Source organism: Streptacidiphilus rugosus AM-16 (assembly GCF_000744655.1).
Taxonomy (GTDB): Bacteria; Actinomycetota; Actinomycetes; order Streptomycetales; family Streptomycetaceae; genus Streptacidiphilus; species Streptacidiphilus rugosus.
In genome coordinates, this window is record NZ_JQMJ01000004.1 from 3914594 (window position 1) to 3972085 (window position 57492).

54 protein-coding genes and 4 pseudogenes (2 of these 58 only partly in view) are annotated in these 57492 nt (G+C 70.0%); 28 read left to right on the top strand and 30 right to left on the bottom strand.

The features are described from left to right. The 3 genes from BS83_RS26750 to BS83_RS26760 all read right to left on the bottom strand — a co-directional run. Positions 1-419, bottom strand: the 5' portion of a protein-coding gene (locus BS83_RS26750; protein ID WP_051944023.1) for a VOC family protein. 10 nt of this gene lie to the left of the window's left edge; only the first 419 of its 429 coding nucleotides appear in the window; it begins with the start codon at positions 417-419; the stop codon falls past the left edge of the window. A 429-nt stretch (positions 420-848) separates the two neighbouring features. Then, entirely contained in the window at positions 849-1010 is a 162-nt protein-coding gene (locus tag BS83_RS45725; RefSeq protein WP_157597326.1) for a hypothetical protein, read from the bottom strand. Positions 1011-1373: 363 nt separating this feature from the next. Beyond that, positions 1374-1826: a MarR family winged helix-turn-helix transcriptional regulator gene (locus BS83_RS26760; RefSeq protein ID WP_037606067.1), complete on the bottom strand. Its 453-nt coding sequence runs from the start codon at positions 1824-1826 to the stop codon at positions 1374-1376. A 157-nt stretch (positions 1827-1983) separates the two neighbouring features. Here BS83_RS26760 and BS83_RS26765 point away from each other — a divergent pair, with 157 nt between their 5' ends. Beyond that, complete coding sequence (locus tag BS83_RS26765) at positions 1984-3438, top strand: MFS transporter (protein WP_037606068.1); 1455 nt, start codon at positions 1984-1986, stop codon at positions 3436-3438. 459 nt (positions 3439-3897) lie between these two features. On the opposite strand, the gene BS83_RS45730 is transcribed toward BS83_RS26765, so the two are convergent. Further along, positions 3898-4044, bottom strand: coding sequence for a hypothetical protein (locus BS83_RS45730; RefSeq protein ID WP_157597327.1), 147 nt, complete (start codon positions 4042-4044; stop codon positions 3898-3900). Between the two features lie 523 nt (positions 4045-4567). Here BS83_RS45730 and BS83_RS42205 point away from each other — a divergent pair. Further along, on the top strand, positions 4568-4951 hold the full coding sequence (locus BS83_RS42205; RefSeq protein WP_051944026.1) for a hypothetical protein: 384 nt from the start codon (positions 4568-4570) through the stop codon (positions 4949-4951). Further along, positions 4948-5253 carry a hypothetical protein gene (locus BS83_RS26780; RefSeq protein WP_037606070.1) on the top strand — a complete coding sequence of 102 codons (306 nt, stop codon included), beginning with the start codon at positions 4948-4950 and terminating at the stop codon, positions 5251-5253. The genes BS83_RS42205 and BS83_RS26780 overlap by 4 nt, the downstream gene beginning before the upstream one ends. An 18-nt stretch (positions 5254-5271) precedes the next feature. Here the strand turns inward: BS83_RS26780 and BS83_RS44290 are convergent. From BS83_RS44290 to BS83_RS44295, 4 genes and pseudogenes are all read right to left on the bottom strand, one after another. Further along, positions 5272-5744, bottom strand: a pseudogene (locus BS83_RS44290) (transposase); the annotation flags it as partial. A gap of 67 nt (positions 5745-5811) precedes the next feature. Then, the gene (locus tag BS83_RS26785) at positions 5812-6459 is read right to left on the bottom strand and encodes a hypothetical protein (RefSeq protein WP_037606071.1); all 648 of its coding nucleotides are present in this window, start codon (positions 6457-6459) and stop codon (positions 5812-5814) included. A gap of 475 nt (positions 6460-6934) precedes the next feature. Then, positions 6935-7264 (bottom strand): hypothetical protein, encoded by a 330-nt coding sequence (locus BS83_RS26790; RefSeq protein ID WP_037606072.1) that lies wholly within the window; start codon positions 7262-7264, stop codon positions 6935-6937. A gap of 118 nt (positions 7265-7382) precedes the next feature. Next, positions 7383-7886, bottom strand: coding sequence for an NUDIX domain-containing protein (locus BS83_RS44295; protein WP_084714112.1), 504 nt, complete (start codon positions 7884-7886; stop codon positions 7383-7385). A 1174-nt stretch (positions 7887-9060) separates the two neighbouring features. Here BS83_RS44295 and BS83_RS26795 point away from each other — a divergent pair. The 10 genes and pseudogenes from BS83_RS26795 (at position 9061) to BS83_RS26835 (ending at position 16347) form a co-directional block, all read left to right on the top strand. After that, entirely contained in the window at positions 9061-9540 is a 480-nt protein-coding gene (locus tag BS83_RS26795) for a hypothetical protein (RefSeq protein WP_051944028.1), read from the top strand. Positions 9541-9642: 102 nt separating this feature from the next. Beyond that, on the top strand, positions 9643-10635 hold the full coding sequence (locus tag BS83_RS26800) for a hypothetical protein (RefSeq protein ID WP_051944030.1): 993 nt from the start codon (positions 9643-9645) through the stop codon (positions 10633-10635). Positions 10636-10929: 294 nt separating this feature from the next. Beyond that, positions 10930-11304, top strand: a complete 375-nt coding sequence (locus tag BS83_RS26805) for a hypothetical protein (RefSeq protein ID WP_157597328.1) — start codon at positions 10930-10932, stop codon at positions 11302-11304. A 288-nt stretch (positions 11305-11592) separates the two neighbouring features. Continuing rightward, on the top strand, positions 11593-12555 hold the full coding sequence (locus BS83_RS45735; protein ID WP_157597329.1) for a hypothetical protein: 963 nt from the start codon (positions 11593-11595) through the stop codon (positions 12553-12555). A 453-nt stretch (positions 12556-13008) separates the two neighbouring features. Then, positions 13009-13203: pseudogene (locus tag BS83_RS26815) on the top strand (IS256 family transposase); the annotation flags it as partial. A 23-nt stretch (positions 13204-13226) separates the two neighbouring features. Further along, entirely contained in the window at positions 13227-13907 is a 681-nt protein-coding gene (locus tag BS83_RS26820) for an HAD family hydrolase (RefSeq protein ID WP_037606076.1), read from the top strand. Between the two features lie 193 nt (positions 13908-14100). Beyond that, positions 14101-14283: pseudogene (locus BS83_RS45740) on the top strand (hypothetical protein); the annotation flags it as partial. A gap of 444 nt (positions 14284-14727) precedes the next feature. After that, on the top strand, positions 14728-15036 hold the full coding sequence (locus tag BS83_RS26825; protein WP_037609918.1) for a transposase: 309 nt from the start codon (positions 14728-14730) through the stop codon (positions 15034-15036). Further along, on the top strand, positions 15033-15905 hold the full coding sequence (locus tag BS83_RS45745; protein WP_037599992.1) for an IS3 family transposase: 873 nt from the start codon (positions 15033-15035) through the stop codon (positions 15903-15905). The genes BS83_RS26825 and BS83_RS45745 overlap by 4 nt, the downstream gene beginning before the upstream one ends. Positions 15906-16089: 184 nt before the next feature. Beyond that, positions 16090-16347 (top strand): hypothetical protein, encoded by a 258-nt coding sequence (locus tag BS83_RS26835; RefSeq protein ID WP_037606077.1) that lies wholly within the window; start codon positions 16090-16092, stop codon positions 16345-16347. Positions 16348-16366: 19 nt separating this feature from the next. Here BS83_RS26835 and BS83_RS26840 read toward each other — a convergent pair. Together BS83_RS26840 and BS83_RS26845 are read right to left on the bottom strand one after the other, a co-directional pair. Then, positions 16367-16850: pseudogene (locus BS83_RS26840) on the bottom strand (IS5 family transposase); the annotation flags it as partial. A 94-nt stretch (positions 16851-16944) separates the two neighbouring features. Continuing rightward, positions 16945-17190, bottom strand: a complete 246-nt coding sequence (locus BS83_RS26845; protein ID WP_037606078.1) for a hypothetical protein — start codon at positions 17188-17190, stop codon at positions 16945-16947. 71 nt (positions 17191-17261) lie between these two features. On the opposite strand from BS83_RS26845, the gene BS83_RS26850 reads away from it, so the two are divergent. After that, a complete protein-coding gene (locus BS83_RS26850) occupies positions 17262-17744 on the top strand; it encodes a cupin domain-containing protein (protein ID WP_037606079.1) in 483 nt (160 codons plus the stop codon). Between the two features lie 169 nt (positions 17745-17913). Here BS83_RS26850 and BS83_RS26855 read toward each other — a convergent pair whose 3' ends face one another. Next, positions 17914-18483 (bottom strand): GNAT family N-acetyltransferase, encoded by a 570-nt coding sequence (locus BS83_RS26855; RefSeq protein ID WP_037606080.1) that lies wholly within the window; start codon positions 18481-18483, stop codon positions 17914-17916. Between the two features lie 899 nt (positions 18484-19382). Between BS83_RS26855 and BS83_RS26860 the strand changes: the two genes are divergently transcribed. Further along, on the top strand, positions 19383-19796 hold the full coding sequence (locus tag BS83_RS26860) for a DUF6083 domain-containing protein (protein ID WP_157597331.1): 414 nt from the start codon (positions 19383-19385) through the stop codon (positions 19794-19796). A gap of 244 nt (positions 19797-20040) precedes the next feature. Here BS83_RS26860 and BS83_RS45750 read toward each other — a convergent pair whose 3' ends face one another. Then, entirely contained in the window at positions 20041-20250 is a 210-nt protein-coding gene (locus BS83_RS45750) for a transposase (protein WP_157597332.1), read from the bottom strand. Positions 20251-20323: 73 nt separating this feature from the next. Beyond that, the gene (locus BS83_RS26870; RefSeq protein WP_037606083.1) at positions 20324-20674 is read right to left on the bottom strand and encodes an RNA polymerase-binding protein RbpA; all 351 of its coding nucleotides are present in this window, start codon (positions 20672-20674) and stop codon (positions 20324-20326) included. 376 nt (positions 20675-21050) lie between these two features. Between BS83_RS26870 and BS83_RS26875 the strand changes: the two genes are divergently transcribed. After that, positions 21051-21647, top strand: a complete 597-nt coding sequence (locus tag BS83_RS26875) for a hypothetical protein (protein WP_037606084.1) — start codon at positions 21051-21053, stop codon at positions 21645-21647. Positions 21648-21903: 256 nt separating this feature from the next. Here the strand turns inward: BS83_RS26875 and BS83_RS26880 are convergent, their stop codons facing one another. The 4 genes from BS83_RS26880 to BS83_RS26895 form a co-directional block, all read right to left on the bottom strand. Beyond that, positions 21904-25206, bottom strand: a complete 3303-nt coding sequence (locus tag BS83_RS26880) for a lectin (RefSeq protein ID WP_084714121.1) — start codon at positions 25204-25206, stop codon at positions 21904-21906. A 484-nt stretch (positions 25207-25690) separates the two neighbouring features. Then, entirely contained in the window at positions 25691-26647 is a 957-nt protein-coding gene (locus BS83_RS26885; protein ID WP_051944034.1) for a carbohydrate kinase family protein, read from the bottom strand. A 33-nt stretch (positions 26648-26680) separates the two neighbouring features. Next, positions 26681-27931 (bottom strand): AGE family epimerase/isomerase, encoded by a 1251-nt coding sequence (locus BS83_RS26890; RefSeq protein ID WP_232248499.1) that lies wholly within the window; start codon positions 27929-27931, stop codon positions 26681-26683. Positions 27932-28133: 202 nt separating this feature from the next. Continuing rightward, on the bottom strand, positions 28134-29168 hold the full coding sequence (locus tag BS83_RS26895; protein WP_051945585.1) for a LacI family DNA-binding transcriptional regulator: 1035 nt from the start codon (positions 29166-29168) through the stop codon (positions 28134-28136). A gap of 553 nt (positions 29169-29721) precedes the next feature. Here BS83_RS26895 and BS83_RS26900 point away from each other — a divergent pair. The 3 genes from BS83_RS26900 (at position 29722) to BS83_RS26910 (ending at position 32755) form a co-directional block, all read left to right on the top strand. Next, the gene (locus tag BS83_RS26900) at positions 29722-30552 is read left to right on the top strand and encodes an ATP-binding cassette domain-containing protein (protein ID WP_051944036.1); all 831 of its coding nucleotides are present in this window, start codon (positions 29722-29724) and stop codon (positions 30550-30552) included. Then, positions 30549-31598, top strand: a complete 1050-nt coding sequence (locus tag BS83_RS26905; RefSeq protein ID WP_084714123.1) for an ABC transporter permease — start codon at positions 30549-30551, stop codon at positions 31596-31598. The genes BS83_RS26900 and BS83_RS26905 overlap by 4 nt, the downstream gene beginning before the upstream one ends. 137 nt (positions 31599-31735) lie before the next feature. Beyond that, complete coding sequence (locus tag BS83_RS26910; protein WP_037606085.1) at positions 31736-32755, top strand: ABC transporter substrate-binding protein; 1020 nt, start codon at positions 31736-31738, stop codon at positions 32753-32755. Positions 32756-33020: 265 nt separating this feature from the next. Here the strand turns inward: BS83_RS26910 and BS83_RS26915 are convergent, their stop codons facing one another. Then, entirely contained in the window at positions 33021-33560 is a 540-nt protein-coding gene (locus BS83_RS26915) for a hypothetical protein (RefSeq protein WP_037606086.1), read from the bottom strand. A gap of 667 nt (positions 33561-34227) precedes the next feature. Here BS83_RS26915 and BS83_RS26920 point away from each other — a divergent pair. The 3 genes from BS83_RS26920 to BS83_RS26930 all read left to right on the top strand — a co-directional run bounded on the left by BS83_RS26920 (position 34228) and on the right by BS83_RS26930 (position 38138). Beyond that, the gene (locus tag BS83_RS26920; RefSeq protein WP_157597334.1) at positions 34228-35163 is read left to right on the top strand and encodes a lytic transglycosylase domain-containing protein; all 936 of its coding nucleotides are present in this window, start codon (positions 34228-34230) and stop codon (positions 35161-35163) included. Positions 35164-35399: 236 nt separating this feature from the next. Beyond that, positions 35400-36170: an MBL fold metallo-hydrolase gene (locus BS83_RS26925; protein WP_037609927.1), complete on the top strand. Its 771-nt coding sequence runs from the start codon at positions 35400-35402 to the stop codon at positions 36168-36170. Between the two features lie 783 nt (positions 36171-36953). After that, positions 36954-38138 carry a beta-ketoacyl-[acyl-carrier-protein] synthase family protein gene (locus BS83_RS26930; protein ID WP_051944041.1) on the top strand — a complete coding sequence of 395 codons (1185 nt, stop codon included), beginning with the start codon at positions 36954-36956 and terminating at the stop codon, positions 38136-38138. Positions 38139-38183: 45 nt separating this feature from the next. Here BS83_RS26930 and BS83_RS26935 read toward each other — a convergent pair whose 3' ends face one another. Beyond that, positions 38184-40346, bottom strand: a complete 2163-nt coding sequence (locus tag BS83_RS26935) for an ATP-binding SpoIIE family protein phosphatase (RefSeq protein ID WP_037606087.1) — start codon at positions 40344-40346, stop codon at positions 38184-38186. A 687-nt stretch (positions 40347-41033) separates the two neighbouring features. Next, positions 41034-41336: a hypothetical protein gene (locus BS83_RS26940; RefSeq protein WP_037606088.1), complete on the bottom strand. Its 303-nt coding sequence runs from the start codon at positions 41334-41336 to the stop codon at positions 41034-41036. A 449-nt stretch (positions 41337-41785) separates the two neighbouring features. Between BS83_RS26940 and BS83_RS26945 the strand changes: the two genes are divergently transcribed. Beyond that, the gene (locus BS83_RS26945) at positions 41786-42529 is read left to right on the top strand and encodes a dienelactone hydrolase family protein (RefSeq protein WP_037609929.1); all 744 of its coding nucleotides are present in this window, start codon (positions 41786-41788) and stop codon (positions 42527-42529) included. Positions 42530-42596: 67 nt separating this feature from the next. Here BS83_RS26945 and BS83_RS26950 read toward each other — a convergent pair whose 3' ends face one another. The 3 genes from BS83_RS26950 to BS83_RS26960 all read right to left on the bottom strand — a co-directional run bounded on the left by BS83_RS26950 (position 42597) and on the right by BS83_RS26960 (position 45958). Beyond that, the gene (locus BS83_RS26950) at positions 42597-44138 is read right to left on the bottom strand and encodes an MFS transporter (protein WP_084714126.1); all 1542 of its coding nucleotides are present in this window, start codon (positions 44136-44138) and stop codon (positions 42597-42599) included. Continuing rightward, a complete protein-coding gene (locus BS83_RS26955) occupies positions 44135-44836 on the bottom strand; it encodes an LppX_LprAFG lipoprotein (RefSeq protein WP_084714128.1) in 702 nt (233 codons plus the stop codon). The genes BS83_RS26950 and BS83_RS26955 overlap by 4 nt, the downstream gene beginning before the upstream one ends. Positions 44837-44941: 105 nt before the next feature. Next, positions 44942-45958: a LacI family DNA-binding transcriptional regulator gene (locus tag BS83_RS26960; RefSeq protein ID WP_037606089.1), complete on the bottom strand. Its 1017-nt coding sequence runs from the start codon at positions 45956-45958 to the stop codon at positions 44942-44944. A gap of 160 nt (positions 45959-46118) precedes the next feature. Here BS83_RS26960 and BS83_RS26965 point away from each other — a divergent pair, with 160 nt between their 5' ends. Next, complete coding sequence (locus BS83_RS26965) at positions 46119-47447, top strand: glycoside hydrolase family 6 protein (RefSeq protein WP_037609932.1); 1329 nt, start codon at positions 46119-46121, stop codon at positions 47445-47447. Positions 47448-47521: 74 nt separating this feature from the next. Here BS83_RS26965 and BS83_RS26970 read toward each other — a convergent pair whose 3' ends face one another. Both BS83_RS26970 and BS83_RS26975 read right to left on the bottom strand, forming a co-directional pair. Further along, a complete protein-coding gene (locus BS83_RS26970; RefSeq protein ID WP_063774237.1) occupies positions 47522-48079 on the bottom strand; it encodes a GNAT family N-acetyltransferase in 558 nt (185 codons plus the stop codon). A gap of 79 nt (positions 48080-48158) precedes the next feature. Beyond that, positions 48159-48890, bottom strand: a complete 732-nt coding sequence (locus tag BS83_RS26975) for a TetR/AcrR family transcriptional regulator (protein ID WP_051944049.1) — start codon at positions 48888-48890, stop codon at positions 48159-48161. Positions 48891-49127: 237 nt separating this feature from the next. Here BS83_RS26975 and BS83_RS26980 point away from each other — a divergent pair, with 237 nt between their 5' ends. Beyond that, a complete protein-coding gene (locus BS83_RS26980; RefSeq protein ID WP_037606090.1) occupies positions 49128-49871 on the top strand; it encodes an SDR family oxidoreductase in 744 nt (247 codons plus the stop codon). Between the two features lie 52 nt (positions 49872-49923). Here BS83_RS26980 and BS83_RS26985 read toward each other — a convergent pair whose 3' ends face one another. Further along, positions 49924-50124 (bottom strand): helix-turn-helix domain-containing protein, encoded by a 201-nt coding sequence (locus BS83_RS26985; RefSeq protein WP_198035307.1) that lies wholly within the window; start codon positions 50122-50124, stop codon positions 49924-49926. A gap of 11 nt (positions 50125-50135) precedes the next feature. Next, positions 50136-50711 carry a Uma2 family endonuclease gene (locus tag BS83_RS26990; protein ID WP_084714131.1) on the bottom strand — a complete coding sequence of 192 codons (576 nt, stop codon included), beginning with the start codon at positions 50709-50711 and terminating at the stop codon, positions 50136-50138. 389 nt (positions 50712-51100) lie between these two features. Between BS83_RS26990 and BS83_RS26995 the strand changes: the two genes are divergently transcribed. Together BS83_RS26995 and BS83_RS27000 are read left to right on the top strand one after the other, a co-directional pair. Continuing rightward, entirely contained in the window at positions 51101-52273 is a 1173-nt protein-coding gene (locus BS83_RS26995) for a low temperature requirement protein A (protein ID WP_037606093.1), read from the top strand. A gap of 216 nt (positions 52274-52489) precedes the next feature. Continuing rightward, positions 52490-53617, top strand: coding sequence for an acyl-CoA dehydrogenase family protein (locus tag BS83_RS27000; protein ID WP_037606094.1), 1128 nt, complete (start codon positions 52490-52492; stop codon positions 53615-53617). Positions 53618-53912: 295 nt separating this feature from the next. Here the strand turns inward: BS83_RS27000 and BS83_RS27005 are convergent, their stop codons facing one another. The 3 genes from BS83_RS27005 to BS83_RS45755 form a co-directional block, all read right to left on the bottom strand. After that, on the bottom strand, positions 53913-55865 hold the full coding sequence (locus BS83_RS27005) for a potassium transporter Kup (protein ID WP_232248500.1): 1953 nt from the start codon (positions 55863-55865) through the stop codon (positions 53913-53915). A gap of 333 nt (positions 55866-56198) precedes the next feature. Further along, complete coding sequence (locus tag BS83_RS27010) at positions 56199-56660, bottom strand: ArsI/CadI family heavy metal resistance metalloenzyme (protein WP_037606095.1); 462 nt, start codon at positions 56658-56660, stop codon at positions 56199-56201. An 82-nt stretch (positions 56661-56742) separates the two neighbouring features. Next, a complete protein-coding gene (locus BS83_RS45755; protein ID WP_157597335.1) occupies positions 56743-57063 on the bottom strand; it encodes a hypothetical protein in 321 nt (106 codons plus the stop codon). A gap of 220 nt (positions 57064-57283) precedes the next feature. Here BS83_RS45755 and BS83_RS27020 point away from each other — a divergent pair, with 220 nt between their 5' ends. Further along, positions 57284-57492: the 5' portion of a hypothetical protein gene (locus BS83_RS27020; protein WP_037606097.1), read on the top strand. It continues 85 nt past the right edge of the window; 209 of the gene's 294 nt are visible here — the first part of the coding sequence; its start codon is at positions 57284-57286; the stop codon falls past the right edge of the window.

The window sequence follows — 57492 nt, forward strand, 5'->3', positions numbered from 1 at the left end:
GCGTAGGGCCGAGTCATGACCTCCATGTTGTGACCGTCCGGGTCGTCGAAGTAGGCGCCGCGACCGCCGAACCATCCGTTGGTCCGGCCCGGCTCGGTGTGGCCGGGGTCGGCGAAATAGGTGACGCCGACCGCCTCCAGGCGGGCGATCACTGCGTCGAACTGCTCGTCAGGGACGAGGAAAGCGTAGTGCTGTGACTGGATCGGCTCGTTCCTCTTCTCGTAGTAGTCAAGCGTCACGCCGTTGCCGAGGTCGACAGGCAGGAACGGCCCAAACGGCGCGCCGACCTTCAAGCCCAGGACCACGGCAAGGAACTCGGCCGACAGATGCCGGTCGCTTGCGTAGACAGCCGTGTGGTTCAGCTGGACGCCGGCCGTCGTCAGCTCGGCTTCATGCGGGTGCGGCTGGTCATAGGACATCAGTGATGTATCTCCGGTCTTGGGATCCGCTGGAACGAGGCGCCGGATGCGGGCGCCGGGAACTAAGACTCGAAGAAAGGGCGGGCCTCTTGCCCGCCTCGGGCTCACGCCGAGGCCGGGAACCTCACTCGTGCGTGGCCCATGGCCGACCCGGCAGTCACCCGACCGACCTTAGCGATCACCACCGGCGAGGACAACACCATTCATCGGCCCATACTTCGTCCACAGTCGGATGAACCGCGGCCGCTTCTCGGGGCAGCCGAGGTCGGCGGACAACGACGCGTCACCGGCATCGCCCGGCACCCCGTGGTACGGCCTTCACCTTGCGCGGTGACTACCGCGCCGGTCAGGTGTCGAAGGTGCACAGCGAGCAGGGCCTCGCATCCGATGCGCGGCACGGCTATTCGAAGCGGGCCTCCTCCGGCTCCGTCAGCCGCCGCAGGAGCGGCAGGGTGTCAGGATGACGGCCGGCGAGACCAGGAGGCCCGCGCCCAGGGTCAGCAGACAGGACCCGCCCGGCAGCGTGGCATGGACGTTGTCGGCGCCGAGCGAGGCGACGAGCGGGGCGCGCCCGCCCCGGCCGCGACCCACGGGACCGTCCGGCGATCGACTCCGGGATCCACGAGTCGACCTGCCCAGCCCGAGCATCGACAAGTACCTGCTGTCGATCATCGCGCTCATCGTGGTGGTCTCGGCGATCCCGATCGGCCTGGAACTCTGCGGGTCCGCCGAGGCGGCGCGGACGGCACGCAGCCACCTACTCCGCACGGACTCAGTCCACGAAGCTCCCCGGCTGACCCTTCCGATCTCGCCGAAGGCCACCAGGCGGCCGCTCGCCGACGATGGACCTGGGCAGTGCGCGCTCCGTCCGGCAGAACCCACAGACGAAAGGCACCCCTGCTGCGGACCGGGATCCGCGCTTCCGCCGCGTCAGGATGCCTTTGTCGGGCGGATTCAGGGGCGTGGCCAGGGTCGGCCGTCGAGGTGCTCGATCGAGGTGTTGAGCCGCTTGAGGTAACCGGTGAAAGCGGAGATGTCCTCGCCGGTCCACCCGGCGAAGGTCTTGTCCAGGCCCGCGACCAGTTCGGCGCGAGCCTCCGTCAGTCGGCGCTCCCCCTGCGCGGTGATGCGGAACTTGCGCGCCATGCCGCCGTTCGCGTCAGGAATGCGCTCGGCGAGTCCCGACGTGACCAGGGCCGCGGTCTGCCGGTTGAGCGTCGAGGCGTTGAGCCCGAAGGCCTCGCTGAGCGCACCGATGCTCATCGGCCCCTCGACCAGCAGTCGGCTGAGCAGGATGTAGGCACTGCGCTCCAGGTTGGCCATGGTGCCCTTGGTGCGCGCCGCCATGTGCACGTGGCGGCCCAGCAGCATGAGCTCGAACTCGATCAGTTCGGTCGGTGTACCCATGTCGGTTCGGTGACCCCTTCCTCGCCCCGCCTTCCAGTATGCACAGTGCAGCAGATGTTCGTGATGCATTGTTTGTGCATCAGGCATCACATATGTACTGTGCACACGACGTGCAGAGTGCACAGCTCGGCTTGATCCTCACGGCAAGGAGAACCGCATGGACGGCTCACCGCCCCCACCCCGCCCCGGGCTCGTCGTCGGCGTGCTCGCCACGGCAGGCATCGTGGCCGCCCTGATGCAGACCCTGATCGTGCCGTTGATCGGCGAGTTGCCGACGCTTCTGCACACCTCCGCGGGCAACGCCTCCTGGGCCGTCACCGCGACACTTCTGGCCGCCGCCGTCACCACCCCGGCAATCGGGCGGCTCGCCGACCAGTACGGCAAGAAGCTGATGCTGCTTGTCTGCGCGGCCCCGCTGATCGCGGGCTCGGTCGTGTGCGCGACGGCCGGTTCCCTGGCCCCAATGATCATCGGACGAGGGCTGCAGGGGATCGGCGCCGGCATGGTGCCGATCGGCATCAGCGCCCTGCGCGACCTTCTGCCGCCGCAGAAGCTCGGCGGCGCGATCGCTCTGATCAGCTCGTCCCTCGGCATCGGCGGCGCGCTCGGCCTGCCGATCTCCGCGGCCGTCGCGCAGCACGCCAACTGGCACATCCTGTTCTGGGCCGCCGCAGCGCTCAGCGTCGTGGTCGGCCTTCTGATCTGGGCATTCATTCCGAACGTGCCCGCCCGCGCGACCGGCAGCTTCGACGTCCTCGGCGCTGCGGGGCTCGGCGGCGGACTCGTCTGCCTGTTGCTCGCCATCTCCAAGGGCGCCGACTGGGGCTGGGGCAGCGGCATCACGCTCGGCCTCCTGGGCTCGGCCGTCGCCGTCCTGCTCCTGTGGGCGTGGTGGGAACTGCGCTGCAGCTCACCCCTGGTGGATCTGCGGGTCGCGGTGCGCGGCCAGGTGTTGCTGACCAACGCCGCCTCGATCGTGGTCGGCTTCGCGATGTACGCCTCGGCGCTGATCTCGCCCCAGCTCCTGCAGCTGCCGAAGGCCACCGGCTACGGCCTCGGCCAGTCCATGCAGGCCGCCGGCCTGTGGATGGCCCCGGCCGGCCTGATGATGATGCTGGTCTCCCCGCTCGGCGCCAAGCTCTCCGCCGCGCGCACACCGAAGACGACCCTTGTTGCGGGCAGCCTCGTCATCGCCGCCGGCTACGGCACCTCTCTGGCCCTCATGGGCTCGGTCTGGGGCCTGCTCGTCGTCTCGGTCATCGTCAACAGCGGTGTGGCGCTCGCCTACGGGGCCATGCCGGCGCTGATCATGGGTGCCGTGCCGCTCTCCGAGACGGGCTCCGCCAACAGCTTCAACACGCTGATGCGGTCCATCGGCACCACTCTCTCGGCGGCGGTCGTCGGCGTGGTCCTCTCCCACATGACCACCCAATTCGGTCCTGTCTCCCTCCCCTCCCACACCGGCTTCCGCACCGGGATGCTCATCGGCTGCGGCGTCGCAGTCGTCGCCGCAGCGGTCGCAACCTGCATCCCAATGCGCAGGTCCGACGCAACGGCGACCCCATCCGCCGTTCCCGTTCCGGCTCCGGCATCGGCCGCGCCGCCGCCCTGAGGTGCGCCGCCGGCGGCGCGAGGGTCGCCGTCGCCTACCGCACTGCGCGGGCAGCCGAACGGCCGAACAGGTCGTCAAGGAGATCACTGCCTCCGGCGGCGCGGCGGGCACGGCCTGCGCCGCATCCAGGCGCGCGGTCCTGCGGGCATGGTGAAGAACCTCGCCGTCATGTACCGCGCGCTGCCGACGTGTCCGCCGCATCATCTCTCACTCGGCGCACGCGCTCGCGTCCGCGCGCCGTGGCCGTCGCCATGATCGGCGCTGGGAGTGAACCGATCTGCTTCTGGCTGCGACGCACCGAACCGACCGAGCCCCACCATCCGCCCTCGCTCGTGGAACTGACGCAGGCCATGGCGGGAGCGCATCCCGACCGCGGAGCACCGACAGGACGTTCCAGATACCAGCGCGCGAAGACCGAACAGCACGACGGTCATGACGTCCAGGACCCGGTGCCCGCACTCAGCCCTCGGCCGGCACTTGCCCGTCACCACGGTGCGGAGGCAGCAGCGGATAGGCGCGCCGGGCCAGGAAGTAGCCCCCGAGGATCGCGGCCACATCGAACGGCCATCCGACAACCCACTGGCCCGTGACCAAGCGCGTACCCACGCAAGCCACCCCCTCCAACACAACAGTCGCCAGGAGCCAGACAGTCCACCGCTTCAACCTCAAGAACATGCCGCGCACTGTACGGTCAGCCACCGCCTGAAGTGAACTCGTCGCGAACCTCCCAAACCGCCGCTGATCAGCAAAAACATCGCACATCAGGGCCACCCAGGCCCGCGGGAACGGCTAGGACGGCGGTGGCTCCGTCGGTGACCCAGGTTGGCACGTCGCCCATGTCCACCGGGGGTTCACCAGCATCCGAGCGGTGTGCGCCATGCCGACTACGAGTGGCGACCCGGGCATAGGGGCACACCAGGCAGCCTGCCGGCCGCAGGCCGACGATGTACTCCGTCCGGACGAGCTCGGCTGTGTCGTCGGCCCGGGAGGCGGTGCCTCGTCGCGTTACCGGGTGTCGGGTCCGCGCCGCGCCAGGAGACGAGCTCCTCATCGCCCGGGCCTCCGACCTTCAAGGCTTGGCTCGTACGCTGCGGACGCGCCCCCCACCTCAGCTGCCGAGCTCGCTGCGATGCTCACCAACCAGACCCTGGCGTGCGCCCCAGCGCGCGAGGCCCTGCTCGCGGGCGCCGGCTTCGACAACCTCGGGGGCGCCCTCGTCCCCGCGTCGCAGCACGTCGGCGTCTACCGGCGACGTGCACGCCGCATGGAGCAGAGCGGCCATCCGACGATCGGCTTCGACGAGACCGTGGAGATCCTCCGCCGGTTCGGCGACACGCAAGAACCCCGACCACCCGGCCGACATCGCCTCGGCACCGCCGCCATCGCCGTCGTCGGCACGTTCTCCTTCCGCGACTCGGCTCGATGCCTCCCCACCTGGGGCAACTTCGTCTACTTCACCATCCGGCCCCAGGCAGTGTCCCGTGGATCACTGCGTGAGGTAATTGGCCCATGAGCTACTTCATGTACGACGTCATGGGCGGGGCGATCGATGAGCCTGACCCTGAGGCGATGAGGCAGGTGCTGGATGGCCTGGCGAACGCCGACGACGAGCATCCCGACGTGTCGCTGTCGCATGAGAGCGGGTGGTGCCTTAGCGCTTTCCGCAGCGGTCTGCTGATCTGGGAGAACACGGAGGACGGCTCCGTGGCCCCCGTGGAAATGCGCGAGGTCACCCGCGAGGAGATTCTCCGACTCTTCCAGCTGTTGGCGGCGGGTGACATCGCATCGATTGCGGCGCTTCCCTGGCGCCGGTGAAGGGCCGTCCCGCCAGGCTCGCGCCCACAGGAAGATCGCTGCCACGTGAAGTGCCGCAAGGCAGTGAACGGCGAGCTCGTCCGTGCGCATCGCGATCCCGCGCCACCGCTTGAGCCGGTTGATGCACCGCTCGACGGTGTTTCGGTGCCTATATGCCCGGCGATCGAAACCGGGGGGCGTCCGCCTCGAGTGCCGCGCCGCTTGCGATTGGTGACCTGATCGGCGGGCTCCGGGATCACCGCCGTGATGCCGCGGCGACGCAGGTAGGTCCGGATGGCGCGGGATGAGTAGGCGCGGTCCGCACTCACGCTGTCCGGCTTGGTCCTGAGTCTTCCGCTCCCGATCCTGGGCACGCGACTGCCGGCCATGACTGCCTCGAAGAACAGCGAATCGTGCCGGTGTCCGGCCGCGACCATCAGGAACAGCGGACGGCACCGGCCGTCGGCTGCCAGGTGAACCCGCTCCCAGCCCTCCTCACTCAAGCCACCCCTGAACTCCACATCGGATCAAACGACCATCTCATCCACGAGACACCGCCTAGTCCCGGCGCCTGCCGGATCACGAAGGAACGAGCGGATAACAGCTGCCGGAGGCGGTGCAGAGCTCGGGGAAGTCCGGGTTGCCCACCAGCCCGACGCAGCGGAAGACGACCAGGGTCGCGGCCGGCAGACCGGCCTCGTCGATCAGCGCCTGGTGCATCCGGTAGGAGTTGGAGCCCACGTTCGCGAGGTGCAACGGCCCGGTGTCCCCGGGGATCGCGATGACCTCCAACACCTCGTCGGAGGCATCGGAGGCGCTCGTCTGGAGCGTGACGAACGAGGGGCGGGCCATGGTCAGGTCCCGTAGCCCGTCGGTCACCTTGCCGTCCACCACGTCCCCGCCCGCCACCCTGAACACCACGTCAACGCAGACGTGGCCGCCGCTCACCCACAACACGTCGGCCTCGTCACGGTCGTTGGAGTCGAGCTGGGTGACGGAGTAGGGAAAAGGGACGTCGCACCGCGTGTCCGCGTTGCGTGCCAGCACCGCGCCGACCCACCGGTCCACGGCGGTGGCCGGTCCGTGCACCGTGAGGTGTGACCAGGCAGCGGCCGGTGTGGAGCCTGATCTCGCGGCGGTCGGGGCCGGACGCGGGACCGCCCGCCCCTGCTTGCAGCCCACGAGTGAGACCGGGGCTGACAGGGCCAACAGGGCGGCGAAGAACATGCGCGGGAATCTGGACACCGCTTCCCCCAGCGGGTCGGAGCCGAGCCGACGCGGCCGGCCGCTGCTGCGAGTGTGCTCCGCAAGCGGGATGGAGGGAACGGCTCCGGCGCTACCGGGAGGCAGCGCCGAGCTGGACGGCATTCCGTCGGCCTCCTATCGGCCTGGGTACAGGGAGTCAGCCCAGGTGGTGGCACCGCGGTCCGGGACGTGGTCGATGTCCTCAGCCTCGAGGATCTCCAGCACGGTCGAGGCGCCGACCTTGATGCCGAGCGCAGCGAGTTCGCCGTGGACTCTGCGCTATCCCCATGAGGGGTTCTCGCGCACCAGGCGCGGGATCAGGAACCGGATCGAGCGACCGTGAGCGGGCGGCTGGCTTCACTGCGCGCTACCAGATGCGCCCGGCCGCGGTGTGGACCGGCGCGCGCACGGCGGCAACGGCGTCCGGGCGTCGGCGGTCCGAGCCCTTGAGCGGTGATCAGGCCGAGCGTGTCGAATCGGTCGGCCTGACAGGTGACTTCCCTGTGGGTTGCCTCCCCGAGCGCCGCTGCTTACGCCAGTGATGCAGGTCGTCGAGTGCGGTGATGCTGAGCGGAAACGGCCAGAAGACGGCGATGAAGACCCAGAGGAACACGGCCAGGGGAAGTCCCGACACACCGTCCGGCATCCGCTCCTCGATCGCCGAGCGGAAACCCTTGAACAGCCAGCCCGGCCGCCCGTCCTTGATCGCGCCGTACAGTGCCCAGGCGCACTGCCCGGTGACGAGATACAGGACGACACAGATGACGATGATGCGCAACGCCCCCACGAGATGCTTCTCCTTCCCCGAGTGTGGGGCCAGCGTCCCACGCGGCGACTCCCGCCGCCCTCAGTGGAACTACTGAATCACGCACGTCAGCTCCCGCTGCCCACAAAGGCCGTGAGTCTCACCCTCCGGCTGTGTCCAGCTCGGCGATCAACCGAGGCCATGTTGCCGCGAAGCCCGGGTGCAGCCGCAGTGAGTCGATCTCGGCGGCGACGAACCACCGGTGGGCGGCCCCTTCGCCGTCACCACCGTGCCGGGGAATCGGTCCAACGACGTCCGCGACGACGGTGTGGTAGGCCCATCCGCCGTGGTCGTCGACGAGAGTGAGGAGGGGGCGTAGTTCCGGAACGGCGCCGAGTTCTTCGGCGAACTCCCTGCGGGCTCCGTCCCACGGGGTTTCTCCGGCGTTCAGCGCGCCGCCAGGGATGCTCCAGGTGCGGCCGTAGTGAACCCGCCAGGAGCGACGCTGCAGCAGAAAGCGAGGACCCTGGCGCAGGAGAAGCCCTGCGGCACCGTGCGGCCCCCAATGCCGACATCCGCGCCGGTCCCTGATGTATCCGTGGCTGCCATCACCAGTTGTGTGTCCCACCTGACGCCGCCTCACCGGTTGCCGAACTCGCACCATACTTCCCGGCGTCCCGCGGCTCGGCGGTCATCGGGCTCCCGCCACAGCGGTGCTCCTGCAGAACGAGTGATCTACCACGATCGGCTTGTTCAGAGCAGGAGGTAGGCCGGCGGCTCCCCGGACGCCCTTGAGGGATCAGCCCGCGGAGCCGCCCCTCGCACCCCTGTCCCCCCACCAGCTCCGCGAGCACGCCCGCCGCAGACAGCCCAGCGCCCGCACTCCTCGACGTCACCCCGGACGCCCCGACCTACATCGCCTCACTCGCCAAAGCCCCGGGGCTCACCCGCTGCCGCAGCGCAGCGGCGGCCGCCCCTGCATACGCCGCTCGCGGCAGCGTTGCGAACAGTGCGGTCTTCTCGGGGACCGCGGGCATTTCGGCGTGCCGCTCGGGGCGGGCTCACTGGTGCTGCTTCCGCGGGCGGAACCCTTGGTATGGGCGTTCCTTGATGCAGTCACTGACTGTCTGCCGCGCACGGGAGCGGCGCGCCACGCCTCAGGAGGGGCGACGTTCGCGGCGGAAGCGCCGCAGCTACAGGGTCGAGGTACTCCGGGACAGTCAGGTCCGCCCCGAACAGCGCCCGCACCCTGTGCGGGCGCAGTCCCGGCGCGCCTACCTCCCAGCGACCTTTCGCCCCGCGCAGTCGGCCGACGGCGTCCCGGGATCGATCCATGTCGACAACGGCCGGCGTTCGTGGACACCTGGCAGCTTTGGGCAGCGGAACGGTCAGATCCCCAACCACCCCAGACCTCCCCACGTCGGCCGCCGGGCAGTCCCCGACGGACCTCGCGCGGACCCCAGAAGCCATCCCCCGCTCCCCCAGGGCAAAGGCAGCGCCTGCTCCGCGGGCGCCTGCTCGCCGCGTGGCAGAGGACGTCCGATCACCGAACTGCACATGCTGCACAGCCGCGAGGCCTACTCGCGCTGCACATCAATGTTCGGCAGCACCGGCCCGGGCGATCCCGTCGGTCGTGAAAGTGGGTCGCCGCGGAAAGGGCCGGCGGGACCACGCCGGAGGTAGCGACTCCGGACTGTGGTCCGTCCCAAGCAGTCGTATCAATCGCCTGGTCAGCGGCTCGGAGACGGGTGAGACGTCTCAACCCTCCCATGATCGTTGACGCTGCGGGGACAGCCCGGATCAACTGAACCCACATCACCACGAGCAAGGAGAAATCGATGAGGCTGATGAACATGGGTCTGCGCGCCGCGATGGTCGGCTCGGCCGCCGCACTGATGGTCGGGGTTCTCGCGGGGGAGGCGGGCGCGACCTCGAACAACATCGACAGTTGGAGCACCAGTACGCCCCCGGTCCGCTGCGTGCAGGCGCTGTGCCTGTACTACTCACCCAATGCCGAGGGCGCGATCTGGAAGAACGGCGAGGCGGGCGCCGGCGACCTCGGCTATTGGTCGTTCTACAACGACAACGCTCCCGGCTCGAACAGCGGTGCCGGTGCGGGTCAGGAGGTACGCAACAACGCCGCCTCCGCCGAGAACGGCGCGACCAACTGCAGCATGGGCATCTACGTCTACCCGGACAACTACGGCGACTCCAACGTGCTCGACCCGGGGCGCGGAGGAAACCTGACCTCCAACCTGCGGAACAACGAGGCCTCGGTGGCGCCTCTGGGGGTCCAGTACATCTACCAGTGCGGCTGACAAAGCGCTCACCGGCCTGCTCGGCTCCCGCCCGGGCAGGCCGGCCCTGACGGCTCACTATCCAAACCACTGTAAAAACCCCAGGCCCAGGAGAAGCAACGGATGACCCGACCCACCCGCCTGCAGGAGGCACGCGCGGCGTTCGGTGCCCTGGTCGTACTGGCCCTCGCCACGCTGGCGGGCTGCGCCACAGGCGGCGCGTCGGCGTCGACCGCCGCTCCGGTGCCGGTTGCCACCCCGCGCGTCACCGGCGACCTGAGCAGACTCCATCTGCCCATCGAGTCGTACATGTTGACGCCGCTCATGTCGGTCCAACGCCAGTGGCTCACCCAGATGGGCATCCGCTCCTGCCTCGCCCGCTTCGGTTTCGCCTACCCCGATCCTGGCCCGCAGCCCACGGAGGGCAGTCCGGCCCTGGCACAGGAGTCACTGCTGGCGCGGCGCTATGGCGTCACGGACCCCGGCCTTGTCCGCCGCTGGGGCTACCACCCACCGCGACCGGACAGCATCACGAAGGGCGCACCGGGAGGCATAGTCCTGCTGGCCGGTCTGCCTGCGGCCGAGCAACTGGTCCTGACCGGCTACGATCCCGCGACGCGAGGCCCGGCCGCGGCCTACCAGGGCAAGGCACTGCCGGCGCAGGGCTGCCGGGGCGAGGCCGACCGGAACCTGGGCGAACGGACCAACGAGACGACATCGGGTGGGCGTCAGCGTGCCGTGAACGGCGTCGACGGTCTGGTCCAGCAGCTCAAGGCGGCGAGCTTCCAGGCATCCATGGCCGACCCCCGCGTCGTGGGCGTCTTCAAGAGCCGGTCCGCCTGCATGAGGCTGGCCGGATACCACGAGACGAATCCCATGCTCGCACCTGAGATGTTCAAGCCCGCACCCGACCCGACGGCGGCCGAGATCTCCGCAGCGAAGGCGGACGTCGCCTGCAAGGTCCGCACCAACTTGGTGGGGGTGTGGTTCGCGGTTGAGTCCGAGTACCAGAACACGGCGATCGCGCAACACGCGGGGGATCTGGCCGGTGTGAAGGCCGCGCTCGCGAGCCAGGCCAGGACCATTCAAGCGCAGCTCGCTCGCACGCCGGCGTGACTGGGGCCTGACCGCCCACCTGCGACCACGTTCGCCCAGATGCTCACCCTCCTCGACGGGGACCGTGTGCCCGGCTGGATCGCCGAGGCGAAAGCCGCAGGCCTGCTCATCATCTGCCTATGCCTTCGGCCGGCATCGGGGCGCCTTCCCAAGCCTCATTCTTCCCTTTGCGAAACCCGTCGTCCCGAATGACAAGGAAAACTGATGAAAAGCAAGATGACGAAGTTGCTCACCGTGTCCACCATGGCCGTAACTCTGGTTGCCATTGGATCCGGAGAGGCATTTGCCGGATCAGTGACGTGGCAAGATGCCGCCTACAACCACGGCTGGTCCAGCAGCAGCTTCCTGACTGAGAACCCCTACAACAACTCCCTGCATCTTGGCGAGGTCGACGTACATTATTCTTACTGGACCGACACGGCGCACAGCGACGGCGGCTACACGGAGGTCAACGAGGGATCCGGCAACTGCCTCGACAGCAACTACAGCGGCCAGGCATACACGCACAACTGCCTGTCCGGAGACATGTACCAGAGGTGGTACGAGATTTCTACCAACAGCGGCTGGTGCCTGTGGGACCTGCAGACCGGCAAGGTCCTCGATGCCAACCCGACCGTGTACACGAACACGAATTATGGGGACGGCGACTCCTACCAGCGCTGGGAGTAGTCGCTATTTTTCTGCGCCCGTGACGCGCAGATCCCGAACCGGTCTCCAGTGCCAGGTCGGGCGAAAACCGGTTGCCCTGCTGTCTCCGGCACTTCAAATGCACCAAGTCGAGAGCCACAAGATCACCCCTGCGAACCAGGATGCCGAGGCACTTCGACTCACGTGAACGTCGAAGTCCCTGAGGATGGACGCCGGTGGTCTCACGGGGCCGACACCTGGTCACTTCTGTACTCAGCCCCGGCAGGGTTACTGCCGGGGCTGCAGTCAAACACTCCTGAGGCTCAGCCAATGAAGCACTATTTTCTAATCCCACTTCGCATCAGCTTCGCAGCAGCCTCCGCTGCAATTCTCGCCGCATGCGCTACGGCCATCAATTCCAGTCCGCCCCAGCTGCCGGCACCGATACCCAGCGCGCCTGGCAATCCCTATCAGCCTGCCAACTTCCGCGCAGGTGAAGTTGCCGTCCGCGACGATGGAACCTGGACACTGCCGCTCGACTCCTATGACAAGCCCGCAAATTGGCAGATCACAGGTGCAGCCATCAACAGCCTCGCTCAACAATGCATGACGCGGCTGGGCCTCAGCACCCCTGCGGCGTTCAAGTTCTCCGGGCCGCCGGCCGTTCCCCTGGCCGCCATCTACGGTGTGCTCTCGATGACGAGGGCGCAGTCCACCGGCTACCGAGTAATGCCCGACGGAATACCAGCCACCGTGACGTCCTCCGCCGGGACGTCCCAGAAGGCTCAAGAGCAGGTGGCGGCCAAAGCATACTTCGGCGACCCGCAACACCACCACGCCGGCTGCGCCGGACAAGCCGTTGACGAGATCGGAATGCAGAAGGCATACGATGCCGCCGGGCTGGTGAACAGCCTTCGAGCCCAGGCCCGTTCCGCCGCATCGCGTGATCCCCGCGTTCAGCAGGTCAACACGGCCTGGAGTTCGTGCATGAAGGCCGCCGGCTATGCATACCCGGATCCGACAGTGCCTCCCCATGACAAGTCTCTGCTCGGTCGGGGCCTTCAGACACCACCCGGCGCCCAACTCCCGCCGCCGTCTCCGGCAGAGAAGGCTGCCGCAGTGGCAGACGTGAAGTGCAAGCGGACGGTGAACTATGCAATTACGCTGGCACTGGTGAACGCTGCATATCAAAATCTTTTGATAGCACAGCAGTTCAGTGACCTTCAACGGGGGGAACAGGACTGGCGCTCTGCAGTAGAAGCCGCACAAAGGATCATTCCGAACGGCCGCTGACACATCCCAGACGACGAGACGCTCGAGACCTGATGCCGCTCATGACGAGCAGGTCGGCGTAGCGGCCGGCCTGCGGGGATCCGAGCCTCCGGTCCCACCTGAGGATCTCCGCCGGGGTTCGGGCGGCCATCGCGACCGGGTCCTGGTCGGTGAAGACACCGCCGGCCGCGGCGGAGGCAAGACGAGTGGCCCTCGGTTCGCCGAGGAGTAGCTCACCCTGCGGGTTCCCGCCCCGGATCAGCAGCCCTCCGGGCTCCGGGAACATCCGGTACGCGGGCATCGGGTCGTTTTCCTCGTCCAGCTCGGAGCCGAAGAGGTCGTCCGTCTCCGAACTCCGGCGGCAACGAGACCCTGCTCGACTTCCCCCTGACCGGCACCCACCCGCAACCCCTCGAATGCCGGCCGGCGGCAGCGCATGGTCCGGCATCACCAACCCTCCTCAATGCGGGACTGATCAAGCTCTGCACGAAAGTCACCCGCGGTCCTGGTAGCCCGACGGCCCCGTTGGCCATGGTCTTCAAGCTAGTCGAGTCCGGCCAGGAGCGGTGGCGGGCCATCACCGGCGCCTCCCCCGTCGCCCTGGTCCGCTCTGGCGCCCAGTTCAAGAACCGCGTCCTGGTCGAGCGCGAGGGGGTCGCCGAAGCGTGAACAGCAGGACCTATGCTGCGGGGATGATCAAGCCCATTGAACTCGTCATATTCGACTGCGACGGCGTGTTGGTCGACAGCGAGCGCATCGCCGCCCGCGTCCAGGTCGCCCTCGGAGCCGAGCTGGGTTGGCCGCTGACCGAGGACGAGGTCGTGGACCGGTTCATCGGGCGCTCGCACGCCGCCATCCACGAGCAGGTCGCTGCTCAGCTCGGCCCGGACACGGCCGCGGTCTGGTCGGAGAGGTTCGAGCAGCTCCATCGGGAGGCCGTCGACGCCGAACTCGCCCCCGTCGACGGCTTGCCGGAAGCGCTCGACGCGCTCACTCTGCCGACGTGCGTCGCTTCCAGCGGCTCCCACGACAAGATGCGGCACACCCTGGGCCGAACGGGACTCTATGATCGTTTCGCGGGTCGCATCTACAGTGCCAGCGAAGTCTCTCGCGGCAAACCCGCGCCCGACCTGTTCCTGCACGCCGCTCAGCAGATGGGTGTCGATCCCGAAGCCTGCGTGGTGGTCGAGGACAGCCAGCCCGGCGTCCACGCTGCCCGCGCCGCCGGAATGCGATCCTTCGGCTACTCCGGCGGGCTGACCTCGGCCGAACGCCTCGATGGCCGCGACACCATCGTCTTCCACGACATGCGCGAACTGCCGAATCTCATCGCCGAGCGGCGGGTCGGCCAGGCGCCCGTCGTCAAGGACTGACGGCTGCTCCCGCTTCGACCTGTCCGAGCCCATACCGCGCGGGCTTTTCGAGGAGGGTGAACGACTCGGTCAGAGCACCAGGGCGCGTTTCGGGTTGTGATCAATCTGCCGGATCTGCTTCGTTGTGGAAGTGGGTGCGGTAGATCGTCTTGGGTGACGCGCGTGCAACTGGACGACGTGGAGTGGGAGTTCGCCGCAGGAGTTCGGCGCCTGGTCGACCGTCGCCAACCGTTTCCGGCAGTGGCGTGACGCCGGAGTGTTCGAGGCCCTGCTGGAGGGCCTGATCGCGGAAGCCGCGAGGCGGGGTGAGGTGGACCTGCCCCTGGTCAGCATCGACTCCACCACCGCGCGCGCCCATCACGACGCCGCCGCTCTTCCGAACGAAATTCCTGCTGCGCCATGGAAGAGCCCGACAGCGGGCTGTTGCGCCCCCGGACATCCGGGTACACCCGGGGCAACGACCACGCGGCCTCGCATCGGCACCGCACACCAACGGGGGGAGCATGAACGGAAGTTCACTCAGGCCCGCAATCAGCCGCGGCGCCGCCGCAGCGGTGGCGCTGGCCTGCCTCGGAGCGTGCACGCAGACACACCAGCCGGAGCCTCGCGCCTCCGCCTCCGCTCCCCAGGGCACGCCACTGGACCGGATCCGACAGACGATCGTTCACGACGCCGTCGCGTCCGGGCACACGCCCGCGGGAGACCTGGTCGTGGCCTATCGTCAGGGACCGAACGCGGTCCTTCTCTGGCAGTGGGCTTGATCCGGTTTGACGGACACTCCTGATCAGGGGGCTTCGGCCCCGGAAGGATGATGTCCATCATGGAGAGCATGGGGAAGAAGAAGCCGAGGCCCAGGCGCTCGTTCACGCCGGAGTTCAAGGCCGAGATCGTCGACCTGTGCCAGCACGGCGACCGGTCCGTCGGTCAGGTCGCGAAGGACTTCGACCTGACCGAGACCGCGGTGCGCGACTGGATCCGCCAGGCCGAGGTCAACGCCGGTCAACGGGATGGCCTGACCAGCGACGAACGCGAGGAACTGGCCCGGCTGCGGCGGGAGAACCGCCGCCTGCGCGAGGACGTCGAGGTTCTCAAGCGGGCCACGGCTTTCTTCGCGAAGGAGACCCGGTGACGGTCCACCCGTTCATCGAGGCGGAGAAGCAGGCAGGTCACAACGTCAAACGAGCGTGTGAACTGCTCCAGGTCTCCCGTGCCGCCTTCTACGCCCGCCGCAACGGCGAGCCCGGTCCCCGCGCCGTCCGCGACACCGAGCTGACCTCGAAGATCACGGACATCCACGCGGACTCCAGGGGAAGCTACGGAGCCCCACGCGTCCACGCGCAGCTCCAGCAGAGCGGCGACCGGTGCGGACGCCGCCGGGTCGCCAGGCTGATGCGCCAGGCAGGCCTTGAGGGTCGACACCGCCGCCGGCGCCACCGCACCACGATCCCGGACCCGCAGGCGGCCTCCCGGCCGGACCTGGTCCTGCGCGATTTCCAGCCCGACCCGACGGCCCTGGACGCGCGCTGGTGCGGCGACATCACGTACATCGCGACCGAGGAGGGCTGGCTCTACCTGGCCACGGTCATCGACATCGCCTCGCGTCGCGTTGTCGGCTGGGCCACCGCCGACCATCTGCGGACCGAACTGGTCGCAGACGCCCTGCGAGCGGCCTGCAGGACCCGCCGCCCATCGGCTCCGGTGATCTTCCACACGGACCGCGGCTGCCAATACACGAGTCACGAATTCGCCGCCCTAGCAAGAGACTTCGGCGTCCGCCTGTCGGTTGGCCGGACCGGGCAGTGCTGGGACAACGCGCTCGCGGAGTCGTTCTTCGCCACCCTGAAGCGGGAGCTGATCGGCGACCGAACATGGCCGAGCCGGGCGGCTGTCCGCTCCGCGATCTTCGAGTGGATCGAGGGCTGGTACAACATACGCAGGCTGCACAGCAGCCTCGGCTACCGCACTCCCGCCGGCTACGAGAACGTCCTGGCGGCCTGACCACCACACCGAAGGTGTCCGTCAAAGCGGAGCAAGCTCACAGAGCACCACTCAGGAGATCTGCTGGGAGGAGTACCTCTCGGGAGGCCGCACAGGTCCGCTCTGCTACCCGAACGCGAAGCTGCCGACGGGATCGAAGCCGGCCCTCCAGAGCGTCTTCGGCCCCGCCTCCCTGGACCGCTGGGTGACCGTTCTCGCCGCCGCCGGCGAAGAGCCACGCGCCCTGACCTGCGGTGGCATCCGCATCGGGGTCACCAAGGTCGGCGAGCTCAAGACACCCGGCGGCGCACCTCTCGCCCTGTACACCTACATCGCTCCCTGGCTCGCCGACGGGCCGCTCCAGCTAGAGGTGGTCCGCGCGAACGGGGTCGCCACCGACCGGATCACCCTTGATCCCGTGGAGCCCGACCAACCACGTGACTACGTCAGGAACTGTGGCTAGGGCGCATATCGAGTCGTGATTAAGAGGGGGCTTGGGCCAGCTCTTTGATCCAGATCATGGAGGCGCGTAAGTGGAGGCCGGCGAGGTAGCTCTCGGGGGTCTTGTCGTACCGGGTGGCGATGCCTCGCCAGGCCTTCAGCTTGTTGATCAGGCGCTCGACGGTGTTCCGCTCCTGGTAGAGCTCGGCGTCGTGGCCGACCGGACGACCGCCCGTGCGGCCCTTCCTCCTCCGGTTGGCGGCCTGGTCGGTCTTCTCCGGAATCACAGCCTTGATCTGGCGTTTTCGCAGGTGGGTTCGGTTGCCGCGGGCCGAGTAGGCCTAATAGGCGCCCAACGGGTCCGCGGACCCGGATCTTCTTCAGCACCGGGATGAACTGCGGGCTGTCCGCAGCCTGTCCTGCGGTCAGGATGAACGCCAGTGGGCGGCACTTGCGGTCCGCGGCCAGGTGCACCTCGCTGGTCTGTCCGCCCCGGGACCGACCCAGGAGAGCCTGCTTCAGTCGCCCCGCCGCTGCGCAGTCACCAAGAGAAACGGTGTCTGAGCATTGCTCACCGCTCCGGCAGATCAAGCCCGATCGGGAGCGGGATACCGCCGGGTCAGCGTCCCCGCCGCAGGTCCCTCCAGAAGGCGCAGCGCGCCCCCTCGTACTCGGTGGCGACCGTGGTGTCCGGGCCCCTCTTGACGGCGGGGAAGAGGGAGCAGTTCGCCAGGGCGCGCTCGCCCTCGTCGGAATGGAAGCCGGCGACGTAGACCGGGGCCTCGACGTTGGAGGCGTCGGGGGCGACGCGGGTGATGGCCGCGCCGACGTCAGAGCGGCCGACCAGGACAACGGGGCCGTCCACGCTTCCGGCGAGGGTGGTCCAGCCCAGTCCCTGAGGTTTGGCGATGGCCCGGCCCCACCTATCCTCAAGACATGAGCACGGTCGAACCGGGCGCGACCCCGGACTGGCGGACAGAGGGCGTGCGGGTCGTTCCGGGCGACGCACTCGACCCGAACACTCCGCAGACGCCGGGGATGCACCGAGCCGCCGCGGTCACCCAGGCGCGAACGGGCTCGCACAAGCTGTGGGCCGGCACGGTCACCATCCACCCAGGGGCGAGGACGGGGGCACACCATCACGGCGAGCTGGAAAGCGTGATCTACGTGATTCGCGGTCGTGCCCGCATGCGGTGGGGGGTGAACCTGGAGTTCACGGCCGAGGCCGGGGCCGGAAGCTTCATCTTCGTCCCACCGTTCGTACCCCACCAGGAGATCAACGCCCTCGACGACCAGCCTCTCGAGTGCGTCGTGATCCGCAGCGGTCAGGAACCCGTCGTGGTCAATCTGGACATCGCCGGGATCGCCGAGCCCGAGACCGTTCCGTGGGTCGATCCCGCCCACCCCACAGTCGGCTGACCACGACCGGTTCCGCCGCCGCCCTCGTTTTCACTCTGGCCGGCTCCGGCGCCTTCACCACCGTCACCAGCGTCGGCACGGGCCCGTACGCCACCAGGCGCTCTCACCGGCCGCACCGATGACTGGGGCGCAGTTCCACAGCCCGGCGCCATGACGACTACGTCGTCGGTCAGATCGGCATGGCGAAGCGCCGGTCCACGTGGACCCGGGCGAACTCGCTCCTCAGCTGGTCCTCGTCCGCGAGCGGAGCGTGTCCGAAGACCAGCATGGGCCGGATTCGGGGCCGGGGCTGGGCGATCGCGAGGCCCGGCTCGGCCGGGTCGGTGTAGTGGAAGGCGTAGACGTGCAGGTAGTGGTCGCTCTCGGCGAAACCCATCGAGCGATACCAGGCGAGGGTGCCCGCGTCGTCCCGGGTCCAGGCGTCCAGCGTGGTCGCCCCTGCGGATCGGGCCCAGTCCTGGGTCCGCTCCAGAAGCCGCCGCCCCAGGCCCCGCCGCCGGTGGTCGGGGTGGACCGCGACGGTGTCGATGCTCGCCAGGTCACCGTCAATGTCGGTGTCCATCAGGGCGACCACCGCGCCGGTCTCGTCGACCACGACGAGCTCCAGGCCAGGGGCCTGGATGGCGGGCTTGGACGGGACGACCGCGTCGTAGAAGGAGGTGTCCAGGAAAGCGAGCACCCGGCAGCGGAGCCAGGAGGTCTCGTCAGCCGGCGTGTACTCGCGAATGAAGTAGTTCAAGATCGTGATCCTCTGCAGGCGTGAAGGAGTGTGGTCGGCGGCTGCAGAATGTCGTGATCACAGCGGGGATCATGCCCCGGGGCGTCGGGATCGGCAAGAGGATTTCCCGCGCGGCCTCGGTCCTTCGACAGCCAGTCGGGCTGTCGGGGTGGGACCAGCAAGGGTCCCCTGTCTCACGCGGGCGGCGAACCACCGCGTCTCGAGCGCCGGGAGGTTCCACCGCCGGCCAGCCGTGCGGGCGGCGCTTCCGCGCGCTCGCGGGATCGGCGTGAACCCCGGACCGCGTCCGAGGGCAGTACGAACACTGCGGCGATCCGCGCACGCCCCAGGCCGGCGGCCGCTGACTCCGGCCCGGCGCCGACGACGCGGGTCGCGTCCGCCCAGCGCGGCAGCACCTGCTCCGGCAACAGGACACGCGTCGACAAGCACCGCAGACACCGCACCCGTACGGACCGACGCCTGGCCCGAAAGCTGACGCCCACGATGACAGCTCGAATCGAGCTGCCTCCACCGCCGCAACCCGCCCGGACAAGCACGCGGCAGCCGGCACCAGTCCACGCCCCCTGGAGCCGACGGCAATCCGAAAGGGCCCGCCCTGCCGGCGGCCGGCGGCCGATCACGATCGTCGCCCTGATGGCCAACCCGGATCTGGTCGCGTGACGCCCGGGAGTTCTGGGGTTGCACACCATTCGTGCGTCAACTACCGGCATGACCTGCGGGTTTTCGGCCGGAAATCGGTCTGTGAGAAACGCGGGTGACGTCGCATCGTCAAATCCATGGGGAGATCCGGGGAGGGAAAGCGCTCGTGCCAGCGCTGCCAGAGCATCGGTGACGACGTAGAGGAACGCGGCCGTGCCATCCCCTTGGGCTGGCTGTGCGATCGGCACTGGGCGCAGGCCGTGCAGATTGCCGCGGCTGCCGACGACTCCGTCTGGCGGCCTGAGGACGACCCCGACGACGTTGCCTTCCACGAACCGCACCGGTGCCCCGACTGCCGGGCTCCGCTCACCTACTACACCACCAACTTCGGCCTCAGCATCGCACTGGAACCCTCCGATGCCCCCGCGAAGGACATCCCGTCCCGGTTCCGTTGGCGCCTCCACACCACCACCGCCCGCAACTCCAAATGCGTGATCATGCTCACGGCAGTCCATCTCGGCGGACTCGAACCAGCCCCGGACGAACCGGTGCGCCCCACCCACCGAGCCGTCTGTCCCGCACCCGCCGCCCGCGAGCAGGTCTTCGACGAACAACTCCGCGACCTCGCGCGGTCCCGCCGCCGACTGGCCCGCCCCGTTCAGGACACCGGCTGACACGCGTGCGCACCCAGGAGGGGAGACGCCGGCGGGCGACCTCAGAAGCCCTTGCAGTACCGCATGCGCTCGGCGAGTTCCTGCAGGTCAGGTGTAGCCCCGGGCCGGTCGATGGAGCCTTGGGCCGTGGGGATTTCGCGTCGGTGGAGGTGTCAGATGACGTCGGTGTCGGGCCTGCTGGAGGAACGGGAACTGACCGCCCGTGAGCGCGTTCAGGTGCTGCAGGCGGAGGTGGACCGGCTGCTCACCGAGCTCGGGCAGGCCGCCCGGACCAGGGTGATGCGGTGGAAGCGGCCCGCAGCTGCTGGAGCAGCGGCCTGGCCGCGTCCCGGTCCGGCATTCCGGCGGCGGTGACCATCACGGCCGGCAGCAAGCCGAGGCGGTCGACCACGACGTGCCGCTTGCGGCCGTTGATGTTCGTGCCCGCGTCGTAGCCGCGGCTTGAGGCGGGCACCGAAGCGTCCGCCTACACCGACTGGGAGTCGGCAATCGCGGCGGTCGGCTCCGGATTCCGGCCGGCCTCACGGTCACAATTGGACCGATATGGTTCCGCGCAGCTTGGCCAGCGCCTCGTTCAGGAGGATCTCGCCGTCCTCCTGGCTGCGGCGTTCTCTGACGTAGGCCATGTGCGTCTTGTACGGGGCGTTGCTCACCGCGCCGGGACTGTTGTCGGGGTCGGGGCCGGCAGGGAGGCCGCACTTGGGGCAGTCCCACTCCTCGGGGATCGCGGCTTCGATGGCGAACTGAAGCTGGGTGCGGTGGCCGTTCCCGCACCAGAACGACGCCGCCGTCCGCGGGGCGAGGTCTCCACGCTCAGACTCCCCCATCGGCCCCGAGCCGATCCGGGAGCCCCTGATACCGCTGCTGCCCTGTGCCAACGTCCGCTCTCCTCTGCCACTGTTTCCATGCGTTGGATGTGCATGAAAAGGGCCAGCGTACGGGCACGTCAGTGCCCGGGCTCCTTCGGCCCCGCCCGATCGAGGGCAGCAGGGTGAAAGTGATCTTCGGAAGGGACGGTTCCGCGACGGCAGCAGCGCGCTCGGGATAGATCATCGTCCGGTGTAGGCCGCGTCAGCGACCCTGTCCAGGAGCGCCTTGCGGTGGGCGGGTCTGGCGGCGGGGCGGTCGAACTGCCGGAGAATGTGCCGCGCGGCCTTGCCGAGGAACTCGGCAGGGCTCCGCAGCGTCTGCCCTGGAGGAGGCGGGACCCCACGGCGGGGCCGTGGGTGCGGGCACCGGTGCGGGGAGGACTGCGTGAGCAAACGCGAGGCGGCGCTGGCGATGGGGGCTGCCGACGAGCTGGGCGGGTATCGAAGACTCGCGGTCCCGGGATCCACGGTCGGCGACGGGTTCTTCATCGCGGTGGGCGTGCTCATGATGGGAGCGGCGAGCTACGAACTGGTCCACGATGTTCCCCGCTGGCCCGAGGTTCTGATCAAGACGCTGTGTCTGGTCATGGGCCTGGGCATGGCCGGCCTCACCTGCTGGCCCCGGTTCGAACGACGCGCGGGCGGCCCGATGACGCACCTCTACTGCTTCGAGGAGGGTTTCGTCATCGCCGGCCGCGACTCGATGCGCGCGGTCCGCTGGTCGCACGTCACCGTCACCGCCGAGAGGTGGGAGTCGGGAACCGGCGACAACCGCGAGTCGGGCACGCGCCGCACCCTACAAGCACCCGACGGCACCGTGCTCGTCCACTTCACCGGTCGTGAACCCGAACAGGTCGGCGGCTACGGCGTGCAGCTCCTCCACCAGGCGGCCGTCGACCGCGAAGACACCCGCCCGCTGCCCGATCCACCATCGAACGACCGGATCGAGCTCTCGGACCGCCGCAAAGCGGAAGAACGGTGACGCGCGCGCCGTAAGGACCGCCGCCGGCGCGAGCAGGACGCCGTCGCGGCCGGGCTACGTGCGCTGGCCGAGGTCGACAAAACAGCCGCCGAGATCGCGGACTTCGTCGCCGCGCTGTGCCGACGCGAGGGCTGCACCGGGCGCACCGCCCCGCGTCGGCTGCGTCGCCGCCCCTTGGTCGGCCGTCCGTCGGTGCTCCGGACGGACGGCCGATCAGGTGGGTGTGGGTCGGTGGGTCACCGGCTGCTGGACCGCGTCAGGGCAGGGTCCAGTTCTGGGCGCCGGTGCCGTTGCAGGTGTAGAGCTGGAGTTGGGTGCCGGGTGAGGTGGAGGAGCCGGGGTCGTCCAGGCACTTGCCGGACTCGGGGTTGATCAGCGAGCTGTTCGCGCCCGGTTTCCACTGCTGCGCGCCGGTGCCGTTGCACGTGTACCACTGGACGAGGGTGCCGTTCGCGGTGCCGCTGGAGGCGACGTCGAGGCAGCCGCCGACCACCCGCACGGTGCCGTCGGACTCGACCGTCCACTGCTGGGCAGCGGTCCCGTTGCAGCCCCAGATCTGGACCCGGTTGCCGTTGGACGCGGCGCCGTTGTTGTCGTCGGCGCACAGGTTCGATCCCGCTCCGGAGACGATCGCACCGGTCGGCGGGGCGCTCGCGGTGGTGAACCCGATCGCGAAGATGTGCAGAGCGCCCTTGGAGGTGTCGGAGGGCAGGCGGACGTCGGCGACCGTCTTGCCGGAGGTCAGAGCCACGGGTGCGGTCGCGAAGACGTAGGTCTTCACGGGGTCGGTGGAGGCGCCGGCATGGTTGCGGTAGCTGGCGGTCACTGCGGTGGTATTGCCGGAGAGCGGTGTGGCCGAGCCGCCGTTCAGCGTCCAGTCGGAGAGGGAGACGGCCATGGACTGGCTGGTGCCGTCGGTGTAGTCGACGGTGGCGGTGCCGGTGGAGGGGCCGTTGTTGGAGGAGCCGAGGAAGGAGATCGCCCCGGTGCCCGAGATCGGGACGGTCTGGCCGTTGGCGGTGTAGTTGTCGGGCTGCCCGGCTGCGGCTCCGGGCCAGGTGAAGGAGGTTCCGGCGGCACTGACCGTGGAGCCCGGGTTGACTCCGGCGGCGGACAGGGCGGCGGCGGAGTAGCTGTAGCCGCTTCCGTCGAAGTCGGCCGACGAGGAGGCGGAGTCGGCCGATACTCCCGTGTTGGTGTAGCCGGGCGCGCCGGGGTAGGAGGGGGGTGCGGCGGATGCGGCGGACGCCCAGGCGGAGTTCGCCGTGGTGCCCAGGGTGAAGGTCAGCGTGCCGCCGCTGGTGATGCTGCCGGTGGGTGCGGCCGCGCTGTTCCATGCCGAGCCGTTCCAGCTGGCCGACTGGACATAGGGGGCGTTGTCGGCGGCGTTGTCGCCGTTGACCGTCAAGGTGTTGCCGCTGGGCAGGGTGACGACCGCCTGGGTGAACAGCGGGCTGCCGAGTGCAAGGTCGGAGGTGCCGGGTGTCTCCGGGTACATCCCCAGGGCCGACCACACGTACCAGGAGCTCATCTCGCCGAGGTCGTCGTTGCCGGCCAGGCCCGAGGGGCTGTCGGTCCAGATCTGGTCCTGGACCTGCCGCACGACCTGCTGGGTGAGGTAGGGCCGGCCGATGTAGTCGTACTCCCAGGGGATGTTCAGGCTGGGCTCGTTGCCGAGGTCGGTGTAGCCGTTCGCGCCGGTCAGTGAGGACAGGTCGGTGGTGAGGTAGTTCGCCATCGCCGCGTTGCCGCCCATCGCGGTCGCCAGCCCGTGCACGTTGAACGGCACCATCGGCGTGTACTGCCAGGCGTCGCCCTCGACGAAGTTGCTGCCCGAGGTCGCGGAGAATCCCGCCGTCCACGAGCCCGACTTGTCACGGGGCTGGATGAACCCCGTTCCGGCGTGGAACAGGTTGCGCCAGTCCTGCGCCCGGTTGGCGAAGGCGGTCTGATTTGTGGTGTCGCCGAGCGCGCCGGCCAGGGCCGAGACGGCGAAGTCCGCCGTGTCGTACTCGAGTGTCGTGGAGGCGGGGCCGTAGAAGTTGCAGCAGCCGTAGCTTCCGTCGCTGGGCAGGTAGCCGAGCTGCTCCAGGTAGGTCAGGCCGGGCCGGTTGTTGTTGGCGTCGGTCGCCTCCGCGACCATGTCGGTGAGCGCGGTCGCGCTGTCGAAGGCGGTGGCCCCGAAGGCGTGGTAGTCGGCGAGGATGGCGTCGGCGGGATCGCCGACCATCACGTAGGTCTCGCCGTTGTTCTCGGACCACTTGGGGAACCGGCCGGTCTGGGCGTAGTCGTCGACCATCGACTGGGCGGTGTCCGAGGCGGCCTGCGGGTCGATCAGCGCCTCGAGTTGGGCCTGCGAACGGTAGACGTCCCAGCCGGAGTAGTTGGCGTAGGCGGCGCCGTGGCCGGAGTCGACGACGTGGGTCTTGGAGTCGAAGCCGTAGTACTGGCCGTTGGTGTCACTGATGACGTTGGGGTGGAGCAGCGAGTGGTACAGCGCGGTGTAGAAGACCGTCTGCTGAGCGGTCGTGCCGCCCGCGACGGAGACCCGGCCGAGGAGGGAGTTCCATGCCTGCTGGGCGCTGTTCGCGGTCCCGGTGAAGTTCCATCCGGGATTCTCGGCCGTTCGGTTGGCCACCGCGTTCGCGGTGGAGACGTAGGAGATGCCCACCTTGGCCTGGACGACCTGCGTGCTGGTGGTGTTGAACGTGACGTAGCCGTCCTTGGCGGCCGTCTGCGGGGTGGCGGTGCCGGCTTTCTTCGGCGGGGCCCCGTGGAGGGTGGGGTGGTTCTGCCGTTCCGCCTGGCTCTGGCCGGGGCGGGCGCCTGCTGCCGGGGGTTCCGTGGCTTTGACGGCTTGTGTGCCGTTGGAAGTGAACGGCTGGTCGAAGACCATGTCGAAGTAGACCGTGTAACTGTTGCTCGCGCCGCAGAAGGAACCGCTGGTGACCTGTCCGCTCACCTCGTTGTTGTTCACGACGGTGAACTGGGTGTTGGAGGCACCGTTCTGACTGCCAGCCAGTTTGAAGACGAGATTGGCCTGGGCGGTGGCCGGAAAGGTGAAGCGCGCCATGCCGCTGCGGGTGGTGGCGGTGAGTTCGGTCTTGACGCCGTTGCTCAGCGACACCGCGTAGGAGCCGGGCGAGGCGGACTCGGCGGAGTGGGAGAACCCGTCCGTGGCGCTGGTGTTGACGGAGCCGACGGTCGGCAGGACAGGGATGTCGCCGGCGGCGCCGCATCCGGGACCGGCGATGTGGGTGAGGCTGAACCCGGTGATCGAGGAGTCCTTGTACTCGTATCCGCCGCCGTCCGGCCGGGACGGAGTGTCAGGACTCCACTGCACCATGCCGAACGGCGCATCGGCCCCGGGGAAGTCGTCGGCGGAGTTCGACGTGCCGATGAACGGGTTGACGAGCGAGGCCGGCGCGGTGACCAGCGCCGGACGGGCGTGACCCGCCGGCCGTGACTGCGCCGACGCGGGGACGGCGCCGGTCGCCAGCAGCACCCCGGCTGCCAGCAGGGTTAAGGCGCCCCGGCGCCTCTGACGTGGGTGTCCCATGTCTGGAGCTCCCTTCTCGTTTGCCAAGCTCATGACAGGCCTTGCGGCAGTTTGACAACGTTGTCGTGGCGCAAATCGTGGCCCTACCCGGTCAAACTGTCAAGGCAGCCAACGCAACGAGCCCACGGGGATCACCAGGACCTGCGCCCGCGCGGCCGTCGGCTCTCGCCCGAATCCTTCTTGCCGAGCCCAAAGGCGACCTCCGCCAGGGTCTCGACGCCAGCCGGGGGGTCATTTTGATAACGTTGTCACAACAGCGCGGCATCCGGATCGCATCGCGTTGAAGACGTCGCGCAGGTCGACTTTCGCCGGCCGGCCGGTGGACTTCCGGGCGCAGAAGCGGACGAGACGGCCTCTGTCCCCGGTGAGGGCGGCCGCAGAGTTCTCACTTACGGCAGAACCGTCTGAAAGCGGCAGGAATGGAGGACTCCCCCGCTGCTCAAGGCGGTTGCCGGTCCGTAACGCGGTCGGGTCGCGGGAGCGATCAGAACCGCGCGGCGGATTCCTGTCCGCGCTGATCGGCTCCGAAGGCCGCGAGCTCCTCGACGGTGGGCGGATCGGCGCCGGGCCGGGTGCAGGTGATGGCCGAGACCAGAGAGGCCTCGTCCAGCACGTGACCCAGCTCGTCGCTTGCGATCCGGCGCAGTGACCCGGAAGCGTCGGCGCCGAGGAGCCCGCGGCGATCGAGGGCGCCGAGCAGGCCCGCCGTGAAGGCGTCACCCGCGCCGACCGTGTCGGCGACCGGCACCCGCAGGGCGGGCCGCTCGACCGGGCCCGCGGCGCAGAGCCCGAACGAGCCCTCGCCGCCCAAAGTCACGATGACCAGGGAGGGGCCGAGGGCGAACCATTCCCGGGCGACGTCGGCGGCGCCGCGTCCCGGGTGCAGCCAGGCGAGGTCCTCGTCGCTGACCTTGACCACGTCGGCGAGGGCGACCAGAGCCTCGATCCCCGGCCGGGCCTGTTCGGGCGAACCCATCAGTGACGGGCGGCAGTTGGGGTCGTAGGAGATCGTGCAGCGGCCTCGGGACCGCTCCACCAGGGCGCGGACCGAGGTCGAGCCTGGCAGGAGCGTCGCCGCGATCGAGCCGGTGTGCAGGCACGCCGTGGCGGGGTGGACCTTCGGATCGGGATCCTGCGGGAATCGCCAGGCGATGGCGAAGTCGTAGCTTGCGACGCCGTTCGCATCGGGGCGCGCGAGCGCGGTGCTGGTGGGCAGGTCGTCGACCGGGTCGTCGAGGAGGCGGACCCGGCTCCCGGCCAGGTGCCGGGCCAGCATCTCGCCGTGGGGGTCGGCGCCGTAGCGGGTGAGCAGGGCGACATCGACGCCCAGGCGGCCCAGGCCCACGGCGACGTTGGCGGGGCTGCCGCCGGGATGGGCGGCGCTCGCGCCGTCGGGGGACTCGACCAGGTCGATGACGGCTTCGCCGACGACAGAGATCATGCGGTGTCCTTGGGTGGCTCGGGTCGGACGGGTTCAGGCCAGGGAGCGGCGCAGCGCCTCGGCCATCGCGGGTACGGCGGGCAGGCGCGGGATGAGGGTGGCCTGGACGGCGTGGTAGGCGTCGGGCTTGCCGGGCCATACGGTCGCGGCGGGCCGGTTGTCCGGCGTGAGCTCGTGGTGCCAGCTGCCGTGCTCGCGGTCGAGGAAGAAGTCGGCGGCGTGCTGCCACAGGCCCTGGTACCAGCGCTGGTATTCGTCGTTGCCGGTCGCCTTGTGCAGGACGGCTGCGGCGCCGATCGCCTCGGCGAGGACCCAGTGCATTCGGGCCCGGACCACCGGGTGGCCGTCCCAGTCGACGGTGTAGACGAATCCGGGCTCGCCGTCGGCGTGCCAGCCGTCGCGGATCGCGGCGTCGAACAGTGCCTCGGCGTCCTCCAGCATCCAGGCAGGCGGGTTGGGCAGGCTCGCGCGCAGGGCGAGCATGAGGCGGGCCCATTCGAACCAGTGGCCGATGGTGGCGCCGAAGGGCCGGAACGGGTCGTCGAGGTGGTCGTCGTTGTACTCCAGGACCGGCCGCCAGTCGGCGTCGAAGTGCTCGACCAGGCGCCAGTTCGCCGCGCGGGCGTGTTCGTGGACCACGAACCGGCAGATGCGCAGGGCCCGTTCGTGCCAGACGGGCTGCCCGGTCACGTCGCCGGCGGCGAGGAAGGCCTCGACGGCGTGCATGTTGCTGTTGGCGCCCCGGTAGGACTCGCACCACTGCCAGGCCGGGTCGAAGGACTCGACGAGCAGGCCCGCCTCCTCGTCCCAGAAGTGCTGCTCGATCACCTCCAGCGCCTCGGCCAGCAGTTCGGCGGCCCCCGGCCGCCCGGCGGCCGCAGCGCTGGAGGCCGCGAGAACGACGAAGGCGTGCGCGTAGGCGGATTTGCCCCCGGCCCGTGGACGCCCCTCGCGGTCCACACCGGTGAACCAGCCCCCGTGCTCGGCGTCGCGCAACAGGCCGCGCAGCGCTGCCAGTCCGTGGTCGACCAGCTCGGCCGCGTCCGGGTCGCCGAGGAGGTGGGCAAGGGCGAAGACGTGCGTCATCCGGCAGGTGATCCACGTGTGCACCGGGCCGTCGCCCTGGACGACGCCGTTCTCGTCGAGCCAGCCGAACCCTCCGCCCGGCAGCCGGGCCCCGCGGGCGAAGCCCAGCAGCCGGTTCTGCTCCGCGACCAGCCACTGCGCGTCGCCGGGCATGCCGGTCGGTGCGGGCACGTGGTCGATGATGGATTCGGAGGTCATCGTGCTCCTAGGGATAGAGGCCGGTGGGGGCGGGCGGCAGCCGGCCACCGAACGAGCGGCAGCGGCCGCCGAAGTGGATGCAACCGCAGGGATAGCGTTGTCATGGCGATAGACAACGTTGTCGGCCCATCCAAGGGTCAGCATTTGCGGAGCGGACGGATTTGTCAACGCCCACGCGGCGGGCGAACTGCTCAGCCCCAGCTCAGGGCTGGTGTTCGCCCGAACCGCGGGGGATCAGCCGGGTGGGGACCACGATCCGCTGGACCTGCGCCTGCTCGCCGCGCATCCGGCGGAACAGCAGTTCGGCGGCCATGCGGCCCATCAGGGCGGGGTCCTGGGCCACGACGGTGACCGGCACGGGGAGCATGTCGGCGAGTTCGAAGTCGTCGAATCCGATCAGGGCCGGCCGCTCCGGGCGCGGAGCGAGGTCGCGCAGGGCAGCGACGGTGGTGCGATTGTTTCCGCAGATCAGGGCGGTCACGGGGGCAGGCCCGGAGAGCATCGCGTCCAGGGCGAAGCGGATCCCGATCGGGTCCGGCTTGCCCATCGCGATCCAGGTCTCGTCGACGGCGAGGCCGGCCGAGGCCATGGTCTCGCGGTAGGCGGCCAGGCGCTCGGCGGCGGTGAAGATGTCGGGGGCGTCGCCGATGAAGCCGATACGGCGGTGACCCTGGCGCAGCAGGTGGCCCACGGCGTCCGCAATGCCGCCGCGGTTGTCGGCGAGGACGGTGTCCACCTCCAGGCCCGGCATCGGCCGGTCCACGCTCACCACCGCAGTACCCGCCGCCAACTCCGGTGCCAGGTAGCCGTGGTCGACGGAGGTCGGCACCACGATCAGTCCGTCGACGCGGCGGGCGCAGAAGTCGAGCGCCACGTCCCGCTCCCGCGTGGCGTCCTCCGCCGACGAGCCGGTCAGCAGCAGCGAGCCGTGCGCCCGCGCGACGTCCTCGACGGCCCGGCTGAGCGACGAGTAGAACGGGTCGGCCAGGTCCTCCAGGACCAGGCCCACGGAGCTGGTACGGGCGCCCTGGCGCAGCAGCCGTGCGCCGTCGTTGCGTCTGAAGCCCAACTCCTGGATGGCCGCCAGGACCTTGGCGCTGGTCTCCTCGCTGACCCCGTGCTCGCCGTTGACCACGCGTGACACCGTCTTGAGCCCGACCCCCGCGGTGGCCGCGACGTCCTTCATGGTCGGACGCGCGGGCGTCGGGGAGATCGGCTGTTCCGCGTTGGCTGGCATCTGCTCCAACCGTCCCTTCCGGCGACAAGGCCTGTGGATCTGCAGTGTTGGCTGCCCAGCATAGATAACGTTGCCACAACGTTGCCGTGCAGCCCCCGGGATCGTGATCCCCCGTGCCGGGGCCGGGATCAGCATCGGGCAGGCCGACTTCAAGGAGGCCACGTGTCAGCATGACGCGACCCCCACCAAGGTCCGCCGCTGCCCCCGGCGCTCACTTCCCTCCTGGTCAGGCCCCTGCACGCAGAGTGAGGACCGTTCGCCGCGGCTCGGGTCCGCCGTCGGGATCGGGTCCCGCCCTCGCGGGGCCGGGCCAGGACGTCCCGGCCGATCGGTCGCAGCAGTCTCTTGACACTCTCCACACACCTGCGTTCCACTTCTCCGGCAGACAACGTTGTCACTGGACGCCGGCCCGGACACGTTGTCGGGAGGCGTCGCCATCACGCCGCACCAAGGGGCCGACGCTCGGGCCCGGAACGTCGCACCGCAGGCCGGTGCGACGGATCCGCCCCGTGCCGGGAGGCAAGTCCCCACCGAACGATCCAAGGAGGAACCCGTGTCGGAGCCATTGCTGGAAGCACGCGGCGTGGTGAAACAGTTCGGCCACGTGCAGGCCCTGCAGGGGGCCGACTTCACCGCCTACGCCGGTGAGGTCGTCGCCCTGATCGGTGACAACGGCGCGGGCAAGTCCACGCTGGTCAATGTGCTGTCGGGGGTCATCGCCCCGGACAAGGGCGAGGTTCTCCTGGGCGGCGTGCCGGTGAGGTTCGCAGGCCCCCAGGACGCTCAGCGTCAGGGTGTGGAGACGGTCTATCAGGACCTCTCCATGGCACCGGATCTGGACGCGCCCACCAACCTCCACCTCGGCCGCGAGATCCTGCGCGGCGGACTGCTGGGGCGCCTCGGCGTCCTGGACCGGCCCGCGATGCGCACCGCGGCGGTCAAGGCCTTCGCCGAGCTCGGGGTGACCCTGAAGGATCCGACCGCGCCCGTGGCAACGTTGTCGGGCGGCCAACGTCAGTCCGTCGCGGTCGCCCGGGCCGTCGCCTTCGCCAACAAGGTCATCTTCATGGACGAGCCGACCGCGGCCCTTGGCGTCGTGCAGCGCGCCCGCGTCCTGGAGACCGTCCGCCGCGTCGCCGAGCGCGGCATCTGCGTGGTGCTCATCAGCCACAACATGCCCGAGGTGCTGTCGGTCTCCGACCGCGTCGAGGTGCTGCGGCTGGGCCGGCGGGTCGCCTCCTTCAAGGCCGCCGACACCAGCATCGAGGAACTCGTCGGCGCCATGACCGGCTCGCTCGACCGCGACCTGGAGAACTTCGCTGCCACCGGCGCCACCCGCTCCACCGGCTCCGAGGGCGCCCGCAACACGGAGGAAGCACGATGACCACCACCACGACCGAGGGCGTCCAGCAGACCGGCACCCCGCAGCAGGCCCCCAGGAGCGGCATCCCGCCGTGGCTGCGCAAGGTCGCCTCGATCAGCGAGGTGTGGACCTTCGTCATCCTGGTCGCCCTGGTCGCGGTCTTCTCGACAGCCGCCCCCGGCAAGTTCTTCACCGCCTACGACCTCACCCAGATCGCCGTGAACGCGGCCATCTACCTGGTCCTCGGCGTCGGCATGACCTTTGTCGTCATCACCTCCGGCATCGACCTGTCCATCGGCTCCGTCCTGGTACTCGCCGCGGTCGCCGCCGGTGAGTACAACCTCCACAACGGCGGACCGGACGCGAACTGGACCACGGTCGCTGTCTGCATCGCCATCGCCCTCGTCGTAGGCACGCTGTGGGGCGCACTGCAGGGCCGGCTGGTCGCGACCGGCAAGGTGCCGCCGCTCATCGTCACCCTCGGCGGACTGGGCACCGCGCTCGGCATCGCCGAGCTGATCACCGGCGGGCAGGACCCGGCCGGTGCTGCCGCCTCCAACCTGCAGAACACCCTCGGCTACGGCAAGCTCTTCGGCATCCCGTGGCTCGTGATCCTCGCCGCCGCCGTCACCCTGGTCTTCGGCCTCGTGCTCACCCGCACCCGCTTCGGCACCTACACCCTCGCCATCGGCTCCAACGCGGCCGCCGGACAGCGCGCCGGCATCCGGGTGGGCCGGCACCTGGTCAAGGTGTACGCGCTGATGGGCCTGCTGGCCGGACTCGGCGCGGTGATGTGGCTCGCCTCCTTCGGAACCACCTCCATCGCCGGCCACTCCAGCGACAACCTCAAGGTCATCACCGCCGTCGTCCTGGGCGGCACCAGTCTTTTCGGCGGACGCGGCAGCGTGCTCGGCACCGTCATCGGCGTCTTCATCCCCGCCGTGCTGACCACCGGTCTGATCGTCGTCGGCGTCCAGCAGTACTGGCAGGACGTGGCGGTCGGCATCGTCCTGGTCGCCGCCGTCTACGTCGACCAGGTGCGTCGCAAGACCCGCGAACGCGTGTGAACTCCGGCGGCGGCGCGACGGCCTCCCGGGCCACCCCCACCGCGCCGCCCCCGGTCCTCGACTCCTCTCCGACCCGCCGTCAGGGCGGGAACCCCCACCCGGCGCCATCGGTGCCCTAGTCAGGAGAACGAACCGTCATGTCCAGAACCCCCACCCGCCGCCACCTGCTCGCCGTCGCCGTCGCGACCGTCGCCCTGGCCACCACCGCCGCCTGCAGCTCCTCCGGCAGTACCGCCTCCGGGTCCGGCTCGGGCTCCTCCGCCGCGGCCGGCGGCACCTCCGGCAAGAAGATCGCGCTGATCACCGGCGTGAAGTCCGACCCGTTCTACATCACCATGACCTGCGCCGCGCAGGACGAGGCGAAGGCCAAGGGCCTGCAGTTCATCGCCGACGGCTCCGCGCAGTGGGACGTCTCGGTCCAGCGCCCGCTGATCGACTCCGTCGCCGCGTCGCAGCCGAACGGCCTGATGATCTCGCCGGTCGACACCAACGCCCTCACCCCGTCGCTCAAGCAGATCCAGGGCGCCGGCACGAAGATCGCACTGGTGGACACCTCCGTCACCGATCCGTCCGTCGGCATCAGCCGCATCTCCTCCGACAACGAAAAGGGCGGCCAGGTCGCCGCCGACGCGCTGGCCAAGCAGATGGGGGACAAGGGCTCGGCCATCGTCATCAGCGTCAAGCCGGGCATCTCCACCACCGACGACCGCATCAAGGGCTTCACCGAGGAGATGACCAAGTACCCGAACATCAAGGTGCTGCCGACCCTCTACGACAACGACGAGCCCGCCACCGCGGCCTCCCAGATCCAGTCCACCCTGGCCGCCCACCCCGACCTCGGCGGCGTCTTCGCCGGCAACACCAACACCGGCCAGGGCATCGCCACCGGCCTGTCCCAGGCCGGCAAGCAGGGCCAGGTCAAGGTCGCGGCCTTCGACGCCGAGCCCGACGAGGTCGCCGCACTGAAGAACGGCAGCCTCCAGGTGCTGGTCGCCCAGGACCCCGCCGCGATCGGCCGCGAGGCCGTCGACCAGCTGGCCGCAGCCTTCAACGGGCAGCCGGTCCAGGCGTCCGTCGGGACCACGATGGTCGCCATCACCAAGGACAACATCAACGACCCCGGCGTCTCCAAGTACGTCTACAAATCCGGCTGCTGAGCCACCCCCATAGACCCGGGCGGGCGGACCCCGATCCCCCGTGAGTCCGCCCGCCCCCGAGCCCGACCGGACCTGCAGTCATCGGTGCCGGCGACCCTCCACACGAGATCTGTCCCCAACTGGTCCGGGCCCCGGATCCGCTGCGACCAATCCCCCTCAGAGTCGCCCGCTCCTTTGCCAAGTCATCGCAGACATCGCGTCGCGGCGGAGCCGGTCCTGCGTGGGGCCCTTGCGGCTCGCCCGGGAGGACGGACGTCGCCTGCGATCAGCCCCCGTTGATGAGACGCACAATCCGAGCCGTCGCGGCGTTCAGCTCACTGGTTCCCGCCAGGATCTCCGCGTTTGCCTTGATCATGAGTGTCGCGTTCGTGGTGGCGACGCCGGCCTTGCAGTCAGTGGCGGCCTGTCGGTACTTGTCGAGGGCAGCGGACCAATGGTGTTGCGCCTGCGCATCGGGGATCGGCGCGTAGGACTGCGCGCGAGAGACATCGGTGGAGAGGCTGGTGCAGTCGCTGCCGGCGACGGTGGGTTTGACGAATCCGTCGATGTTTCCCAGGTCGGAGGAGATCCAGTTGGCTTGGCCCTGGCCGCCGCCGTACCACCAACTGGAGACCTGGTCGCGGGTGCTGCTCGGGGTCGGCCGACCGGTACCGCCAATGACGACGCTTTTGGCCGTGACGCCGACGCTCGGGTTGCCGGTCACGGCGTGCGTCGGGCTGGGCGGCCCAGGCGTGCTGATGCTGGCGCAGCCGCCGAGCATGATCGCCGCAGCCAGGGTGGCCAGGAGGCCGGCGGGTGCGCGCATGGTGGATTCCCTTCGTGGTGATGCAGGGAGCGTGGCATCGACGACTGGGGCCGGTGAGGCCTGTGGTCGGATTGAGGCCGTACGGTGACCGATGGTTTTCGGGTTCTTCGCCGCCCGGTCGCGGAGGCACTGCCCATCTGGGAGACCGACGCAGCCGACCTGCGGCTCCACCGCCCGGACTGTCGGATGGCTACACGGTTGGCTGCGGTGCCGCCCTCGTGGGCTCTTCGGACGCCGACTTTCGGCGTCCCGCGGTGGAGTCCTTGGAGGTCACGTTCAACTGAGGCGAGGTCGACCCGCACACGCCCACGCTCACCGACGCTGAACCCGGCTCGGCGGTCGGGGAGACCCTTCCGTGGCCACTGAGACGCAGGTCACGGGCTCTTTGTGGCGTGACGCACCTTACCGGCGGTAACGCTTGCTCCTCGTGTGAGGACCGTGTGACGGTGCAGGAGGCAGGCGGACAGAGAGCCTGCCGGGAGCCTGGTGTTCCGGCGCACGACGCGCCGACCTGTCAACCACCGGATCGCTCCTCCTGCCTCGCTCGGGCAACGCCCGAACGCCATTGGATGCAGGGATCCTCGCGTATGCGACGCCGAGTGTCGGCGAACGCCTGGTTCCGTGCGGCCTGCGGCGTCCTGGGCAGTTCCGTCGACATTGGAGTGTCATGCGACACCGTGTGCGTCCTTCTTTCCTCCCCCGCCTGAACGAGCGTCTCGCCGCCGTGCGCCTGAACAAGCGCCTGGCCGCCGGCGTCGGGGCCGCCCTCCTCGTGAGCGGCGCCGCCACCGGCACCGCCGTGGCCCTGACCGGCAACGACTCGCACTCGGCGACCCAGGCTTCCGCCGTGGCCAGCACCCAGGCCGCCGCCCGCGCGGCCACCGACGCCGCCAACCGCTCCGAGCAGCGCGCCGCCCTGAACGCCAAGGCCGCCGCCGACGCCAAGGCCAAGGCCGACGCCGCCGCCAAGGCCAAGGCCGCCGCCGCCGCCAAGGCGAAGGCCCAAGCGCAGGCTGCCGCCGCCGCCAAGGCCAAGGCTGCCGCCGCCGCCAAGGCGAAGGCCCAGGCCGACGCCGCCGCACATGCCAAGGCCGCCCAGGCGAAGGCCCAGGCGCAGGCCGCCGCCCAGGCGAAGGCCCAGGCGCAGGCCGCTGCCAAGGCGGAGGCCCAGGCGCAGGCGCAGGCTGCTGCCAAGGCGGAGGCCCAGGCCCGGGCCGCTGCCGCCGCCAAGGCGAACGCCGCCGCCGCTGCTGCCGCCGCGACGCCGACCTACAGCAACGACCTCAGCGGCTGGATCGCCCAGGCCCAGGCCGTCCTGGCTGCCCACGGCGACCACGTCCCGCCGGCCGCCGCGATCGAGGCCCGCGCCATGACCGAGTCCTCCGGCAACCCGAGCGCGGTCAACAACTGGGACTCCAACGCCGTCGCGGGCACCCCGTCCAAGGGTCTGATGCAGGTCATCGACCCGACCTTCGCGACCTACGCACTGCCGGGTCACATGGACATCATGAACCCGGTCGACAACATCATCGCCGCGGTCCGCTACGCGAACGCCACCTACGGCGCCTTCGAGAACATCGCGTACGGCAAGAGCGGCTACTAACGGAGGTCAAGGAGACGCAGGTTCGTCTTCTGTCGTACTGACCGCGTTTTTCGCAGCTCGAAGGCCGTTTCCACCGAGAGGTGGGAACGGCCTTCCGCGTTGGAGGTCGCCATCCCGCTCACGGCGGGCGCCCTCGATCTGATGCGGGACTGTCCGAACTTCGATCAGAGACACCCGACGTTGCGCCATGCGATGATCACCTGAAGGCCACTCGGGGGAGGATCGTCATCGTGTCCATGCTTGGGATCGGCATCACCTACCTCGGGGGCCCCACCGCCCTGATCGAGACCGGTGGCCTGCGGCTGCTGGTGGACCCTACGTTCGACCCGCCCGGCGAATACCGGATCGGCTCACGAACCCTGACCAAGACCACGGGGCCCGCGCTGTCCGCGGCGCAGATCGGCAGCGTGGACGTGGTGCTGCTCTCCCACGACCAGCACCCCGACAACCTCGACCACGCAGGCCGCGCGTACCTGCTCCGCGCACCGCTCGCCCTGTCCACCCGCTCGGCCCAACAACGACTGGGCGGACCCGTCAGGGCATTGTCGAGCTGGGAGAGCCACGAGGCGGCACGCCCCGGGGGCGGCACGTTGCGGATCACTGCCGTGCCCGCCCTGCACGGGCCCGAGGGCTCCGAACCGCTCGTCGGGGAGGTCACCGGTTTTGTACTGGACGGCGACGGACTACCCGCTGTCTATGTGAGCGGGGACAACGCCTCGCTCCGTCTTGTCACCGAGATCGCGGAGCGGTTCGGCCCGATGGACGTGGCCGTGCTGTTCGCCGGCGCCGCGCGCACTCCGCTGGTCCCGGACGCCCCGCTGACCCTCACCAGCATGCAGGCCGCGCAGGCCGCGGAACGGCTCGCCGCCCGCCACGTCGTGCCTGTGCACTTCGAGCACTGGGCCCACTTCACACAGGACGCCGATACCCTGCGCGGCGCCTTCGCGACTGCTGGTCTCGCCAGCCGCCTCCACCTGCCCACACCCGGTGGTCGCATCCAGCTCTGAACCGATCTCCGTCAGTCGTGCGCACTACCGTCGGGGGCACAGCAGACCTTGGCAGCGGGAATGATACGGGCATGGATCCGGGCGAAGGACCACGCCCCAGCGGCTCCTTCAGCCGGTACCGCTCCCCTGCGAGGTGGGCTCGAAGCGTCCGATGCACGGGGCTTCGCGATGTAGGCACAGATGCTGATCGTGCTTCAGCTGCTGCTGCTGCGGCTGCGGCTGCGGCTGCGGCTGCGGCTGCGGCTGCCCAAGGTTCCCGGGGCCGCAGCCCGGCGGCACCGTTCCTGACGTTTCCTCTTGTGCCTCCTCCGGAATGGCGCCAACGGCACAGCTCGTTCGCGTAGCGGTCCTGCTCCATGCACGGACAACGCCGGTTGTGAACGGTCGGCGGCGACGTGGCCGCCACCTGGGTCGTCATCCGGTGGATCATCGACGCCCAGTCGGACGAGGCCCATCACCTGCGCATGCAGGCCTGCCGTGTCAGGCACAGCCTGATCTGCACGCCGTGTTCCTGAAGGGCGGCGGTCGGGTCCCGGTCGAGCTGTTCGATCGGCGCGTCGAGGTTGAACGCCAAGCCAGGGCGGCGTGTGCCGCGTCACACCCTCCAGGGCCGCCCAAGTTGTCTACGTCACAGCCAAAATGTCCTATTCGTGTGCATTCTCGAACGGGATCGCGACGTCGAAATGGCGCCCCTAGGCGCCCACTTGGGCGTGAACCCGCGCAGTGACCCAGGACACAGCAGACCTGACGTGCCCACCTGTCCCCCTGAAAAGGTGCCCCGTGATGACCGCTTACCTCTGTCCTCCCGCCGTGATCCACGGCGAGCACACCGTGCAGACCGACCAGATCGTCGCCGAGGTGCGCGACCGGCTTCCGCACGCGGCGTGGGAGCCGCGCATCGACGGCATCGCAGCCAGTACGGGCATCGGGTCCCGCGGGTGGATGCTGCCGCTGGAGGCCGCCGTCGCGCCCGGCAGAGACGGCGGCCTGCGGGCTGTAGGCGTCGGCCCAGCCCAAGAGGCCCTGGCACGGGACGGGTTCACCCAGCAGGAAGTGGACCGCGTCATCGCCGCACTCGAGGCACTACCCACGCCGCAGACCGTCCAGGAGCGCACCTCACCGGCCTGGGAAGCCGTGCGGTCCTACGGCGAACGTGCGGCGCGTGGGGCCCTGCAGATCGCCGGACTGGACCCCGCGGACGTCGACTGCCTGATCACCAGTCACTCCACCACCCCGGCGCTGCCGGGTCTGGACGTCGCGCTGGCCAACGAACTCTCGCTCCGCAACGACGTGATGCTGCTGCCGGCCACGCAGTGGGCGTGCATAGCAGGGACCCGCTCCCTGGCGCTGGCGGCGGATCTGGTCGCCGCAGACCCCGACCGGGTGGTCCTGGTCGTGATCTCGGAGGCGCTGAGCACGACCTACCAGCCCGCGGACGACACGCTGGAGTCCCTCATCGTCCGGTTGCTGTTCGCGGACACCGCGGTGGCCGCGGTGGTGACGGGCCGCCCGAGGCGCGAGTCGGTGCTGCGACTGGACTCCGCCTGGCACCACACGCTGCCCGGCACCCAGGATCTCCACCGCCTGGACACGCGGTCGGACGGCACCCACTTCGTGATGGACCGGCGCGGTCCGCGCGCCGTGCAGGAGACGGTCACCGCGATGTGGGAGTGGCTGCGCCTGCGCTACCGGGACGATCCGAAGTCCTGGCACCCCGATCTGCTGCTGGCGCACCCCGGCGGGACCCGGGTGCTGGAGTACATGGAGCAGACGATGCCCGACGCATGGCCGTCGGGACTGCTGGACTACAGTCGGGAGAGCTACACCAGCGGCAACCGGGGAGGCGCCGCCGTGTTCGACATCATGCGGCGGGCGCACGACGCCGGGCAGAGCCCGGGCAGTCGCGCCGTCCTGTTCGCGGCGGCACCGGGCCTCACGGCCACCGCCCTGGAAGGCGAGTGGCTGTAGCGCGGACCCGTGCGGCCCGTACGGGGACCTACGGCCGCAACCAGGTCACTTCGCGGCTTCCGCCCAGACCACCTTGCCGGTCTCCGTCCATCGCACCCCCCACCGGGTGGTGAGCTTGTGCACGACGTGCAGGCCACGGCCGCCCTCGTCGAGGAGGCCGCCGCGACCGAGACGCGGCCTGCCGTTGCCGGTGTCGCCCACCTCGTACAGCAGGCCGTGACCGGCCCTGCTCACCCGTACCGTGATGGGACCGGCGGCGAATCGCACCGCGTTCGTGACCAGCTCGCTGACCAGCAGCAGCGCGTTGTCCCGCGTGTCGTCCGCGGTGCCCCACTGCCGCAGCAGTGCGCAGACCTGCGCGCGGGCACGGGCGGGGGTGTCGTCGCGGGCAGGTAGCCGCCAGGTCGCGGTGTCCCCCTTGCGGTAGCCGATCATCCGTGCGAGCAGCAACGTCACGTCGTCGCGCTGGCGCGCGGGCGCCAGCGCGGAGACGACGCGCCGGGCCGCCTGTTGCAGGGGCTCCCAGGGGTGGATCGTGGACACGATGTCCGCCAGCCTGCCGATGCCCTCGTCGATCGACATGGCCGGGTCCTCCACCAGGCCGTCCGTGTAGAGCGCGAGCAGCGAGCCGGGGGGCGTGTCGAACGTGTGCACGCCGAACGGCTCCCGCAGTGCGAACTCGGCTCCGAGGCCGGGGTGCGGGAGGACCGGAAGCGGGCTCGCGCGCCCGTCCGGGGAGAGCAGGACGGGCGGGAGGTGGCCGGCGCTGGACACCGCCACCTGGTGGCTGACCGGGTCGTAGAGGGCGATGCAGCAGGTTGATCCCAGGGCGCTGTATCCGGCCGCCAGCCCAGACTCCGCGTCGTCCAACAGTGTCACCGTCTCGTCCAGGCGCTCCAGCACCTCGTCGGGCGCCAGCCCCGCGGACAGCAGCGCGCGGGCCTCCATGCTCAGCTGGCCCATGGCCGCCGCGGCTCCCAGACCGTGCCCGACGACGTCACCGACCACCAGCGCGTTACGGCCGTCCGGCAGCGGGAAGCTGTTCACCCAGTCGCCGCCGACGCCCGCGCTGTCGGGGGTGGCCGGCTGGTAGACGCTGGCGATCTCGATGGTGTCACCGCCCGTGCGGGGCAGCAGTCGCCGTTGCAGCGCCAGCACCTGCGTGTGCTCGCGCTGGTGCTGGCGGGCCAGGTCGACATGGTGGGCCGTCCTCGCCACCAGTTCCTGCAGGTCGAGCAGCTCGCTGTCGCGGAAGGGACGATCCGCCCGCCGCCAGACCTCCGCCACGCCCAGTACGACCGGCGGCGCGCCGTCCAGGACCAGCGGTATGCACGCCACACCGGCGGACCGGTCGGCGGGCACCAGGGCGCGCATCACTCGCGGACTGCCGAACACCTGCTCGAGCGCCTCCCGGTCGGGTACGACGATGGCCTGCGGCGCGTCGTCCCGCCGGACCGCCTGCGCCAGCAGGCGGCTCGCGTCGTTGGGAAGCTCGTCGCCCGGAGTCGCATAACCCTCGGGCCACGCCCGATCAGGCACCAGGGCCGCCCGCCGCAGCCGGATGTGCCCCTCCCCCTGCCCGGTGATTCCCTCGCCCGTCCACACGGCATAGTCGAGGTCGACAGCGGCCACGTCTCCCCAGGCCAGCAGGGACTGCGCCAGTGACTGCGCGGTCTCGCCGATGTCCAGCGAGGTGCCGATGGCGGTCTCGGCCGCGTACAGGTGCAGCCTCGTGGCCATGGCGATCAGGGAGACCGTCAGACCCTCCCGGGGCTCCGCGGCGGGCAGGATACTCATCGAGACCACCAGCTCCGACCCGTCGCCTCGGCGCAGGCGCTGGATGCGCGCGACGTGCGCTTCACCGGTCTCCAGTACCTGGCGCAACCGCCGCGTGACGGTCGGTACGTCCCCACGGGGCAGGAGATCGACGAAGGGACTCCCGACCCCGGCGTCCACACCCGCGAACACGGGGGCGTCCAGATTGCAGCGGGTGATACTCAGATCCCCGTCCAGACTGACCGCGCCGAGAATCTGGTCGTGACGGCCGTCCGCCGAGTTGCCGGGCAGACCTTCGCGTGTGGCGCGGTCACCCTGCGCCTGGGCAGGACCGGCGGCCGCTCCCGCTCCGCCGCGTGGGAGGCTGCGCTCCAGGGCGCTGCTGACCAGGTCGAACGGCGACGAGGACGAGGGAGAGGGTGTGGAGTCCATACGGCTCCCTCAGCAATCCCCGGCGCAGAGCCGGGACCGTGTTCCGAGCCGTGCGACGGGCCACGGAATGCCTGAACGCACATCTCATTCAATAACACGGGAAGCGGCTTGCCCACACCGGAGAATCGTGCTGCGCACGCGAACAGTGAACAGGTAGCCACCAGATCCCGTCCTGACCAGCGGCCGCGACGTGGGTCTGGCCAGTGGGACCGCCCGCCTACGGCCCCCGGCGCACCCGTGCCTCCGCAGTCCGGTACGCACAGACGCTGCACCGGATCACCGCCGTGGCCGCCACCCCGGCTTTCCAGGGCGGCGTGAACGTGACGGTGGCGACGGTCGACCGGACCGACGCCACCGGCAGTCATGCCGCGCAGGCGTCGGTCCCGGCCGCGACGCAGGCGGGCGACCCTGTGGTGATCTGGGTCGACCGGAACAACGTCCCGCAGGCGGCTCCGACCGCGGCCGGGGAGAGCGCGGGTAACGCCGCGGCGTACGCGGTGGCGATCTACGCCGGCTCCGCCACCCTCCTGGCCAGCGCCTACGCCTGTGCCCGGCATGCGATGAAACGGGCGTGTGGACCGGTCATGGGAGGAGGAATGGGCTCTGGTCGAGCCTCAGTGGAGCCGCTGGAACCGCCGGGGCTGAACCGTCATGGCCGAAGCGCTGGGGCGGGCCGGTGGGGCGGCTTCACGGGCCGAGGAGAAGGTGCTGGACGAGCACGGCGCCCACCGTCGCCGCCAGTGACCAGCCCAGGAGGCGGGCTCGCAGCGTCCCGTAGCGGGCGACGTACTCCCGCTGCATGGCGCGGCTTCGTTCGGCCAGGTGGCGGATGGAGTTCCGGGAGGCGTCCAGACGGTCGGCGGTGCAGACGCGGATCACTTCATCACGCTGGGCGGCGGTCAGCCGCGGGAGCTTCTCGGTGAAGCGGTGCGCGGCGGACCGTGCGTCCGTGGTCTCCGCCTGCCAGACCAGGAACAAGTGACATGGCAAGCCCTCCGGTTTCCGAACAAGGGCCGGCGCCGCAGCGACAGCATCGCTGACGTGCCACGGGGCGATCACTCGCATTGTCACTCGCGTCGGTTCCCGGTTCCCGGTGCCCGGCGAGCGCGGCCGGACCGACTCCGTTCGATCGACCCCCGCCGTCCTTCCGCCGTTCGGCCGACTGAGTCAGCGAAAGCTCCGACCCGCGAGGAGCCGGCGTGCAAAGGGCTGGAGACGAGCTTCGAAGCGAGACGAACGGTTGCCAGGAGCGACGCTCCTCCCCCATGGCGCTCCGCCCTCCCACGGACTGCAGCGACACCGTGCAGGAAGCCTCTCGCTTGAAGGGCCTGGTGCTTTCCGGCTCGCGCAGCAGTCTGACCTCCGGCATCGCCCCCCGGGCGTGCGTACCCCGCCCGGGTGCTTCAGGTCGACGCCACTGCGGGCGTATCGTCATGGCCATGGGCTTGCTTGACTCTTGGACGGAAGGCAGTCACACGGCCGACGGCATCACTCGTCCGACGTACCGTCAGGGCAGCGGGCCCGGCGTGATCGTCGTCCATGAGATTCCTGGGATCACGCCCGGGGTCGTCGGGTTCGCCGAGAAGGTGGTGGCCCGAGGGTTCACCGTGGTGCTGCCGTCGCTCTTCGGCCGCCCCGGGGGCCCGGCGAGTGTCGGGGAGTCGCTGCGCAGCATCGCCGGCATCTGCGTCAGCAAGGAGTTCAGCCTGTTCGCGCTCGGGCGGACGACGGGAGCCGCGCCATGGCTGAGGTCCCTCGCCCGGACGCTGCACGACGAGCTCGGCGGACCCGGCGTCGGGGCCGTCGGGATGTGCTTCACCGGCGGCTTCGCGCTCGCGATGCTCGCCGATGCGCCGATCGCGGCGCCGGTGCTGGCCCAGCCCGCGTCGCCCGCTCCTCTCGGCCGTGCCCGCGCGGCCGACCTCGGCCTCAGTCCGGCCGACCTCACCGCGGTGAAGGACAAGGTCTCCGCCGGATGCCAGGTACTCGGCCTCCGCTACGACCGCGACCCGGCAGTCGGCACGCGTTTCGACAGCCTTCGCAGGGAACTGGGCGACGGGTTCATCGCCGTGGAGTTCCCGGGGCGGCAGCACTCGACCCTCACCGAGCATCTGCAGCCCGAGGGCGTGGAGCGGGTGCTCGGCTTCCTCGAGGAGAAGCTGACGGCGGCGACCCGGTCCTGAACGCTAGGACGAACACTCGCACGTACTCGTCTCTGGATCGACGGCGCGCGGGCACAGCGCCGGCGGGTCACCGCACCGGCTCGTCGGACGACGGGCCGGCGAGTCCCAGCGCGCACACCGCGCCGAGCGCGCAGACGACGGCCGTCGCGCGGAAGATGTCGCTGTACTCGGTGTGCAGCGCCATGTGCAGCGCGTGCTGGTAGGTCGGCCAGGCCTGCGCGAAGCCGGCCGTGCCCGGAATGGGCATGTTCAGATGGGCCGTCAGCGTCCGGAAGCGGTGCAGCCCCCACGCCGACAGCGCGGCCACGCCGACCAGCATCCCGACGGTCCGGGCGATGACCACCGAGGCCGAGGCCGTGGTGTGCTGCGCCGGGTCCGTCGCGTCCAGCACCGCCCCCGCCGTCGGAGCGATCACCAGGCCCAGGCCCAGGCCCACGATCACGAGATCGGTCTGCACCATCGGCAGCGGGCCGAGGTGGGCGGTCAGCGCCGCCAGGGGCCAGGCCGCGATCAGGGCGTAGCCGCCGGCCGCCACCGTCATCCCGACCCCGGCGACGACCGAGTGCCCCAGTCGGCGCCCGGCCAACCCGCCGAGGACGGCGCCCGCCGGCAGAGCCGTCAGGAACCACATCAGCAGCAGCGCGCCCCCCACCGAGCTCTCGCCCAGAAGCGACTGCGCCACCAACTCCCCGTCCACCAGGGTGACCAGCAGCGCCACCCCGGCGCAGAAGCTGATCGCCGTCGCCGCGGCGAAAGGGCGCCGCCGGATCCGCCCGGTGTCGAGCAGGCGGACCTGGCTGCGGCGCTCCCACAGCACAAAGACCGCCAGCGCCACCGCACTGCCGAGCAGCATGGGCGGGCCCCAGCTCGGGAGTACCGACCGCTGCGGGTCCTGGTTGTCCAAGGCCGCCACCAGCAGCGCGAGCGCCGCCGCCAGCAGCAGGCCGCCGACCAGGTCCGTACGCGGCTTCCCGGCGTGATCGCCCGACTCGGGCGCCGCCTCCGCGGGCACGGTGGAAGCGGGCACGGTGAACCGGGTCACCGCCGCCGCGGCCAGCACGAGCGGGACGTTGACCCAGAACACCCCGCGCCAGCCCGTCAGCGCCGCAACGCCGGCCCCGTACAGCGGGCCCAGCACGCTCCCGAGCTCCTGTGCGGCGCCCACGGAGCCGAGCGCCACAGGTCTGGCCCGGCCGTGGAACAGGCGCGCGGTCAGCGCGAGCGAGACCGGCAGCAGCCCACCCGCGGCCGCGCCCTGCACCAGCCGCCCCGCGACCAGCAGGGGCAGGCTGTGGGCGCTCGCGGTGAGCGCCGAGCCGACCGCGAAGACGACGAGGCAGCACTGCAGCACGCGCCGCGGCCCGAACCGGTCCGCGGTCTGTCCCAGCAGCGGCATGGCGGCGACGTAGCCGAGCAGGTACGCCGTGACGATCGCCGTGGCCCGCTCCAGATGGTTGAGCGGGATGCCGAGCTCGTCGGTGATCGGGTTCAGCAGGGTGACGATGACGTACGCATCCAGCGAACCGAGCAGGGTGACCACGCCGGTGACGCCGAGGACGGCGTGCCGCCGGGCGGGCGCCGCCGTTCCGGCGTCGTCGACGACCGTCACGACGACGGGGCGGTGATCGCGGCCGGTGCGTCGAAGTCGGAGAACGAGGCCGTCACCGAGCCGCTGCCCCCCGACGCGGTCTGCACCGGGAAGGAGACCTTCACGAGCTGCGACGAGGAGACCGTGAGCCACAGGTCTCCCTGCTCGCTCTGCGAGTCTCCGGGCACCAGCGTGGCCAGCACCGACTGCGCCAGCAGTGCCTTCACGTGGTAGACCGCCTGCCCGTCCAACGTCTCCCGATCCACGGTCCGGGCGGCGGTCGCCGTCCGGAGCAGCTTCACGACGCCCTTGTCGGGGTCCAGGATCGCCTCGGGGTCGTAGAGCGAGGCGGCGACCGCGAGCGGGACCTTGCTGTAGCCGCCCGTCGCACCCTTGATGTAGGCGGTGGAGCCGACGATGACGAAGTCGATCTCCACCAGCGTGCCGCTCTCCGACACGGACGCGTGGCCCTGCGCGTTCCCGGCCCGGGTCAGCTGCCCGGTGGCGCTGCGCAGCGCCAGACCCGCGATCTGGCCGCTCGCATCGATCGAGAACCGCAACGACCGCACCGCGGTCATCGCCGTCGCGCCACTGCTCAGCAGTTGCCCCGCCGCCGGAAGGTTGCTTGTCTCCGTGCTGCCGCCGCCACCGCTGGAGCAGGCGGCGAGCGGGAGCGCGAGGACGACCATGACGGCCGCCAGGGTCCTGGGGGTTCGCATAGTCGGATGCTAGAGGCGGTGCGCGGTCAGCGGCAGTGGTTGCGCAGCACTGGAGCACGTGAACTGACGGGACATCACCCGCGGTGCCGGATCGCAGCCGACAGGTCAGGAGCTTTCCCGGAGCACCAGGCGGGTCGGCAGGATGAGCGGGGTGGGCTCCTCGCCCTCGATCAGGGCCAGGAGCATGCGCGCCATCTCCCGGCCCAGCTGCCGTACCGGCTGCTGAACCGTTGTCAGCTGCGGTGTGGTCAGTCGGGCGACCGGCGCATCGTCGAAGCCCACCACCGACACGTCCGCAGGCACGCTGCGGCCTGCTTCGCGCAGTGCGCGCAGCGCGCCCGCGGCCATGTTGTCGTTCGCGGCGAAGATGGCGTCGAGCTCGGGATGGAGTTCGAGCAGCCGTTGCGTGGCGGCATGGCCGCCGGGCTCGGTGAAGTCGGCCTCGGCGGTCCGCGAGGCGTCCAGCCCGGCCACCGCCAGTGCCTCGCGGTAGCCGTGCAGGCGCTGGACGGCGACGTCCGTGTCGAGCATGCCTGTGACGGTGGCGAGGCGACGGCGGCCCCGGGCGATCAGGTGCTCGGCCGCGAGCCTCGCGCCGCCGCGGTTGTCGGCATCGGCGTACCACCGGGGCTCACCGTCGAGTGGGCGGCCGCCGTAGACGACGGGAATGTCGAGCTTGCCCGCGAGGCGGTCCAGTGGGTCGTCTCCGTGCAGGGCGAGCAGCATCAGGCCGTCCGCGCGACGGGAGCGAAGGATGCGTTCGAGTCGGGAGCGGCCGTGGACCGAGTCGGCCAGCACCAGCATCAGCACCAGGTCGGTACGTTCCAGGGCAGCGCTGACGCCGACGATGATCTGGGCGAAGAAGGGATCGGCGAACAGCTCGGGGTCGTGGTGCGAGACGGCGAGGACCACCGCGCCCGCCTGCTGGGTGGCCAGTGCCCGCGCGGTGGGGTTGGGGACGTAGTCCAGTTCTCGCACGGCGCGCGCCACCGCCTCGCGGGTGGCTCGACTGACGTTACCGCTGCTGTTGATCGCGCGGGAGGCGGCCGCGCGGGAGACGCCGGCAACGCGCGCGACCTCGTCGAGCGTGGGACGGCGCTTCTGCGGTGTGGTCACGGCCAGATGCTACCCGCGGCGGCAGAAGAACTGGAAGCGCTTCCACTTCGGTGTTCAACTTGTTGACACACAACGGGCATGGACCCACTATTTCGCACGGGTTCTGAAGGGAATCCAGTTCTGGAAGCGCTTCCACTTGCTCGCCTTCACCCACGAAGGAGTCACCTTGCAACCTCGCAGCCACCGGGGGCCGTTGGCCGCCGCCACAGCACTGGTCCTCGGCGTCGGCCTGTCGCTGCTCGCACCGGGCACGGCCTCGGCCTCCCCCACGTCCCGCGCGCTGACTCCTGGCACCCGGTTCTTCGTGCCGCCACCTGTCGCCGGCGCGGTACAGCAGATCACGGGGCTGGTGAAGTCCGGCGACCTCAAGGACGCCGAGCTGCTGGCCGGGATGGAGGCCGTCCCGTCTGCCGTGTGGCTCACCGGCGGGACACCCGCACAGGTGGGCAATCAGGTGCGGACCACCCTGGCCGAGGCGGCGGCGGAGCAGGCCGAGCCGGTGTTCGTCGTCTACGACATCCCCGGACGCGACTGCTCCGAGTACTCCGCTGGCGGGGCCGCCGACCAGGCGGCGTACGAGGGCTGGATCGACGCGGTGGCATCGGCCGTCGGCAGGGCTCACGCCGTGCTCCTGGTCGAGCCGGACGCCCTGGGCAACGAGCCCTCCGACTGCAATCTCCCGGTCAGCGCCTACCCCCACTCCGATGACGAGCGCACCGCCGAAGTCGGGTACGCGGCCGCTGCCCTGGAGAAGGACCCGAACGCCCGCGTCTACCTGGACGGCACCAACCCGCACTGGCAGGCCGTCGGCACCATCACTCGGCGGCTGCTCTCCGCCGGCGTCCTGGGGACCCAGGGCTTCTTCCTGAACGTCTCGAACTTCCGCACCAACGCCGAGTCGCAGGACTACGGATCGTGGATCTCCGACTGCATCGCCATGACCAGCGACAGCTCGCACTGGGCCTTCGGTCACCCCGAGTACTGTGCCAGCCAGTACTATCCGGCCACCGTCGACGACTTCAGCACATGGGGCCGGACCTCGGCCTGGTACGACCAGAACCTGGGAGGCGCGGTGCCCACCACCCACTACGTGGTCGACACCAGCCGCAACGGTCAACCGGTCAACACCATGGCCCAGTACGGCGCCGCACCGTACAACCAGAGCGCGGCCACCGTGGCCACGCTGATGCAGGGCAATTGGTGCAATCCGACCGACGCGGGCCTCGGCGTCCGTCCGACGGCGAACACCGGGGTGCCCTTGCTCGACGCCGACCTGTGGGTGAAGACCCCGGGCGAGTCGGACGGCGGGTGCGACGCCCTGGGCGGCGTGCGAGCCTGGGACTACGGCGCTTACTCCCTGCCGGGATGGCCGACCGACGCGGCTTCACAGGCGCAGTTCGACCCCCTGTGGGGTCAGGTGGACCCGGCGGCGGGAGCGTGGTTCCCCGCGCAGGCGCTCCAGTTGGCGCGCCTCGCGTCGCCGAGGCTGGGCTGAGCCGAGGGACGCGCACGCACCTGCCGCGGCGTCCCGTCCCGGGGCGCCGCACCCGGTGTCCTGATCGGCGGGCGTCAGGGCGCGGACCAGTTGTTCGCCTGATCATGCGGAACAGGCCGTGCCACGGTGCCGGCCTGGCCCGCGCGGGTGACACGGGTCTGGAGGATGAGATCGCGCGGCTCGGTGAAGCCGAGGCCGCGGTAGAGCGCCTCGCCGCCGGAGGTGGCGGCCAGGCGCACCGTCGTCGCGGCCGTCTCTTCGGCGAACCAGTCCAGCAGAGCCCCCATGCACGCACGGGCGAGTCCGCGGCCGCGGAAGTCCGGTGACGTGACGACGTTGGCGATCTCGCCGCGCCGGCCGCTGCGGTTGCGGGGGCTCGGGGCGTGGTCGTCGACGGTGCCGACGGCACAGCTGACCACCCCGTGGGCAGGCAGTGCGGCGACGAACGCGGCGAAGGTGTCCGTCTGCTCCATGCGGCGGGCGAACCAGGCGGCGGCGTCACCTCGCCAGCTGGGATCGGCGTCGACGTCCTCACCCATCTCCGTCATCATCAGTGCACGGAGCTCGACCAGGCGGCCGACGTCTGCCGGGTCGGCGCGCCGGATCAGAACGCGGTCATCGGTGTCGGTCACGGCAGTCTCCTTCTCCGGCTGCGAGTACGGTGCGCAGCGCCTGTCGGAACCGGCAGGCGCGAGACCGGGTGCGGTCGGTTCACCGGTCGTCGGTTACCTGCTCCGCCGCATCCGACGGGGTCTTTCCTTGGCCTTCGTGGGTGGCGGCGGTCTCGACCGCCTGCACCAGCCGCATGGAGCGCTTGAGCCCCTCGCGGTCGGGCATGGCGCAGATGCCGGTCAGGATCAGTTCCAACCGGACGACCAGGTCGGCGAAGAGGGACGGGGCATCGGCGGGTCGGTCGGGCGCGGCCCAGCGCCACAGCGCGTCGAAGTAGGCGGCACGGATCAACTCCCCCGCTGTCTGCGCGCCGACATCGTCGCGGATCTCGCCGGACCGCTGTCCCTCCTCGATGACGAGGGCGAACTGGCTTGCCAGCGCCCGCTCCTCCAGAACCGGTCCGCCCCATTTCACCCAGGCCAGGGTGTAGACCCGGCCGGCTGCCGGCGATCGTTCGTAGGAGTCCGCCATCACCCGCATGATCAGGACCAACCGCGCGGTCGCGGGCTGCTCCAGGAAGGCCCGGTCGGTGAGCGCCTGGGCGATCTCCTCGCGGCGGAGGACGCTCCAGGCGTGGATGAAGTCCTCCTTGCGCGGGAAGTGATTGAAGACCGTTTGACGGGCGACGGCCGCGGCTCGGGCGATGTCGTCGTAGGTCGTCTCCTCGAATCCCCGTGCGACGAAGAGTTCGGTCGCCACCCTCAGCAGACGTTCGCGGGTGTCGATCTTGCGTTGCTCCCGCGGCGCCGGTGCATCGCGCTCGCCACTCATGCGCCTCCCCCATCGCTCTCGATTCGACCGGACTGTTGCCAGTCATACTCTAGTGAGTGTACTAGAGTCCATCGAATGGAGAGAGCTGTGCGCAAACCTGGCATGGGAAGCCACGGGGCGAATACACTCGGATGTACTCCAGTACAGAAAGTGCTTGCAGGTTGGGCCGACTCAGCGGAACGACGCGGCTGCTCCACCACCGGACGGCCCGATCCACACCGACGAAGGAGAACACCGATGACAACGCACACCCAGCGCAAGGTCGCCGTCGTGACCGGAGGGTCACGCGGCATCGGCCGGGGCTGCGTGGAACGGCTCGCCGAGGACGGGTTCGCTGTCGTCGTCGGCTACGCCACCAATGCGGCCGAGGCGGGTGACGCCGTCGCCGCGGTCACGGCACGCGGGGGCGAGGCCCTGGCGGTGAGCGCCGACGTGGGCGACGAGAGCGCGGTCGCGGCCCTGTTCGACGCAGCCGAGGAAGCATTCGGCGGTATCGACGCGGTCGTCCACGCGGCCGCCCGCATGACCCTGGCGCCGCTGGCAGACTTCGACCTCAAGGAACTCGACGAGATGCTGCGGATCAACGTCCGCGGTACCTACCTCGTGGGCCAGCAGGCCGCACGCCGGCTGCGTCCCGGCGGCTCGCTCGTCAACTTCTCCTCCTCAGTCATCGGGCGCGCCCTGCCGAACTACACCGGCTACGCCGGGAGCAAGGGAGCGGTGGAGGCGATGACCTTCATCCTCGCCCACGAACTGCGCGGCCGTGAGATCAACGTCAACGCGATCGCCCCCGGCCCGACCGGCACGGCGATGTTCCTTGAGGGCAAGACGAAGGAGCAGATCGAGTTCTTCACCAAGGCGGCGCCCCTGGAACGACTCGGTACGCCCTCCGACATCGCCCAGGCGGTCGCCTTCCTCACCAGCCCCGCGGGGCACTGGGTGAACGGGCAGACGATCAGGGTCAACGGCGGGCTCCACTGAGTCGCGAGGCAAGGGGCAGGGCAGGCCGGCCGCAGGGTCGTCCCCGTCCGCCTCACCGACCGGGACCTGTCAGCGGGGACTCGATGGTGAGCCGCAGCTCCGAGTCCATCGCCTCCGCGAGACGCGCCACCATGTCCATGGTCGGATTCAGACGCCCGGATTCGATCCTGGAAACGACGGACTGCGCCGTTCCTGCTGCCTCGGCGAGCTGCGGCTGGGACCAGTTCAGCTCCTCGCGACGCCTGCGGATCAAGCGACCGACGTTCACAACGGACCCGCGTCGTCGTACAACGGTAGATCCGAGGTGTCGATGCGGAGCTGCCCGATGGGGATCGTGTCACCGAAGGCGTAGGTGACCTGGTTGTCGTAGACCCGCCGCCCGTTCTTGGCGACGATCTGCCAGAGGTGGCGGGCGGTGCCGTTACGCGGGTCGACGATGAGGTAATCGGGAATGCCCATGGCTGCGTAGTCGGCGACCTTCTTCACGTAGTCGTTGTCCGGATTGGACCCTGACACGATCTCCACGGCCAGGGAGATCTCCCTAGGGTCGAGCGGGCTGGTGGTGTTCATCGCCTCTTCGGCGACGACCACGATGTCGGGGATCCGGAGCTTGCCCAGGTGCTCGTCGTCGGTATCGGTGCTCTCGAACGCCGCCAGCGGAGCCGGCGGCTGGGCGTCGAGCTGGCGGACGATCCGTTTCGCCACGAGGCCGTGCTGCGGCACCGGGCGCATCATCATGACGATCTCGCCGTCACTGATCTCCCCGAAGCGCCCCGTCTCGGCAGCGAGGTGGTCCCGCAGGTCTCGCAGGTGCCGGTAGATCTGCTCCGTCGTCTCCACGCCCAAACCGTAGATGACTTATACGTCATATTCGGATGAACCCGCCGCCGAGCCAGGTTCGCGGGCGTCTCGGGCGTCGGTCCAGCGCACCGACCCCGCCGGGTCTTCTGTCGTGAGTCCGGCCCGGTCTCCGCGACCACGGGTGTGACCCGACAGCGTGTCAGTTCCCGGGCGGACGTCGGTCCGAGCCGCGTGATCCATAGTGGGAGCAAAGCGGCCTCACCCTGCTGGGGCTCCTCCACGAGAGCGGAGACCGTCATGGACGACCGTTCCGACACGACACCCGGCCGACGGGCACTCGGTGGTCATCCTGCAAGCGTCGACGGCTATGGCTTGACGCTTGTGGCCGGCCCGCAGACCGGCGACGGCCGGGTGACTGTCCAGCGCGGGTGAGCGCCACGTCCGGGTCCGAGGTGGCCGGGGAGGAGCAGCGGGCCGGCTGGTTCGAGCTGTTCTTCGACCTGGTTTTCGTGGTGATCGTGAGTGTGCTGGCCACAGGACTGCACGGCGACCCCGGGCCCGGCGCCTTCGGCACGTTCCTGGTGCTGTTCTTCCCGGCCTGGTGGGCCTGGGTCAATCTGATGCTGACTGTGAACATGTTCGGCTCGGCGGGGGCCCGAATCCAGGCGATGCTCGTCGGCGCGATGCCCGGTCTCGGATTGATGGCGGCTGCCGGACCGGCCGGGCTGGGCAGCCGGGCGTGGGCGTACGCGCTCGGTGCGGCCTGGGTGCGGCTGGCGTACTTCCTGCTGTGGTGGGGCCGCGTGCGCAGTGGCGCGGTGGCCGTGCCGCTGTGGCGGCCGGTGGTGTACGGGCTGGTCACGGCCGGGCTGTGGGCCGCTTCGGCCGCACTGCCCGCCCCGGAGCGGTTCGTGCTGTGGGGTGTGGCGATCGCCCTGGAGGTGGTGCTGCTGGTGATCCGGGGCGAGCCTGAGCGCAGCCTGGTGCACAGCCTGCTCTCCATCGAGCACATGGTCGAGCGGATCGGCGGCTTCGTGGTGATCGTGCTCGGCGAGAGCGTCTTCACCATCGTGGTGTCCCTGACCGGGCACTTCACCGAGGCGTCGGCCCTGGCCGCTTTGTTGGGCTTCCTGGTGGTCGCCCAGCTCGGCGCGGTGTTCTTCGTGTGGGGCACCGCCGCCGCGGCCCGCGGCCTGTCCCAGGCCCAGCTCGGGGGCGCGCTGGAGGCGATCCGCGACAGCGTGATGTACCTGCCGTTCCTCCTGGTCACCGGTATCACCGCGCTCGCCGCGGCGCTGGGCACGGCCGTCGCCGCACCGGGGCATGTGCTCCCGACCGGCGCGTGCTGGGGGCTGTGCGGTGGCGTGCTCGCCTTCTACAGCGCCAACGCCGCGATCTCGCTGCGCTTCGGCGACCAGGTGCGGACCGTGCTGGGCTGGTACCTGCCCTGCCTCCCGCTGGTCCTCGGCGTCCTGCTGCCCGCCGCCCTGCTCTGGCCGGCCTGGGCGGCGGTAGCCGTCGCGGCCGGTCTGGTGTTGGGCTTGACCGAGCTGGTCAAGCTGCGCAGGGCCAAGGCCAGGCGAGCGTTGGTTGCGCCCTGATGACGGACTCCCTGGTGCGGTACAGACGCCAGTCGTTCCAGGGTCGATGGCACCGCGTCAGGCCCGGCGCTCGATGGACGCCGAGCCGGGCTCACCGTCACGCCCGCCTCGACCACGCCGACCCGGAGTTTGCTCCCCTTTCGCGGAGTGGCGATCTCGTCGCCGTCGCTCGCCTTCTATGGTCGAAGAACTGCCTACCACCGGGGGAGCGCACCGATGACCCGAACCAGGACCACCCTCGACGACGTCCTCGACGAGCTGCGGCGGCGCCGAGCCGAGTTCCACGAGCAGCGGTTCGTGTCGGCCGACTTCGTCGCCCGGCTGAAGGAGATCGGCGTCTACCGGGCGGCGACACCGCGGCGCTTCGGTGGCGACCCGATGCGGCCAGCCGACTTCCTGCGCTTGGTCGAGAGGATCTCCACGGTCGACGGATCGGCCGGCTGGGTTGCCGCCTTCGGCTGCCAGACCACCTACCTCGGGTCGCTGCCGCTGGAGTCGCTCGAGGAGATCTACGCCGACGGCCCGGACGTCGTCTTCGCCGGTGCGCTCCATCCCGTGCAGGAGGCCCGCCGGACGGCGGACGGCTTCTCCGTCAGCGGACGGTGGAAGTTCGGCAGCGGCTGCAAGGCCGCCGAGGTGCTCTGTGTCGGCATCCCCGGCGACGACTCGACGGACGGCAAGCCGCGGGGGGCAGTGGTGCGGCCCGCGGACGTCACGATCGTGGAGGACTGGGACGTCATCGGTATGAGGGCGACGGGCTCCTTCGACCTGGTCCTCGACGAGGTGCCGGTGCTGGAGCGGCGCACCTTCATCAGGGGCGGCGCGCCGACCATCGACGAGCCGGTCTACCGCTACCCCCCGATCGCCTACGCGGCCCAGGCGCTGTCCGTCGTCTCCGCCGGCGTCGCCCGGGCCGCGCTCGACTTCGCCGAGGAGACCGGTGCCGGGCGTGTCGGGATCACCGCGGCGCCCCGGCTCGCCGACCGGGCGTACTACCGCGCGGGCGTCGCCGAGGCCGAGGCGATGCTGCGATCCGCGCGCGCCTACTTCTTCGAGGCCGCGGAGGAGGCGTGGGACAGCGTGGCCGACGGAGCGGCCGTGCGGGACGACCTCAACGCCCACCTGCGGCTCTCGGCGGCCCATCTCGCCCGCACTTCCGCCGAGGTGGTCACGAAGGTGGTCGGCCTGTCCGGCACCGCGCCGATCTTCACCGGCCACCCCCTGCAGGAACTGCTCGGCGATGCCCTCGTGCCACAGTCGCACGCCTTCCTCGGTCCGATGATGTACGACGCAGCGGGCGCGGTGCTGATGGGCCTTCCTGCCACGGTGCCGGCTTTCCGCTGACGGCGCGGCCGGCACTCTTGGGTCCGATTGGGCCTGGACGCTGTTCGTCGGTCCCGGGCCCCGCAGATCCCGGCCCACACCCCCGCGACGGACGACCGGGAAGTCACAACCGCCTACGCCGTGCCGGACTGCTCGCAACGCCGGCGAGTAGCCACCGGCAGTCTGTGCCGCGACCGCTCGGCTGCCCTGGGGCTTGGGGCTGCCAGTCACTTCGCATGCACATCTGTCCGAGCGGCAGGGCATTGCGGAGGCTCGCAGCCTGCGGTTGCGTCACGTCCGGATGGTCGACCGCCGCCTACACCTCCACGTTCGAGCCCATGATCACCGTTCGGTCCTGCGGCAGCTGGAAGTAGGTGGCCGCGGCCGAGGTGATGTGGGAGGTCGCGATGAACAGACGCTTTTGCCACTTGGGCATCGTCCGCTCCGCGCCGGGCGTCAGCTCGATCTTGGAGAGGAAGTAGGTGCAGGTATCCACGTCGATGCGGCCCTCGGTCTGTTCCTCGGTGAGGAGGGCCAGCGCGGCCGGGACGTTCGGGGTCTCGATGTAGCCGAACCTCGCGGTCACCTGGATGATCCCGTCCCCGCCGCTGCCGAGCGCGTCGACGACCATCCGTTCCTCCGGACGGATCCTCGGGACGGGCTCGGTGCGGATCGCCACGACCGCGAGGTGCTCGTGGCGCACGTGGTTGTGCTCGACGTTGGCCCGTAGCGCGAGTGGCACCGTCGTGGAGGAGCGGTTGAGGAAGATCGCCGTGCCCGGAACGACCCGTACGACCTTGTCGGACTCCATCTTGTCGACGAAGGGTCGCAGCGGGCCCTCCAGCCGCTCGCGGTTCTCGGAGACGATGTCACGGCCGCGGCGCCAGGTGGTCATGATCGCGAAGGCGATCAGGCCGATCAGCAGCGGCAGCCACGCACCATGGACGATCTTCGTCAGGTTGGCGGCGAGGAACATCAGGTCCCCCGAAAGGAGCACGGCGCCGCCGACGAAGATCCACGGCAGGGGGATCTTCCACCGCTGCCGGGCGACGTAGAGGAAGAGCACGGTGGAGATGGTGATCGTCGCCGTGACCGCCATCCCGTAGGCGAAGGTGAGTCGCGCCGAGGACTGGAAGGCGAAGATCAGGCCGAGCACGGAGACCATCAGCAGCCAGTTGATCCACGGGACGTAGATCTGTCCGATCGTCTTCTCGGACGTGTGGGCGATCCGCAGGCGCGGCAGGTAGCCGAGCTGTGCGGCCTGGGACGCGACCGAGAAGGCGCCGCTGATGACCGACTGCGAGGCGATGACGGTCGCGACGGTGGACAGCACGACGAGCGCGACCCGGGCCCAGCCAGGGGCCAGCAGGAAGAACGGACCGCTGATGTTCGCCGGGTCCTTGAGGACGAGGGCGGCTTGGCCGAAGTAGCTCAGCGTCAGCATCGGGAGCACCAGGAAGGTCCAGGACCGGCTGATCGAGCGGCGGCCGAAGTGGCCCATGTCCGCGTAGAGCGCCTCCGCGCCGGTGAAGGAGAGGACGACCGCCGCGAGCGCGAAGAACGCGATGTCGAAGTGGTGGAACACGAAGCCGAGTGCGTACGTGGGAGACAGCGCGCGCAGGATGGCCGGCTCGTCGACGATGCCGCTGACCCCGAGCGCACCGATGACAAGGAACCAGACGACCATGACGGGCCCGAACAACTTGCCCACGGCCTCGGTGCCGCGCTTCTGACCCAGGAACAGCAGCACGGCGATGACTGTCGTGATCGGAATGACCAGGTCGTGCAGGCTCGGATCGACAATCTTGAGGCCCTCGACCGCGGACAGCATCGACATGGCCGGGGTGATCATGCTGTCACCCAGGAACAGCGCGGCGCCGAAGATGCCGAGCGCGGAGAGCCACACCGCGGTGCGCTTGCCCTGCTTGGACAGTTTCTGCTGCAGCAGCGTGATCAGGGCCATGATGCCGCCCTCGCCGTCGTTGTCGGCGCGCATCGCGAGGGACACGTAGGTGACGGAGACGACCATGATGATCGACCAGAAGACCAGCGAGACGACGCCGTAGACGTTGGCGGTGTTCACCGGCACCGGGTGCGGATCGGTCGGGTCGAACACCGTCGCCATCGTGTAGATGGGGCTCGTGCCGATGTCGCCGAAGACGACACCCAGAGCGCCGACCATCAGACCCAGCCGTACGGTGTCGCGCGCGGCGCCCGAGGCGGCGTGCGAGCTCTGGTCGGTGCCGTTCTCCGCGTTGATCGCTCTCACCTGGACCCGTCACAGTTCGGTCGCCCGGAGACCGGATGACGACGACGATTTCCATATAAGCAGCTCGAGGGGCATCTGGCCGGACGACAGGCGGCCGCCACCCACGCCGGCGTGGATCCTCTGCTGCGTCACCGCAGGGCTCCACCTCGGCAGGCACTCCCCCGCGAGGACGGCCATCCGGGCGCGCCGGGCAGCACGCGTCGCTCGAGGAGGCCAGGCGCTGGTGGCCGGGAGGGGCCGCTCGCGTCGCGACCAGGTTGCCAAGTGGGCAGGCGGAGAGCATCACGGAGAGTGGCCATCGTCCCGGCGGTCCATAACCGTCTCCGGCCGGCGTCAGGCGCCGCAGGCGCATCCGGCGGCGGTCGCCTCGGCGCCCTGACCGGCGCAGCAGGCGTCGCCGGTCAGGGCGGGGGCCTTGCCGAGGTTCTCGGCGTCGGCCTTGACGACGTAGACCTCCCAGGGCTCCCTGCCGGGGCCGTGGACCCACACCTTGTCCTGGAGGGCGCAGCAGCAGGAGGTGTCGTTCTCCTCGAAGGTGGCCAGGCCCGCGTCCTTGAGGCGGGTCGTCGCCGCGATGACGTCGTCGGTCGTGGCGACCTCGACGCCGAGGTGGTCCAGACGGGTCTCCTGGCCCGGCTCGCCCTCGATGAGCACGAGCTTGAGCGGCGGCTCAATGACGGCGAAGTTGGCGTAGCCGGGGCGGCGCTTGGCGGGCTCGGTGCCGAAGAGCTTGGAGTAGAACGCCACCGACGCGTCGAGGTCGGCGACGTTGAGGGCGAGCTGGACGCGGGACATGGCGAACCTCCACGGAGCGGAATCGGCTTGCTTCGATGTCTGTCGATGCAGCTTCGAGCTTGCTCCGTTGGATCGACGGATGTCAACATAGACACATGTCGAAATCAGAGCTCGCGGTCATCGACCAGAGCGCCGACGCGTGCTGCTCGCCGATGGTCCGCGAGCCGCTGGACGAGGCCGCAGCCGCATCGCGGGCGACGTCGCAGGGCGAACTGTCGACGTCGAGTGTCAGCATCGTGTCGAGCGCCTGCCAGACACCGCCACTCCCGCGCTCGTACCACGGCCACAGGTTGTGGCGGGTGCGCCGGGCGTGGACGTTGACGCGGCTGCCGCTCTCGGCCGCCGAGGGCGCGCCGATCCGCCGTGCAGAAGTGGACACCGGGGACGATGCGGTTGGCGTCACGATCCGACGGTCATACCGGTGAGCGCCTGTCAGCGCTCCGATGGTCAAGCCTCCGAAAGCCCCCGACTCGCACGCCTGGCACCAGGTCGCGAGGCGCGAAAGACCCCGCGTGCGCGCACTTTTCGCCGGCCGAAGGGCTGAAGGCTGTGATCGCCGAACTCGGCCAGTAATTCGGCGTTGCATCGAAGTTCGGCACCGAGAGTGCTGCTAACGTGCAGCCATGAATTACCGACTCGTTCGATTTGAGCTGGGCCCTGACACTCTTTCATCGGCCGAGACGATCTTCGATGACCTCGTGCCGGCGATCAAATCGCAGGATGGCTGCCATAGTGTTGTCGCGTTCGGCGATGGCGCGACAGGGAAATACGGCTTCGCGGTGATCTGGGAATCGGAGCAGGCGAGCGAGGCTGCGAAAATGGTCATCGGACC

Coding starts and splice junctions, on each gene's coding strand:
- BS83_RS26760 (WP_037606067.1), bottom strand. CDS start 1,826: ATGGGTACACCGACCGAACTGATCGAGTTCGAGCTCATGCTGCTGGGC.
- BS83_RS26765 (WP_037606068.1), top strand. CDS start 1,984: ATGGACGGCTCACCGCCCCCACCCCGCCCCGGGCTCGTCGTCGGCGTG.
- BS83_RS42205 (WP_051944026.1), top strand. CDS start 4,568: ATGCTCACCAACCAGACCCTGGCGTGCGCCCCAGCGCGCGAGGCCCTG.
- BS83_RS26780 (WP_037606070.1), top strand. CDS start 4,948: ATGAGCTACTTCATGTACGACGTCATGGGCGGGGCGATCGATGAGCCT.
- BS83_RS26785 (WP_037606071.1), bottom strand. CDS start 6,459: ATGTTCTTCGCCGCCCTGTTGGCCCTGTCAGCCCCGGTCTCACTCGTG.
- BS83_RS44295 (WP_084714112.1), bottom strand. CDS start 7,886: ATGGTGCGAGTTCGGCAACCGGTGAGGCGGCGTCAGGTGGGACACACA.
- BS83_RS26795 (WP_051944028.1), top strand. CDS start 9,061: ATGAGGCTGATGAACATGGGTCTGCGCGCCGCGATGGTCGGCTCGGCC.
- BS83_RS26800 (WP_051944030.1), top strand. CDS start 9,643: ATGACCCGACCCACCCGCCTGCAGGAGGCACGCGCGGCGTTCGGTGCC.
- BS83_RS45735 (WP_157597329.1), top strand. CDS start 11,593: ATGAAGCACTATTTTCTAATCCCACTTCGCATCAGCTTCGCAGCAGCC.
- BS83_RS26820 (WP_037606076.1), top strand. CDS start 13,227: ATGATCAAGCCCATTGAACTCGTCATATTCGACTGCGACGGCGTGTTG.
- BS83_RS26825 (WP_037609918.1), top strand. CDS start 14,728: ATGGAGAGCATGGGGAAGAAGAAGCCGAGGCCCAGGCGCTCGTTCACG.
- BS83_RS26850 (WP_037606079.1), top strand. CDS start 17,262: ATGAGCACGGTCGAACCGGGCGCGACCCCGGACTGGCGGACAGAGGGC.
- BS83_RS26880 (WP_084714121.1), bottom strand. CDS start 25,206: ATGGGACACCCACGTCAGAGGCGCCGGGGCGCCTTAACCCTGCTGGCA.
- BS83_RS26885 (WP_051944034.1), bottom strand. CDS start 26,647: ATGATCTCTGTCGTCGGCGAAGCCGTCATCGACCTGGTCGAGTCCCCC.
- BS83_RS26890 (WP_232248499.1), bottom strand. CDS start 27,931: ATGACCTCCGAATCCATCATCGACCACGTGCCCGCACCGACCGGCATG.
- BS83_RS26895 (WP_051945585.1), bottom strand. CDS start 29,168: ATGCCAGCCAACGCGGAACAGCCGATCTCCCCGACGCCCGCGCGTCCG.
- BS83_RS26905 (WP_084714123.1), top strand. CDS start 30,549: ATGACCACCACCACGACCGAGGGCGTCCAGCAGACCGGCACCCCGCAG.
- BS83_RS26910 (WP_037606085.1), top strand. CDS start 31,736: ATGTCCAGAACCCCCACCCGCCGCCACCTGCTCGCCGTCGCCGTCGCG.
- BS83_RS26915 (WP_037606086.1), bottom strand. CDS start 33,560: ATGCGCGCACCCGCCGGCCTCCTGGCCACCCTGGCTGCGGCGATCATG.
- BS83_RS26920 (WP_157597334.1), top strand. CDS start 34,228: ATGCGACACCGTGTGCGTCCTTCTTTCCTCCCCCGCCTGAACGAGCGT.
- BS83_RS26925 (WP_037609927.1), top strand. CDS start 35,400: ATGCTTGGGATCGGCATCACCTACCTCGGGGGCCCCACCGCCCTGATC.
- BS83_RS26930 (WP_051944041.1), top strand. CDS start 36,954: ATGACCGCTTACCTCTGTCCTCCCGCCGTGATCCACGGCGAGCACACC.
- BS83_RS26935 (WP_037606087.1), bottom strand. CDS start 40,346: ATGGACTCCACACCCTCTCCCTCGTCCTCGTCGCCGTTCGACCTGGTC.
- BS83_RS26945 (WP_037609929.1), top strand. CDS start 41,786: ATGGGCTTGCTTGACTCTTGGACGGAAGGCAGTCACACGGCCGACGGC.
- BS83_RS26955 (WP_084714128.1), bottom strand. CDS start 44,836: ATGCGAACCCCCAGGACCCTGGCGGCCGTCATGGTCGTCCTCGCGCTC.
- BS83_RS26975 (WP_051944049.1), bottom strand. CDS start 48,890: ATGAGTGGCGAGCGCGATGCACCGGCGCCGCGGGAGCAACGCAAGATC.
- BS83_RS26980 (WP_037606090.1), top strand. CDS start 49,128: ATGACAACGCACACCCAGCGCAAGGTCGCCGTCGTGACCGGAGGGTCA.
- BS83_RS27000 (WP_037606094.1), top strand. CDS start 52,490: ATGACCCGAACCAGGACCACCCTCGACGACGTCCTCGACGAGCTGCGG.
- BS83_RS27010 (WP_037606095.1), bottom strand. CDS start 56,660: ATGTCCCGCGTCCAGCTCGCCCTCAACGTCGCCGACCTCGACGCGTCG.